At 40.5% G+C, this 50,259-nt stretch carries 49 protein-coding genes and 1 riboswitch (1 of these 50 cut by a window edge); of the genes, 28 read left to right on the top strand and 21 right to left on the bottom strand.

Going from position 1 to position 50,259, the window contains the following annotated elements:
* Positions 1 to 1,062 (top strand): MATE family efflux transporter (locus PE36_RS10130; RefSeq protein ID WP_006031918.1); only part of this gene is annotated, 1,062 nt, incomplete at its 5' end.
* 16 nt (positions 1,063 to 1,078) lie between these two features.
* Here the strand turns inward: PE36_RS10130 and PE36_RS24725 are convergent.
* From PE36_RS24725 to PE36_RS10120, 3 genes are read right to left on the bottom strand one after another with little or no spacing between them, the layout of a single operon-like run.
* Positions 1,079 to 1,501, bottom strand: coding sequence for a hypothetical protein (locus PE36_RS24725; RefSeq protein WP_232286565.1), 423 nt, complete (start codon positions 1,499 to 1,501; stop codon positions 1,079 to 1,081).
* A 2-nt stretch (positions 1,502 to 1,503) separates the two neighbouring features.
* Positions 1,504 to 2,052: an MBL fold metallo-hydrolase gene (locus PE36_RS24720; protein WP_006031916.1), complete on the bottom strand. Its 549-nt coding sequence runs from the start codon at positions 2,050 to 2,052 to the stop codon at positions 1,504 to 1,506.
* Between the two features lie 39 nt (positions 2,053 to 2,091).
* Positions 2,092 to 3,018, bottom strand: coding sequence for a LysR family transcriptional regulator (locus PE36_RS10120; RefSeq protein ID WP_006031915.1), 927 nt, complete (start codon positions 3,016 to 3,018; stop codon positions 2,092 to 2,094).
* A 131-nt stretch (positions 3,019 to 3,149) separates the two neighbouring features.
* Between PE36_RS10120 and PE36_RS10115 the strand changes: the two genes are divergently transcribed.
* Together PE36_RS10115 and PE36_RS10110 are read left to right on the top strand one after the other, a co-directional pair.
* Positions 3,150 to 4,376, top strand: coding sequence for a DSD1 family PLP-dependent enzyme (locus PE36_RS10115; RefSeq protein WP_006031914.1), 1,227 nt, complete (start codon positions 3,150 to 3,152; stop codon positions 4,374 to 4,376).
* A gap of 40 nt (positions 4,377 to 4,416) precedes the next feature.
* On the top strand, positions 4,417 to 5,361 hold the full coding sequence (locus PE36_RS10110; protein WP_043994407.1) for an ornithine cyclodeaminase family protein: 945 nt from the start codon (positions 4,417 to 4,419) through the stop codon (positions 5,359 to 5,361).
* 138 nt (positions 5,362 to 5,499) lie between these two features.
* On the opposite strand, the gene add is transcribed toward PE36_RS10110, so the two are convergent.
* Positions 5,500 to 6,495: an adenosine deaminase gene (add, locus tag PE36_RS10105; protein ID WP_006031912.1), complete on the bottom strand. Its 996-nt coding sequence runs from the start codon at positions 6,493 to 6,495 to the stop codon at positions 5,500 to 5,502.
* 29 nt (positions 6,496 to 6,524) lie between these two features.
* Positions 6,525 to 6,624, bottom strand: a riboswitch (purine riboswitch).
* 121 nt (positions 6,625 to 6,745) lie between these two features.
* Here add and PE36_RS10100 point away from each other — a divergent pair.
* Positions 6,746 to 7,501 carry a hypothetical protein gene (locus tag PE36_RS10100; protein ID WP_006031911.1) on the top strand — a complete coding sequence of 252 codons (756 nt, stop codon included), beginning with the start codon at positions 6,746 to 6,748 and terminating at the stop codon, positions 7,499 to 7,501.
* Between the two features lie 645 nt (positions 7,502 to 8,146).
* A complete protein-coding gene (locus PE36_RS10090) occupies positions 8,147 to 10,546 on the top strand; it encodes a glycosyl hydrolase family 18 protein (protein WP_006031909.1) in 2,400 nt (799 codons plus the stop codon).
* 129 nt (positions 10,547 to 10,675) lie between these two features.
* Here PE36_RS10090 and PE36_RS10085 read toward each other — a convergent pair whose 3' ends face one another.
* Together PE36_RS10085 and PE36_RS10080 are read right to left on the bottom strand one after the other, a co-directional pair.
* Positions 10,676 to 11,539 (bottom strand): DMT family transporter, encoded by an 864-nt coding sequence (locus tag PE36_RS10085; protein ID WP_006031908.1) that lies wholly within the window; start codon positions 11,537 to 11,539, stop codon positions 10,676 to 10,678.
* A gap of 115 nt (positions 11,540 to 11,654) precedes the next feature.
* Positions 11,655 to 12,362 carry an AraC family transcriptional regulator gene (locus PE36_RS10080; protein ID WP_006031907.1) on the bottom strand — a complete coding sequence of 236 codons (708 nt, stop codon included), beginning with the start codon at positions 12,360 to 12,362 and terminating at the stop codon, positions 11,655 to 11,657.
* Positions 12,363 to 12,524: 162 nt separating this feature from the next.
* Here PE36_RS10080 and PE36_RS10075 point away from each other — a divergent pair, with 162 nt between their 5' ends.
* Entirely contained in the window at positions 12,525 to 13,217 is a 693-nt protein-coding gene (locus PE36_RS10075; protein WP_157517776.1) for a flagellar brake protein, read from the top strand.
* 117 nt (positions 13,218 to 13,334) lie between these two features.
* On the opposite strand, the gene PE36_RS10070 is transcribed toward PE36_RS10075, so the two are convergent.
* The 7 genes from PE36_RS10070 to PE36_RS10040 form a co-directional block, all read right to left on the bottom strand.
* Positions 13,335 to 13,529, bottom strand: coding sequence for a DUF1059 domain-containing protein (locus PE36_RS10070; protein ID WP_006031905.1), 195 nt, complete (start codon positions 13,527 to 13,529; stop codon positions 13,335 to 13,337).
* Between the two features lie 148 nt (positions 13,530 to 13,677).
* On the bottom strand, positions 13,678 to 14,766 hold the full coding sequence (gene modC / locus PE36_RS10065) for a molybdenum ABC transporter ATP-binding protein ModC (RefSeq protein WP_006031904.1): 1,089 nt from the start codon (positions 14,764 to 14,766) through the stop codon (positions 13,678 to 13,680).
* Positions 14,766 to 15,452, bottom strand: a complete 687-nt coding sequence (gene modB, locus PE36_RS10060) for a molybdate ABC transporter permease subunit (protein ID WP_006031903.1) — start codon at positions 15,450 to 15,452, stop codon at positions 14,766 to 14,768. Before modB ends, modC begins: the two co-directional genes overlap by 1 nt.
* 28 nt (positions 15,453 to 15,480) lie before the next feature.
* The gene (gene modA, locus PE36_RS10055) at positions 15,481 to 16,278 is read right to left on the bottom strand and encodes a molybdate ABC transporter substrate-binding protein (RefSeq protein ID WP_006031902.1); all 798 of its coding nucleotides are present in this window, start codon (positions 16,276 to 16,278) and stop codon (positions 15,481 to 15,483) included.
* Between the two features lie 141 nt (positions 16,279 to 16,419).
* A complete protein-coding gene (locus PE36_RS10050; protein ID WP_006031901.1) occupies positions 16,420 to 17,580 on the bottom strand; it encodes a diguanylate cyclase in 1,161 nt (386 codons plus the stop codon).
* Positions 17,581 to 17,705: 125 nt separating this feature from the next.
* Complete coding sequence (locus PE36_RS10045) at positions 17,706 to 18,803, bottom strand: diguanylate cyclase (RefSeq protein WP_006031900.1); 1,098 nt, start codon at positions 18,801 to 18,803, stop codon at positions 17,706 to 17,708.
* Positions 18,804 to 19,078: 275 nt separating this feature from the next.
* A complete protein-coding gene (locus PE36_RS10040) occupies positions 19,079 to 20,353 on the bottom strand; it encodes a serine dehydratase subunit alpha family protein (RefSeq protein ID WP_006031899.1) in 1,275 nt (424 codons plus the stop codon).
* A 330-nt stretch (positions 20,354 to 20,683) separates the two neighbouring features.
* On the opposite strand from PE36_RS10040, the gene PE36_RS10035 reads away from it, so the two are divergent.
* From PE36_RS10035 to PE36_RS09960, 16 genes are all read left to right on the top strand, one after another.
* Entirely contained in the window at positions 20,684 to 21,520 is an 837-nt protein-coding gene (locus tag PE36_RS10035) for a TOBE domain-containing protein (RefSeq protein ID WP_006031898.1), read from the top strand.
* A 493-nt stretch (positions 21,521 to 22,013) separates the two neighbouring features.
* The gene (locus PE36_RS10030) at positions 22,014 to 22,898 is read left to right on the top strand and encodes a LysR family transcriptional regulator (protein WP_006031897.1); all 885 of its coding nucleotides are present in this window, start codon (positions 22,014 to 22,016) and stop codon (positions 22,896 to 22,898) included.
* Positions 22,899 to 23,178: 280 nt separating this feature from the next.
* Complete coding sequence (locus tag PE36_RS10025) at positions 23,179 to 23,391, top strand: Flp family type IVb pilin (protein WP_006031896.1); 213 nt, start codon at positions 23,179 to 23,181, stop codon at positions 23,389 to 23,391.
* A gap of 2 nt (positions 23,392 to 23,393) precedes the next feature.
* Positions 23,394 to 23,828 carry a prepilin peptidase gene (locus tag PE36_RS10020; protein ID WP_006031895.1) on the top strand — a complete coding sequence of 145 codons (435 nt, stop codon included), beginning with the start codon at positions 23,394 to 23,396 and terminating at the stop codon, positions 23,826 to 23,828.
* A 7-nt stretch (positions 23,829 to 23,835) separates the two neighbouring features.
* Positions 23,836 to 24,639, top strand: a complete 804-nt coding sequence (gene cpaB, locus PE36_RS10015; protein ID WP_006031894.1) for a Flp pilus assembly protein CpaB — start codon at positions 23,836 to 23,838, stop codon at positions 24,637 to 24,639.
* 8 nt (positions 24,640 to 24,647) lie between these two features.
* Positions 24,648 to 25,982 carry a type II and III secretion system protein family protein gene (locus tag PE36_RS10010; RefSeq protein WP_043994406.1) on the top strand — a complete coding sequence of 445 codons (1,335 nt, stop codon included), beginning with the start codon at positions 24,648 to 24,650 and terminating at the stop codon, positions 25,980 to 25,982.
* On the top strand, positions 25,979 to 26,515 hold the full coding sequence (locus PE36_RS10005; RefSeq protein WP_006031892.1) for a hypothetical protein: 537 nt from the start codon (positions 25,979 to 25,981) through the stop codon (positions 26,513 to 26,515). The genes PE36_RS10010 and PE36_RS10005 overlap by 4 nt, the downstream gene beginning before the upstream one ends.
* A gap of 7 nt (positions 26,516 to 26,522) precedes the next feature.
* Entirely contained in the window at positions 26,523 to 27,764 is a 1,242-nt protein-coding gene (locus tag PE36_RS10000; RefSeq protein WP_232286563.1) for a P-loop NTPase, read from the top strand.
* Positions 27,757 to 29,040, top strand: coding sequence for a CpaF family protein (locus tag PE36_RS09995; RefSeq protein ID WP_006031890.1), 1,284 nt, complete (start codon positions 27,757 to 27,759; stop codon positions 29,038 to 29,040). The genes PE36_RS10000 and PE36_RS09995 overlap by 8 nt, the downstream gene beginning before the upstream one ends.
* Positions 29,040 to 29,957 (top strand): type II secretion system F family protein, encoded by a 918-nt coding sequence (locus PE36_RS09990; protein ID WP_006031889.1) that lies wholly within the window; start codon positions 29,040 to 29,042, stop codon positions 29,955 to 29,957. Before PE36_RS09995 ends, PE36_RS09990 begins: the two co-directional genes overlap by 1 nt.
* 2 nt (positions 29,958 to 29,959) lie before the next feature.
* Positions 29,960 to 30,850 (top strand): type II secretion system F family protein, encoded by an 891-nt coding sequence (locus tag PE36_RS09985; RefSeq protein ID WP_006031888.1) that lies wholly within the window; start codon positions 29,960 to 29,962, stop codon positions 30,848 to 30,850.
* Positions 30,843 to 31,589: a hypothetical protein gene (locus tag PE36_RS09980; RefSeq protein ID WP_006031887.1), complete on the top strand. Its 747-nt coding sequence runs from the start codon at positions 30,843 to 30,845 to the stop codon at positions 31,587 to 31,589. Before PE36_RS09985 ends, PE36_RS09980 begins: the two co-directional genes overlap by 8 nt.
* Before the next feature lie 4 nt (positions 31,590 to 31,593).
* Positions 31,594 to 32,106 (top strand): TadE family protein, encoded by a 513-nt coding sequence (locus PE36_RS09975; RefSeq protein ID WP_198138595.1) that lies wholly within the window; start codon positions 31,594 to 31,596, stop codon positions 32,104 to 32,106.
* Positions 32,087 to 32,626, top strand: coding sequence for a tight adherence pilus pseudopilin TadF (gene tadF / locus PE36_RS09970; protein ID WP_006031885.1), 540 nt, complete (start codon positions 32,087 to 32,089; stop codon positions 32,624 to 32,626). The genes PE36_RS09975 and tadF overlap by 20 nt, the downstream gene beginning before the upstream one ends.
* Positions 32,627 to 32,628: 2 nt before the next feature.
* Positions 32,629 to 33,846, top strand: coding sequence for a vWA domain-containing protein (locus PE36_RS09965; RefSeq protein ID WP_006031884.1), 1,218 nt, complete (start codon positions 32,629 to 32,631; stop codon positions 33,844 to 33,846).
* A 76-nt stretch (positions 33,847 to 33,922) separates the two neighbouring features.
* On the top strand, positions 33,923 to 34,558 hold the full coding sequence (locus tag PE36_RS09960; RefSeq protein ID WP_006031883.1) for an OmpA family protein: 636 nt from the start codon (positions 33,923 to 33,925) through the stop codon (positions 34,556 to 34,558).
* Between the two features lie 62 nt (positions 34,559 to 34,620).
* Here PE36_RS09960 and PE36_RS09955 read toward each other — a convergent pair whose 3' ends face one another.
* The 4 genes from PE36_RS09955 to PE36_RS09940 all read right to left on the bottom strand — a co-directional run bounded on the left by PE36_RS09955 (position 34,621) and on the right by PE36_RS09940 (position 39,167).
* Positions 34,621 to 34,884 (bottom strand): hypothetical protein, encoded by a 264-nt coding sequence (locus PE36_RS09955; RefSeq protein WP_006031882.1) that lies wholly within the window; start codon positions 34,882 to 34,884, stop codon positions 34,621 to 34,623.
* A gap of 96 nt (positions 34,885 to 34,980) precedes the next feature.
* Positions 34,981 to 35,772 carry a hypothetical protein gene (locus PE36_RS09950; protein WP_006031881.1) on the bottom strand — a complete coding sequence of 264 codons (792 nt, stop codon included), beginning with the start codon at positions 35,770 to 35,772 and terminating at the stop codon, positions 34,981 to 34,983.
* 21 nt (positions 35,773 to 35,793) lie between these two features.
* Positions 35,794 to 37,533, bottom strand: a complete 1,740-nt coding sequence (locus PE36_RS09945) for a hypothetical protein (RefSeq protein ID WP_006031880.1) — start codon at positions 37,531 to 37,533, stop codon at positions 35,794 to 35,796.
* Between the two features lie 248 nt (positions 37,534 to 37,781).
* Positions 37,782 to 39,167 carry an L-cystine transporter gene (locus PE36_RS09940; protein ID WP_006031879.1) on the bottom strand — a complete coding sequence of 462 codons (1,386 nt, stop codon included), beginning with the start codon at positions 39,165 to 39,167 and terminating at the stop codon, positions 37,782 to 37,784.
* A 404-nt stretch (positions 39,168 to 39,571) separates the two neighbouring features.
* Here PE36_RS09940 and PE36_RS09935 point away from each other — a divergent pair, with 404 nt between their 5' ends.
* The 6 genes from PE36_RS09935 to PE36_RS24565 all read left to right on the top strand — a co-directional run bounded on the left by PE36_RS09935 (position 39,572) and on the right by PE36_RS24565 (position 46,891).
* Complete coding sequence (locus tag PE36_RS09935; RefSeq protein ID WP_006031878.1) at positions 39,572 to 40,759, top strand: acetate/propionate family kinase; 1,188 nt, start codon at positions 39,572 to 39,574, stop codon at positions 40,757 to 40,759.
* Positions 40,760 to 41,112: 353 nt separating this feature from the next.
* The gene (locus tag PE36_RS09930; RefSeq protein ID WP_006031877.1) at positions 41,113 to 42,927 is read left to right on the top strand and encodes a hypothetical protein; all 1,815 of its coding nucleotides are present in this window, start codon (positions 41,113 to 41,115) and stop codon (positions 42,925 to 42,927) included.
* A 232-nt stretch (positions 42,928 to 43,159) separates the two neighbouring features.
* Positions 43,160 to 45,028 carry a M4 family metallopeptidase gene (locus tag PE36_RS09925; RefSeq protein WP_006031876.1) on the top strand — a complete coding sequence of 623 codons (1,869 nt, stop codon included), beginning with the start codon at positions 43,160 to 43,162 and terminating at the stop codon, positions 45,026 to 45,028.
* A 176-nt stretch (positions 45,029 to 45,204) separates the two neighbouring features.
* Entirely contained in the window at positions 45,205 to 46,143 is a 939-nt protein-coding gene (locus PE36_RS09920) for a M14 family metallocarboxypeptidase (RefSeq protein WP_006031875.1), read from the top strand.
* Between the two features lie 58 nt (positions 46,144 to 46,201).
* Positions 46,202 to 46,636 carry a bifunctional diaminohydroxyphosphoribosylaminopyrimidine deaminase/5-amino-6-(5-phosphoribosylamino)uracil reductase RibD gene (locus PE36_RS09915; RefSeq protein ID WP_006031874.1) on the top strand — a complete coding sequence of 145 codons (435 nt, stop codon included), beginning with the start codon at positions 46,202 to 46,204 and terminating at the stop codon, positions 46,634 to 46,636.
* A 78-nt stretch (positions 46,637 to 46,714) separates the two neighbouring features.
* Positions 46,715 to 46,891, top strand: a complete 177-nt coding sequence (locus PE36_RS24565; protein WP_006031873.1) for a hypothetical protein — start codon at positions 46,715 to 46,717, stop codon at positions 46,889 to 46,891.
* A gap of 58 nt (positions 46,892 to 46,949) precedes the next feature.
* Here PE36_RS24565 and PE36_RS09910 read toward each other — a convergent pair whose 3' ends face one another.
* From PE36_RS09910 to PE36_RS09895, 4 genes are all read right to left on the bottom strand, one after another.
* Positions 46,950 to 47,270: a cytochrome c gene (locus PE36_RS09910; protein WP_006031872.1), complete on the bottom strand. Its 321-nt coding sequence runs from the start codon at positions 47,268 to 47,270 to the stop codon at positions 46,950 to 46,952.
* A 162-nt stretch (positions 47,271 to 47,432) separates the two neighbouring features.
* Entirely contained in the window at positions 47,433 to 48,038 is a 606-nt protein-coding gene (locus PE36_RS09905) for a CDP-alcohol phosphatidyltransferase family protein (RefSeq protein WP_006031871.1), read from the bottom strand.
* Complete coding sequence (locus PE36_RS09900) at positions 48,031 to 48,684, bottom strand: ATP-binding cassette domain-containing protein (RefSeq protein ID WP_006031870.1); 654 nt, start codon at positions 48,682 to 48,684, stop codon at positions 48,031 to 48,033. Before PE36_RS09900 ends, PE36_RS09905 begins: the two co-directional genes overlap by 8 nt.
* On the bottom strand, positions 48,650 to 50,259 hold the 3' portion of the coding sequence (locus tag PE36_RS09895) for an ABC transporter permease (protein WP_006031869.1). The gene runs 142 nt beyond the window's last position; only the last 1,610 of its 1,752 coding nucleotides appear in the window; its start codon lies off the right edge, out of view; the stop codon is at positions 48,650 to 48,652. Before PE36_RS09895 ends, PE36_RS09900 begins: the two co-directional genes overlap by 35 nt.

Here is a 50,259-nt window from a genome sequence, read left to right as displayed (position 1 = left end):
GCGCTGTTCTCGGGCGTTGCGTTGTCATTGTGGGGAGCCGATTTACTCCGTGTTCAAGGCGGTAAAGGTGTTATTTTTGAGCTTGGCTTAAATTATGTCACTGTTTTCGCCAATGCAACAATTGTAACTATCATGGCTGCAGCAATTCCGATGTTAATACGTAACGATGAAAGTCCAAATGTCGCGACGGCGTTAATGATCCTTGGGGCGTTATTGAATATTGTGCTCGATTATGTGTTTATTGGTTTGTGGCAGTGGCAACTTGAAGGCGCCGCGTTGGCGACAATCATCGCTCAGTCGATCGTTTGTATCGTGGGTATTGTTTATTTTCTGTCAAAGTATTCAAGGTTAAAATTTGATCGAAGCGTTATCATGATTGATCCGCGTATGGTGACAAAGATTATGAGCTTGGGCGCGTCAGCATTAGTGATGTATGTCTACACCAGTTTTGTGTTTGCATTGCATAATCGTTTATTTATGCAATACGGTACGTCGGTGACGGTGGGGGCGTTTGCTATTGTAGGTTACATTATGACGGTTTATTACTTGATAGCAGAAGGGATCGCGGAAGGTATGCAGCCACCAGTGAGTTATTATTTTGGTGCCCTGCAGTTTGAAAATATCAAAAAAATGCTGTTAATGTCGATAAAAGTAACGGTTATTACAGGTGTTGGCTTTATCGTGATCTTAAATGTCATGCCTAATCTGATTATTCGTTTGTTCACCAGTGACTATTTCACCAGTGAGAGTGCAGCGCTGATTGCAGCAGCTAAAAATGGTATTCATCTACATTTATTCGCGATGTTTTTAGATGGTATTATTGTGTTGGCATCTGTATATTTTATGGCGATAGGTCAGGGTGCTAAAGCCTTGGCGATATCGGTCGGTAATATGCTAATTCAATTACCATTTTTGTATTTCCTACCACAGTGGTTAGGGGTTAATGGTATCTGGCTAGCGTTACCTTTATCTAATATTGTGTTGTTTGTTATTGTCGCGCCGTTGGTGTGGCACGACATAAAGCAAAGAGAGCAAGTACCTGTAATGACTCCTTGTCAGTAGCGGTGTTAGTTAATAGTTAGCCAGTACTTTTTGTTAGTACGCCTTGTTTGTTTAAGGTATAGCGGTCAAAGTCATTGGCTAAAAACAGATTTCTACTATAAACAGTACGTGCTTCGTTTTCGATATCGAAGATGGAAGGGCTGCTGTTTATCGCGTTTTGATAACGTGGGCTAAAGTGGGTTAGCACTAAGTTATCAAGTCCTATCTCGTTAGCAAACTGAGCAACAAGTTTCGCGTAACTGTGTTGTGGCCCCGGACCTACTTTGATGGCGATATCTTGAGTATACGTTGCTTCATGCACTAATACGTTTGCGGTTTTGGCTACTTGAGTGAGCAGTGATGGATTATCGTTATCACCTGAGATGATAATTTTTCGGGGGTCTTGAATCGGTAGTAAGTAATCTTGAGCACAAATAATGCGGCCGTCATCGAGTTGCACATCTACCCCTTGTTGCAACTCCCCCAAAGTTTCCCACGAGTGATCTGGTCTTGTTCTAACTTATCGACATCGAGCTTATTACTTAATCTGTTTTCACTGAAACTGTAAGCAACAGAGGGCACTCGGTGAGAGAGTTCAATCGTCTCTACATCAAACTCAATGGCTAAGTCATCCAGGGTATTATTTGGCTCATCAATACACTTGTACTTTAATTCATAGTTTAAATTGAGGTGCACAGACGTTTGCATAAGCTTGATGAAGGTTTGAATTTCTGATGGTCCAACAATCCAAAGTGGCTCTGTCCTGCCTTGCATTGCGGCACTGGCTAATAGCCCGGGTAGACCATAACAATGATCGCCATGAATGTGGGTAATAAAGATCGCCTGTAATTGTGTTAAAGACAGTTTGGTATGTAACAGTTGATGTTGCGTACCTTCACCGCAGTCAACTAAACACCACTTTTTGGAATTAACCCGGTGAATAGCCAGGCCCGATACATTACGGGTTTTACTCGGTGTACCTGCCGATGTACCTAAAAATACGATTTCCATGATGATCTACTTTTGTGTTGTTATCTTGATCTTAAATGACTACTTTTTTAGCCAAGGTTGCTGTGCAAAACGATCTTTGAGTAGTTGTAAAAAATGTGTTGTTCTGGCTGAACGAGCACGGGTATCGGTACCTAACAAGGCCACAATATCGGCACTCGGTAAGCTGTAATCTGGTAGCAACCGCACCAGTGCACCACTATTTAATTCGGGTTGTACATCCCACTCTGAGCGCATGATGATGCCGCTGCCAGCAATTGCCCAGTTTTTAACTACACTACCTTCGTTACTCGTGAGGGTTGGGGTAATGCGAATTGACTCTTGTTCTTCACTGTCACCATCACCAGCAGTATGGGTGAAACGCCATAATGTCACATCTTCACTGTTTTCACGTAATGAAATACAAGTATGGTCTCGTAACGCCCGTGGTGATCTCGGCGTGCCATGTTTTTTTAAATAATCAGGCGAGGCGCAAAGAAAACGCTGGTTAGGTGCCAGCATCGCCAGCTTCAATGTCGAATCCCGTAACTCACCAATATAGATGATGATGTCCCATCTGTGGCTTTCCGCCCAGCTTGGCTTGTCCGAGAGTTCTAACTCGACGGCTAGATTTGGGTGTTGCTGTTGAAACTCACCAACCAAGGGCGCAATGTAGTCATTGCCAAAACCCAAGGGTGCTAATACTTTTAGTGTGCCATTGATCAGGTTCTTTTTACTGGCCATTAATGTCTGCAGTTGATCCATTTCAGCAAGGATGGATCGGGCTTTATCTTGCAGTAAATAGCCTTCTTCGGTCAGGCTTATGCCACGAGCTTGGCGTTGTACCAATTTAACGCTGACTTTGGCTTCAATTGCTTGCAGGCGTTGAGTCACTGTCGGCGGCGTCACATTAAGCTTACGCGCAGCCGCAGTTAAAGACGGTTGAGTTGAGATAGCATAGAAAAAACGTAAATCTTCGCTGGTGAGCATTAAGTTCAAACCTAATATGATAGTTAGTAATGGTTAATATTATTCTAAATCCAGATACATCACAATGCGTACATTACCAAGCAGGTAACCCTGTTGATAACCTAGTAGAGTGAGTATAAGGAACGTGCATTATGTTAATTGAAAAAATTACGTTAATTGAACAAACAATGCCAATTGGAAAATATATGTCAATCACAACAAGCTTAGCAAAGATAGACACGCCTTTTTTGTTGGTCGATAAAGCCAAGTTTGATACCAATGTGGCTTTCTTAAGAGCAAAATTAGCTCCGCATAATGTGATATTAAGACCGCATTTAAAAACCGTTAAATCCATTGCGGGAGCCAAACATGTACTAGAAGGTTTTGATTCGCCAGCCACGGTTTCGACCGTTAAAGAAGCGGAAGCATTTGCAGACGCGGGTTATACCAATCTTACTTATGCCGTCGGTATTACCCCGCAAAAATTACCGCGTATTCAAGCATTGCTTAATAAAGGTATCAATATCAGTATTTTGCTTGATAGTGTGGCACAGGCTCAAGCGGTAACTGCATTTTGTCAGGCACAAAACATCAAGATCCCAACATTATTGGAAATTGATTGTGATGGTCATCGCGGTGGTATTCAACCTGACGATACGCGTTTAGTCGAGATCGGAAAGATCCTGCATCAAGGTGGTGCTGAGTTGCGTGGTGTACTCACCCATGCCGGTGAATCCTATGATTGCTTTAATAAAGCGGCGCTAGTCGCGGCAGCTGAAGGTGAACGTCATGCCGCGGTGATTGCAGCCACTCAGCTGATTGCAAGCGGATTGCCTTGTCCTGTGGTAAGCGTTGGCTCGACACCGACTGCACATTTTGCCGAGAACCTAGATGGGGTAACTGAAGTCAGAGCGGGGGTATATACCTTTTTTGATTTAGTGATGGCGGGCATTGGCGTGTGTAAACCGGATGATATTGCATTATCGGTTGTCACCAGTGTGATTGGTCATAACGAAGAGAAAGACTGGTTGTTTATTGATGCCGGCTGGATGTCACTATCGCAAGATCGCGGCACGCAGTCGCAACGTCAGGACTGTGGTTATGGCTTAGTGTGCGATAGCGAAGGCAACATTATTCCCGGTTTACAGGTTATCGGAGCCAATCAGGAACATGGCATTATTGCTGCGGTTGGTAGCGATATTGATCGCATAACTGATGGCATGAATGATGGATTAAGACTATCCGATATAGCGGTAGGCACGCAGCTACGCATTTTGCCCAATCATGCTTGCGCTACTGCAGCTATGCACGCGGGTTATTACGTTGCAGATCCCGTGCAGATTGAACTTGATTATTGGGCTCGCATTCAGGGTTGGTAGTCATCTAATCACAGTAAACAGATAGGAAAATTTAAACAATATGAAATACATGAGTGAAGCATTATCGAGTCAATTAATAAGTCATGAGCTGGCGTTTAACGCGGTATCAGCTGCGTTTATTGCTGCAAGTGAGCAAGCGAAGTTATTCCCTGTTGTGATCGCAGAGGGGCATGCTGAAAACAGTATTTTTTCGCTTAAATCAGCCAATACAGCAGAGTTAGTGGGTTGGAAGGCCGGGAGTTATTGGCCGGGTAATATTGAGAAAAATATCCCTTGTCATGCATCGACGATCTTTTTATTAGATCAAGAAACCGGGCGTTTGGATGCAGTGATTGAAGGCAGTACTGTAAATGCCTACCGTACGGCAGCAGCAGATGCAGTTGCAGTATCGGTATTAGCACGTGAAGACGCGCGTTGTTTAGCTATTTTTGGTACTGGTCATCAGGCGTTTTATGAATGTGTTGCGGTTTGTCGGATACGTGATATTCGTAGTGTAATGGTTGTTGGCCGTAATAATGATAAAGCACAAGCTATGGTCGATAAATTAGCGGCTGTGGGGATTAACGCCCAAGTAACAGAGGCTGAAGTGGCTTGTCGCGCTGCGGATATTATCATTACCGCGACCACGGCTCGTGAAGCACTGTTTTCTGCAGAATGGGTGCAAGCGGGTACACATATCTCGGCAATGGGTGTCGATACCAAAGGTAAGCAAGAATTACCTCCGGCCTTGTTTGATAACGCTGATTTATATTGTGATTTTACGTCGCAGTCGGTAGTGATTGGCGAGTTCCAGCACGCTGACAAAGACGTGGTTAGCAATAAATTAACCATGATTGGTGAGGTCTTATCGGGGCGAGCACAAGGGCGTATCAATAATATAGATATTACTATTTTTGATAGTTCGGGTATTGCGGTGCAGGACTTGTTAATAGGTCAGCATTTATTGGATGCAGCGCTAGATGCTGGGCATGCTATTGAGTGCTGATGTTGAAGGCTCGTTAACAAGTCGCAGGCATTAAAAAGGCGGGTTTGTTGCCCGCCTTGATGCTTATTATTGGTAGTAATTATTGATGCTAGCTGTTTATGCTCTGTATTGATTGATGAACAAGAAGCTTAAGTTCTTTTATTCAGCAAACGTCGATAAATGCTGTTTTACAGAGTCAGATGCGAACGCATGTTCAATGCTGATCTTGTAAATGTTGAAGTAGTCTTCACGGCTTAAGTTAAACTCTTCCATCACTTTACGTACTTCATCTGTCATGGTGGTATTTGACACAGTACGGTTATCAGTATTAATGGTGATCTGAATACCGTCTTGGTAGAAGGCTTTAACAGGATGGCTGGCTAAGTTTTCAACCGCTTTAGTCTGAACATTACTACTCGGACAGGTTTCTAATGCAATGTTCTGGGTTTTAACAAGGTTGTACGCATCTTCATGGCCAGTAATATGAATACCATGACCAATACGTTCTGCACCTAATAATGATACTGCATCAAATACGTTTTGACCCACACCTTGCTCACCAGCATGAATCGTTACACGGTAACCTTTTTCAATAGCGTATTGTGCGTAAGGGACAAACTCAGCGCAGAATCCTGGTGCTTCACCACCTGCTAAATCGAATGCCACAATACCGTCGTTTAAGTATTTAGCTGCGGTATCCAGCACTTCTTTAATTCTATCTTTTGGCATGTGGCGTAAGATAGATAAAATGTAGTTACCTTTGATGTCATACATGGCTTCTGCACGTTTCATCCCCGCAACAACACTATCAAATACTTGCTCAAGGGTTAGACCTTGTTCAAGGTGTAGCATTGGACCAAAACGTACTTCTAGGTATTTCACGTTTTCTTGTGCTGCATCTTCAAATACTTCAAAAGAGATGCGCTCAATACCTTCCGCTGTTTGCATCACTGATAACGGTAAGTCAAAACGTTGCAGGTATTCCCCAAGATCTGTACATGTCTCAGGTGCGATCATTAAAGTTCTGATCGCTTCAATGTCGTTACTTGGTAGGGTAATGTTTTGTTCAGCTGCAAGCGCAATGATTGTTTCTGGGCGAACACTGCCGTCTAGGTGACAATGTAGGTCAATTTTCGGTAAGTCAAAGTAATTCATGAGTCTCTACCTTTATGTGTTTTTTTAGGTTTTAAAGTTACAGACTTCATAATCAAGAGTTTAAGGATCTTGGTAGAAACTCCCAAACCATATTATTGGGATTATACGAAGTGATTTAATGACGTAGTTTAGCAGTATGGTTTAAACACTGCAATTCGTGGGTGCTATCCTTTGGCGCTGTCAACCTAGGTGTTATTATATTGATTAACGATAGAATTATTTAGTATTGAATAAGGCACAGGACTTTATTATGAAGATTCAAATATCAGCAAGTAATGCGCTGTGTAAATGGATGAAGCTGGACTTAATCAGAATACCTAGTGTCGACGGTAAAAAGATTGGAAAACAAACGATCACTACTGATGTCGAGACGCTTGCTTGGCAGTGCCATGTGATTAAAAACAATGTTCAGTCTCACTATTATACCGTTATCGCGGTGGAAGCCCGCAGCCGTTATGTGATGATCTTTCCCAATCTTGCACCACCCACTCAAGCTGAATTTGAAGAGATGTTTTTAGGGCGATTATTTATTGAAATGGTTAATCTAATGCTGCACAGTGGTTCGATTGAAGAGTCTGTTGCTGACATAGTTACCTCGCAATTTCTCAGCGAAACAGAGGGATTTTGTTGGTTTAAAAATACAGACTTAAGTGTGAACCGTCATGTCAGCGATACAGAGTCTTGGATCCGTCAAAGTGGTGATAATAATGATGTCACGGCTTATAACGATGATGAAGCGTATGGTTTGTCTATGCACATTAATGAAATACGTAAACGTATCGCCAAAGAAGGGCGTAATGGTCGTTTTGTTCCAGTCGTACGTATGCTTGAAGATACTTTATTTCGTTTTGCCAAAGGTTTGGCCCGTGATAGTTATCCCGATACACCCAACGGTCATTTCCCCAGCCCTTATCCAAAGTCAGTTGAAGATAGTAAACAAGAGCACAAAGCGATACCTGATAATGTGGTTTGTTTAACAAGTTACCGTAAACAAAAATTGCAGTAACTTGGGTTTACTTAGACTATCTACTGTTAGAGCTTTATAGCGACTGGTTTTGGCTTCATATTAGCAATAATTGCACCGGATAATATTAACGCGAGTGCAATGATGATGTTAGTAGACCAAGTGTTTAAACTTGCCGCCGAGAGACCCTAAACAGCCCACGATGAGTACCTTAATCGACTTTGTTTATTAGCAGTGTTGTTAATAATGGCCATAAAAAAACAATTAGACGGACCTCCATGACAGGTATAAATTTGAGTGAGATGAAATAACAGAAAAGTTGTTTCATCTCACCTCCTTCTGGTTTTTTTGCTATAAATGATGGTGAGGTTTCTTGTAAGTTATTGTTTTCAAAGTGTGTTATTCTCTTTTTGTAGAAGGTTGATTCGGGATTAACATTACCCATTATTTAACTATTTCAATAATTAAAAATATACTGGTCTGACCGTATTGTTTGATAGAACTCAAACTTTGTTGTTTTCGTGTTCTTTTTTTTGTTGCGCAAATTAACAATTGAAAGTAGCTTTTATATAAACCTCTGGAGAGGTTTGATCTTGACAGGCATGATTACTGTTTGAATATCCGTCAATACATGTTGTATGTAATTACGCCTATTTTCGACTTTCTAATTTAATACATGGAGTTCTTGTGAAATCAATATTTTTAAAAAGTTCGCTTAAGTTAGCGATAGTAGCGGCAATTAGTGCACCTGTACTTGCGGCAGCACCTCAAGCACCATCAATCGCGTGGGCCGATTATTCCAAATTAGGTTTTATAACAATTAATACTGATGCAGTCGTTAGTTATAAAGACATGTATACACGTGTTGACGTTGTTGAAGTACCTGTTTCTTGGAATGTTTGGTCTGGCGATAAAGCGACAAAATGGGAAGTAGAAGTTAACGGTGAAATCATGATGTCTGGTTCAGGTACAGGGAAAAGTACGGTTTTATCTTTCACTGAAGGTGGTTTAAAAGACATGGTTGTGCGTTTATGTAACGCCGATGGCTGCAGCGAAAGCGCAACGACTGAACTATTAATCTCGGATACAGACGGTTCGCATTTAAAAGCTGACCTGCCAATGACGACTGATCCGGCGAACACGCCTTACGCACAACAAAAAGATAATATTGTCGGTACTTACTTCGTTGAATGGGGAGTGTACGGTCGTAAATACAACGTTAACGACATTCCTGCTAATAACCTAACGCACATCATCTACGGTTTCATTCCAATTTGTGGTGGTACAGGTGATAATAAATCTTTACTAGATCCAAACCCATCAGGCCATGAGTTATTACAAAAGATGTGCGCAGGCCTTCCTGATTACTCTGTTGTTATTCATGATACATGGGCTGCTCTGAACTCTACTTACGGTGAACCTGCAACACGTTTAGACGGTAAAAAAGTGGGTTCATTAGAAATAGGTAAAGGTACTTACGGTGGCTTAATGGCGCTTAAAAAAGCCTATCCACACATTAAAATTGTTCCATCTATCGGTGGTTGGACATTATCTGACCCATTCTTCGGTTTCACTGAAAAAGCAAACCGTGATGTATTTGTCGCTTCAGCAAAAGAATTTTTAAAAACGTGGAAATTCTACGATGGTATCGATATTGATTGGGAATTCCCAGGTGGTGACGGTGCAAATGCAAGCTTAGGAGATCCAGAAAAAGACGGCCCAGCTTACGTCGCATTAATGCAAGAATTACGTGCAATGTTGGATGGACTTGAAGCTGAATATGGTCGTAAATATGAACTTACATCTGCAATCGGTGTTGGTTACGACAAGATCGAAGATGTTGATTATGGTGCTGCTTCACAGTACATGGATAATATTTTCATGATGTCTTACGACTTCTACGGTGCATGGGGTCCAAATACGGGTCACCAAACAGGTATTTATTGTGGCGCCCACATTTCAGCTGACAAATGTAACGGTGCTGGCGAGTTTGCTGGGAAACCTGAATACACATTAGATAACGCAACTAAACTTTTACTCGCGCAAGGTGTTCCAGCTAAGAAATTAGTTGTTGGTGCTGCAATGTATGCTCGTGGTTGGCAAGATGTTGTCGCTGAAAATGGTAACCCAATCGGCGCTATCGGTTCACACATAGATTCTTCCGAAGGTAGTCCATTTAACGGTAGTCTTGGTGGCGATGGTACAGACGTAAACGAAGCAGCTTGGGCTTGGGAAGCTGGCATCATGGATTATCGTGGTGTCCTTAAATTCCTAGAGTCAAACCCAAATGCAATCATAGGTTGGGATGAAATAGCTAAAGCATCATTTGTTTGGGATGAAGTGAGTAGTACATTATTGACATATGATACGCCTCGCTCAGTACTTGCTAAAGGTGAATACCTTAAGAGCCTAGGTCTTGGTGGTATCTTCTCATGGGAAATCGATGGTGATGGTAACGGCGATATCTTAAACGCGATGAATCAAGCTGTAAATAACCCACAAGGTCAAACGAATTGGTCTGGTAACATCATCACGAATGAAGCGCCGAGCATTAGCATTACATCTCCATCTGGTTCAGTGGCACACACTGAAGGTGATACGGCTCAATTCTCAGCATTAATTACGGATGATAAATCAGTTGCCACTGTTGAAGTCACTGTTAATGGTGTAAGTCAAACCGTGACTCAAGATGCTACAACTTACTCAGGCAGCTTTGTGGTAACGGTTGGTAGCAACACTGTTATATTCAAAGCAACAGATAATGAAGGCACTTTATCTCAAAAAACAGTCACGATTACTGGTCACGCTCAAGGCTTAGTTTGTGAAGACGGTTCTTCTATTGTAAACGGTGAATGTGTTGTAGACCCAATCGTTTGTGAAGAAGGCGCTTCGCTTGTCGACGGTCAATGTGTTGTCGATGAGGTTGTTACTGAAACACTATTTGTTGCGGGTTCGACTCAAGTCTCTAACGGTGAAGTATATTCGTATCAAGGCTCGTGCTACGAAGCTAAAAATAGCCCTGGTACTTGGGAAGTACCAACCGCAACATCTTGGTTCTGGACTCCTGTGACATGTTCAGGAGCTTAAGTTAACGCGTCAGCGAGAGATGAAGGATCTTCACTCGCTGGCAATGATTTGTACTGAGACTAAATGACGCATTAATATTTTATTGAAAAGAGATATTAATGCGTAATCAACTTGAGGGGTGATGTTCGCCTATATATGGACATCACCAAACACTCGTTTTTTCTTCGTATTAGCAATAATCGCTCCTGATAATATTAACGCGAGTGCAATGATGATGTTAGCAGACCAAGCGTTAAAGCCTGCAATGGCGAGAATAACAGATGAAATGAGTGGTGTGCTAAAACTTAATGACGCTAACAATTGCTGGTTACCTTTTTTTAACGCTATATCCCATAAATAAAACGCGCCGCCGACAGGACCTAACCCGAGTAATAATATTCCGCCCCATTCCGACAGGCTAAAACTCCAATCACTGGTTTCAAATTGCCAATGCGCGAGTAATGCTAATAATGCAACGGCTGCAGATAACCAAGCGATGTCTTCAACGTCGTTGTTTGATGTTGATAAGAACCATGAATAGCTGCCCCAAATAACAGCGCAAATAGCAGCAAGAACATAACCAATTCGATAGTCGCTATTTAAGGTTAGCTCACCATTACCAACGATAATGAAAGCGATTCCGATAAAGCCTAAGCTGCCGCCGATGAGTGCTCTGAATCGACTTTGTTTGTTCGCTACAAGCGTAGCTAACAATAATGGCCACAGATACACAATTAAACTGACCTCGATAACTGGCGCGAATTTAAGCGCCATGAAATAACAGAAGTGAAATCCAAACAGCCCAATTATGCCAAGCAGCCACTGCGTTAGGGTTAACGATGGTTTGGTAAATATGGGCTTTTTAATCGCGATTCGTTTGATAACGACAATGATTGCGGAGATAGTAAAACACAGTGAGAGTAATTGAAATGCAGGGATATTAGCCGTAACTGTGCCTAATAGCGCTAAAGTGCCCCATAATCCTATTGCCATCAAACCGTATAATGTAGCCATGACTTATTATCCTTAAGTAATTTTAATAACATGATAATAAACCTTAAACATATAGATCAGTTTGCTGAAAGGACGATTTTATTGACTGAAACGCTGCTTGTTTATAGATAGCTAACTAATAGCTGAATGCTTTGGGAGATTGGCCGAAATAGTTCGAAAAACGTCGACTAAAGGCGGACAGGTCTTGATAGCCGACTTGTTCTGCGACAATACGAATAGGCAGATCGGTATGAGCGAGCAGTGCAGAGGCCTTTTCCATACGCAGTTGGGTGATGTATTTATGCGTAGTCATATTTATATTCTGTTTGAATAAATTTTTGTATTGGCTGGTGCTTAAACACGCAATTTTAGCTAACTGTTCGATGCTAAATAGCACACTGACATCTTGTTTGATGAAGTGGATAACCTCGGCAATTCGAGGGTCAATACGTTCATTACATGATTGCTGAGCAAGGAGTTGATAAAACAATGCAAAAGCCGTGGATTCAAGTTGCTTGTTTACTTGATGCGCTAGCTGTTTGTCGATGAACTGTATATAAGCAAGCAGGGGCGGGTTGATTGAGAATTTTGCAATACTTGATCCGGTAATATTATCGGGGAAATTTTCCATATCAACCACAATAAAACGAGCAGCATCATCAGCTCGAAAGTCATGTTGTTGTCCTGCTTTAATGATCACGCAATCACCAAAGCTAACTTTACCGGTGTAATCGCCAACCTTAATATCAATCGCGCCATGTAACGGCAACACTAACTGATGGAACTCATGAAAATGACTGCGTATTTGGCTGGTATAAGCGCGAATAGAAAGGTTGTTTGGCATGTTATCCGCTTCTTCTTGGTGATGGAGAGTATTTAATATATTAAAGGGGAAGTGTTTATTTTAATAGGGTCAATTTGTGATGTTCCGCTGAAAGTTTTGATAAAGGTAGTGATAAAAGCTATTATCCCAGTCTCGAAGTTAAACGCTGTAAAGATGTTAAATATGAACGTTGCTCAAGCTGAATTAGATGTTGATGCGCTTAAATTAATGCACATTGGCATGCGCTTGCTAATCGAAGTTACTTTCCCTAATGGCACAAAATCGCAAGCTACATCTCGCTTAATTGGCTATAAAAAAGATGCTTTCATCTTGATCGAATACCCGATGGGGCGTGATTCTGGATTTGATAAAATTTTTCTAGAAAATGCTAATATTATTGTTCGGGCTATTACTGATACCAGCTTCAGAGATATTGTCGCATTTAAAACGAAGATTAATACCATCATATATCGACCAGTTAAAATGCTGTCGCTTGATATGCCCGTCAACATCGCTACCCATAAGATCCGCGAACAACCTCGGATTGATACCGTATATACAGTCGATATTAACTGCAATGGAAAACAATGTTCAGCAAAAATGATGGATTTCTCTATTTCTGGATGTGGTTTAGTTATTGAAAATAAAGAAATATATATATTTAAGGGCAATAAAATAAATATTAGTCTATCAATTACTTCAGATAAACAAGCTGAACTTGAAGGGCAAGTTATTAGTGTTCAAGCAGGCGCTAATCAATGCAAAGTAGGGATCAAATTTAACCAGAGTCAGCTTGAATTGAAAAAGGATATTTTTCATAATAGCATCATTGAAACGCGCAATAATGGTCGGTTTTCGCTTAGCGGTGTACTTTAGAGATTATATTAATTACGTGCAGTTAGATTGATAAAAGAATACGAGAAAGGCTGTATTTTGTTTAAATTTAAACAGGATGCAGCCTTTTTTATCTTGTCACCTGGTGCACTTACCAAGTTACATTGGTGGGGTACCTTCTTTAAATTCTTTAGTTATATTGTCTCTGAATTCCGGTGTATCTTCGTAGCCGTGTACTTTGGTGCCATGTTCGACAACGGCTTGCAGTAGTTCTTCTTTGGTATCTGCAGCAAGTGCGACTGAGCATTTCACCTCACCGGGGTAATCGCGACAATCAATATAATACCTGGCCATAATTATGTACCTCTTAAATCTGTTAAATTGTAGAGTCGGCTTTCAAGTTATTGAATCTATTTAGTCGACCAATTTTAAGAACAAATTACTCGCGTTCCAGAGCCTAATTATAGCAAAATATCACCATGTTCTAAGGTGAAAAGCATAATCAAAACGACTGTGCTAATTCACTCTCGGTCATGCTCACGCCTTTGATCTGCGCATATACAGCTTGCCCAACTGTTAACGCTAAATCATCACATGCCCAGCGGGTGATATTGGCCCATATATGGTCAGCACCAAACGCCAATTTAACTTGCACATTATCACTTGATTCCGAGTGTATGATATCGGAGATCGTCGTCGGTAGAATATTACGGATGCTGCTGTCTGTCGGGCGGTTAATACACAGGGATACATGGTTGGCATGAATACGCACGCGTAGTTTACTACTCACAGGTAAAGGTAAACCATTGATCCACAGAGAAGTACCATCAGCGAGGGCTAACTTACTCATACGATAGCCTTCATTCAATTCAGTGACCGTCGCTATCAATAATGAGCTTTGCTCTTTGGCGGGTAACCACGGACGCATTTCTGGACTGTCCCAAACGTCTTGCAAGGGACCATTCACCAATACTTTTCCTTTGTCTAATACCAGCATGGTATCGGCGAGCTGTAAGATCTCATCTAAACTGTGGCTTACATAGATAATGGGTAAATTAAGGGTCTTAGCAAGTTGTAATAAATAAGGAATAAGCTCACGTTTACGCGGTAGATCTAGCGCGGCCAGTGGCTCATCCATTAATAACATTTGCGGGCGAGTTAACAAGGCGCGACCAATGGCAACGCGCTGTTTTTCACCACCAGAAAGGGTCGATGGATAACGGTTTAACAATTCATCTAAACCAAGTAACTTCACCACGGTATTAAAGTGAACTTGGTCTTTATCCTTGTTACCGTAATTTAGATTACCGCGCACGCTGTAGTGGGGAAATAAACGCGCTTCTTGGAACACGTAACCGATACGGCGGCGTTCAGGAGGCAGGTTAATCTTTTGTTGCTGGTGATAAAGGTGAGTATCACCTAGGGTCAGCTGGCCATTATCTGGGGTTGATAGCCCGCCGAGAATATTCACCAACGAGGTTTTACCTGCACCAGAGCGACCAAATACCGCGCAGATCCCTTGCATCGGAATTGTCGTATTCACTTGCAAGTCTAAATCGCCAAGCTGTTTCTTTATATTAATAGTTAACATTATGACGCGACTCGCTGTTGGGCTTTTTTGGCTAACCATTGTGATGCGGTTAATGATAATACTGCAATGATGATCGCAATCACGCACAGGCGTGCGGCTTCATGCTCTGCGCCTGGAGTTTGAATAAAAGAGTACATGGCGAGTGGAATCGTCCGCGTTTCACCGGGAATATTAGACACGAAGGTAATGGTTGAACCAAATTCGCCTAAACTGCGGGCAAAGGCTAATACCATACCCGAAACAATGCCGGGTAAGGTGAGCGGTAGAGTAATGGTAAAAAATACCCGTAAGCGATTACTACCTAGGGTACGTGCGGCTTGCTCTAAGCGTATATCGACACTTTCGAATGACAGACGGATCGCGCGTACCATTAGCGGAAATGACACGATTGCCGCTGCGAGTGCCGCTCCACGCCAGCTAAAGCTAAAACTCCAGCCAAACCAATCATAAAGGACTGCACCAATGCTGCCTTGGCGACCCATTGAGATTAACAAAATATAGCCAATGACTACGGGGGGCAATACCAGAGGTAAATGTATTAGGCTATCGAATAACGATTTCCCTGGGAATTCGCAACGGGCTAATATCCACGCACAAGCGATGCCAAAAGGCAGGCTGAACAACACAGCCACACTGGATACTTTTAAACTCAGCAGCAAGGCTGCAATTTCGTAATCACTTAACAAAGCTATTTACCTTAAAATAGAGTTGACCTTAAATAGAGAGTACCTTAAAACCGTATTTGACAAATATTGCTTGTGCAGCGTCTGATTGTAAATATTGATAGAAGCTTGTGGTTGCAGCGTTGGCGTTACGGTTGACCATGACTAACGGATATTCAATCGCCTTATGGCTCGTTACTGGGAAGGTCGCCACTGTTTTTACCTTTTTAGCGATTTGAGCATCAGTGGCATAAACAATGCCAAACGGGGACTCGCCACGCTCGACGAGGACAAGTGCGCCGCGCACGTTATTGGCACGGGCTAATAACGGCATCGCTTGCTGCCATAAGCCTAAACTCTCTAGTGCTTGTTTGGCATAACGACCAGCGGGTACATGATCTGGATCGCCAACTGCAATTCTGCTATCTCCAACAGCTTGCGTTATATTCCAATGTTTGGTTAATGTGATGTTATCTACAAGGCTGTTGTTTGGTGCGATGAGAACCAGTGAATTACGCAACAAGGTGACTCTAGAGTCAGCGGCGACCGCTTTTTGTTCAACTAAGTAATCCATCCATTTTTGGTTTGCCGATAGGTAAATCTGCGCAGGTGCACCTTGGGCAACTTGCCTTGCCAAGGTTGAAGACGATGCAAAAGAGAATACCGGATTAATCTTTGTTGGGTTTGCTATTGGATCTGCTTTAAATGTAATACCTACTTCTGTCAGGGCATTGGTTAATGAAGCTGCTGCAAAGATAAGCACGCGTTCTTCGGCAATGACATTGCTACTAAGCATCAATAAAATAATAGTCGCGAGTTGTTTTAATTTATGGCGATATTTTTGTATCATGAGCGATCCCTTCGGCATTTTTATTGTAGCTTGAGACTTACGCGAACAGCGCTGTATAGTAAGCTATATATCGATTTTTAAAATTTTAGCCTTGTTAATGAAAATTAACAAGGCTAATTTCTAATTAGGGATAGTAGTCGTTTAAGCGACGACACAATTACGGCCCATTTTCTTTGCTTGGTATAGCTTCATGTCTGCTTGAATTAGCGTCTCATCAAATGAATCATGATGGTTTTCATATAAGGCTATACCCGCGCTAAGCGTCACCTTAAAGTCAATATCATGGTGTGAAAAAACCAATGCGGCCGCCTCCTCGCGAATACGCTCAACGACAGCTATAACGTTTTTATCATCATCACAAGGACCGATAATGACAAATTCATCGCCGCCGTAGCGGATACAATAATCGCCGCTTCGGGTGTTTTCGAGCATGACTTGGGCTATTTTTTGCAACACTTTATCTCCACAGTCATGGCCATAACTATCATTGACGTCCTTAAAGTGATCAATATCCATAAATACCGCCGCTAGGGTGCGGTTATTGCGTTTTTCATTTTCTAACATACCTGGAATCACTTCTTCCAGAAAACGTTTGGTATAAAGTTTCGTTAGTGTGTCACGGACGGATTGCTCTGAGAGCTGGTTGACAACGAAATTAACAATCACAATGGCAGTACCGATGAATAACACAAAACCAAAAAGTAATATTCCGGATGCTTTTACCACCGTCCAAAAAACATTTTGCTCCATGTCATCAAGGTAGATACCAGTGCCTATTAGCCAGTCCCAGGGAGAAAAATAACTCACGTAGGCTATCTTAGAGTACTGTTCTAATGAATCATTTTTAGACCAAAGGTAGTTAACCCAACCTCCACCTTGACGTATTTTCCGGTCAATGTTGCGGAAAGGGGTGGTTCCATCGGGATATTGCCAATCTAATAAACTTAATCCAACCAGCTCTGGTTTATAAGGCTGCAATAAAATTTCACCATCGAGGCCACTTATCCAAAAGTAGCCATCATCACTGTAGGTTGAGTGCTTTAGCGCTTCCATGGCGTATTTTTTTGCATCTTCATCAGAGAGTTGACCCGTTGCGCTAAGGTCATAAAAATAGCTGACCATGCCTGACGCTGATTCGGTGAGGTGTTTTGATTGGGCTTTTATTTCATTTTCCAAACTACCTGAAAAGGAAATATAAAAGAATAATAGAAAAGTAATGAGTCCTGTAAAGATCACAGCAGATAAACCAATCAACTTTTTTTGGATTGGCAAGTGGTATGACTTTGCTGCAATATTATTCATCAGAACACCATGTCGTAATTTTAAATGAGAAACATCTTATTAGCGGCAGATAGGTATGGATATATCGTTTAGAGAAAAAACACTGGAAATGAAATATTAAGTAACAGATTGATTATATTGCTTAGTTAAACAACAACGCGATTCCGACCTGCCGTTTTCGCTTCATACAACTTCATATCCGCTCGTTTCACTGTATTTGCAAAACTATCGTCGATAAGGTTATTGTGCAATGCAACGCCTGCACTTAATGTGACGCTAAACTCATTATTGTCATTTATAAAACATACTTCAGAAACTTGATGACGGATAGTCTCAGCCATATCAACGGCAGACATTTCATTTTCAAAGAAGCCAATCAGGACAAATTCCTCTCCGCCGTAACGCATACAGTAATGACGTTGTTTTGCATTCTCACGCATTATTTTGGCAACTTTTTTCAGTACTTTGTCACCGTTGTCATGGCCATGCAGATCATTGATGGACTTGAAATGGTCAAGGTCGATGAATATTGCAGTAAGATGGTGGTCTGTGAGTTTGTTATGATTCAATAGCGCTGGAGATATTTCTTTTAAGAAACGTTTTGTATACAGATTAGTGAGCGAATCTCGTATCGATAATTCACTTAACTGATGTACAAAATAGTTAATAATGACAATAATCGTAAAGATAAAAATGAGGAAACCCAAGAGTAAGACACCTGAGGTACTCAATACCGCCCAAAAAATATCGGATTTCATATCATCAAGATATAATCCGGTACCAATTAACCAATCCCAAGCAGGATAGTGGGCCACGTAAGATATTTTGGGGAACTCTTCAGAAGTGTTTAACTTAGGCCAAGTATAAGAAACCCAACCACCTCCTTTTCTCGCTTCTCGGTCGAATTCTTGAAAAATATATTTACCGGTACTATCGGCCCAGTTTGTCATATTCAGACCGACTAAATTAGGCATGTAAGGCTGGATAAGAATTTTACCGTTACTATCGTTGATCCAAAAATAACCATCATCACCATACGTCGCTGATTCAAGCGTATGCATCGCCAGCTGTTGTGCTTCTGCAGTGGTTAACTTTTCTGAGAGTTCTAATTGATGGAAATGTTGGATAATACCGAGTGCGGATTCAATAAAGTTTTTAGACTGGGCTTTTTTTTCTTGTTCTAAACTGGTTGAAAAAGAGTGATAGAAAAATAATACAAACGCAACTATCCCGATAATAATCATGACTGACAGACCAACCAATTTATTTTGGAGGGGCAGTCGGTACGACTTTGGAGATAGATTCTGCATTGTTACTCCGAATGAAAGAAAAAATAGGCTAATTCGATATCTGTAGGCCAGATAAATCGCGAGGATTATATACGTTTATATGCCCGCTGGCGCTATTTTTTCTCATTAACTGAGTAATTCAACTCTTAAAGTTGGTACTAACTTAGTAGCAAGGAGTTCAGCTTAAGCCGTTGTACTACTATGCACGTTATTTATGTCTTTAATCCGTGCTATGCGGACATGATGTTAATGATTGTCACATCGGTATTGACCATACCTTTGGTGACTAACATGCCGATATTACGGATGCTAGCTTCAATATCATGGGCAATAATACCTTGATCAAACGCCTGGGTATTGTTCATCGCTAACATGAAAGCCGTGACAGCGCTGCTCGTCGAGGTTTTTACTTTCATCGCACAGGTCGATTTCGCGCCATCACAGACCATGCCCGAGCAGTCACTTAATACATTCTGGATGGCATAGCATGATTGTACATAATTGCCGCCAGCAAGATAAACCATCGCCATCGCAGCTGACGCACTGGTGACTGTATTACCACAGAATGCCGATAGCGGTGGATAATGTTGTTTAATATAAATTGCGCCAAGATGACTTAAAATAAGCGCCCGGGCGAGTTGTTCATCACTCGCCTGATAATGCTTAGCAATTATCTCGACGGGCACTGTTGCGGCTATGCCTTGGTTACCGCTGCCGTAATTACTCATCGCGGGTAATGTTGCGCCACCCATACGAGCATCGGATGCAGCCGCCGTGCGCATGATAATGGTATTATTTAGGTCGGCACTCATAAAACCACTTTGGATATTCTGCTCTATAGTTCGGCCTACTTGTAGACCATAAGCATTGTTCAATCCTTCATCGGCTAAGGCTGAGTTTAACTTCGCAGCGTCCAGAATAAAGTCGATATCGGCAAAGTCAGCCCCCATCGCATAATCGTAAATTCCTTGAATAGTGATATCGAGATCATCACCGATATTACTGGTACTTTGGGCTGTGCAGCTGTTATTACTGAATACTAATTTACCGTTTAGTGTCGTCTTGGTTATTTTCGTATGACCACCACTGATCTCGACAACGGCAACATAATCTCGACATTTAGCTTCGATATGGCAGTAAATAAACTCTTTTGAATCGGTACGCTTAACAATAACCTTGCCCGCATCGATCAAGGCTTGTGCTTGTGTCACTTGCGGTGGGGTTATTTGTGCTAATACTTCTAGTCCTGCATCTGGATCACCGGCAATGGCACCAACTGCAGCAGCAATGGCTAAGCCGATTTTGCCAGTGCCGGGTACAAATACGCCCATCGAATTTTTATATAGGTTATTTGAAACGTGAACTGTGATCTGTTCTGGTGTTGCTGGTAGCATACTTGCTGCAACCGCAGAGGCATATGCGGCCGATATCGGTTCTGTACAACCAAGTGCGGGTTTAACAAACGTATTAAGGAGTTGTTTATATTGCTGCCATTGATGATTCATTCGCTATCCCTCATTGGTGCTGACAAATTACTTCAGCAACACTTAATTTGACGTTAGTAGACTCTTATTAACGTTAATAGACGCTTCTTTACGTTGATAACATTACTGTACGCCTATATGGGGAGAATATTTTTTCATATATCGAGCAATGTTTACCGTTAAAGAGAATGATATTTCCTTATGTTATCGCGATACCGGCCATTTGCGGTGCAGATCACACCTTTTTGTCGAATTTACTCTTTGTTATTTTCAGCCAAACATACTCCTATGTTGTTATTGTTTTACTGATGACGCACAATATGGACTTCATTTTTAAGCGGATGATAGACCATGGATTTAAAAGCATTATTGACCATTTCCGTTGCAGATAAAGTGTTTGCTAACCCTAAACGGATCCTATTGTTACAACAGATACAAGCCTGTGGTTCGATTAGTCAGGGTGCTAAGTTTGCAGGCATGAGTTACAAGACGGCGTGGGATTCGGTTAAAGACATGAATACCCGCTTGCCTGAACCCGTGGTACACAGTGAGAAGGGTGGTAAAGGCGGCGGCGGTGCTAAGTTGACTGTCTTTGGTGAACGTTTATTGCAAATGTACGCGCTGACTGAGCAAATGCAGGATATGGTCTTAGAAGCCTTGCAAGATCAAGCTATCCCGATGAACAGTTTATTGGATGTGATGGGGCATTTGTCATTGCAAACCAGTGCGCGAAATCAATTATCGGGCACCATTTTATCATTAGACAACAGCATCACAGATGTAAGTGCTAACCATGATAATTTAAATGTACGCTTACAGGTTGAGTTGGTTAATGGTTTACGAGTTAATGCCTGTGTGACGCAAAGCAGTTGTGCGAGGTTGTCTTTAGCAATTGGCAAACCAATTTTATTATTATTCAAAGCACCAGCAGTGACGATTAGTTGTACTAGACAGCCTGATGAGAAGCAAAACCAATTGCGGTGTATTGTGCATGAAATTCACAGTAACAGTCAGACCACAGAAGTGAGTTTGGCGCTGGTTGGTAAAAACAGCTTAGATAGTCGTCCAATACAAATGATTTATGCTTCGATTGATACGCTATTAGCGAATCAATTAAAGATTGTTGTCGGTGGTGAATATTATGCGGTGTTTTCATCAAGCCAAACTATCGTTGCTTGTATGAGCTAATATCTCATCCTCATTTTTACCGCTGCATTAACTATGGCCGCTCAAATGCCTGCCGACACATATCCTCGGTTTATATGATGTGATTTATATTGCGTCGTTAATAAGTATGACCTAACTGCCTTTTAGTGAAATTACAGTGCTTATCTTTTCAGTATTATTTATTGAACAGTGTTTTTTTACACTCACTAATTATAGTGTCGTCGCATATATTAATTTAAATAATTGAACTTAATTATTAAACAGTATTTTTATTTTTATTTTTAAGTATTAATAATTAAATTAAATTAATTTAATTTAATTTAATTTAATAGTGTCAAGGTTTCTAACATGGACATACTGACAATATAAGTCTGAAATGCGACTCATGTGATTGTCAGTGCTATTTTTGACCACCTATAGGTATATGTTATAGATGATATTTTTACATTATTATAGTTCTGTAATAGAATGTACTTATACCAGTGATCTTTGGCGTTCTTTATAAAGGAATAAAATGAAACCACAAATGGAAAATTTATTATCATTTATTTCAGCAGCTGATAAAGGCTCATTTAGTGCAGCAGCAAAAGAATTAAAGAAGAGTCAAGCATCGGTCAGTATTGCTATACAAAACTTAGAAATAGACTTTGGCTTTGAGTTGTTTAATCGAAATAAAAAGTATCCTGTATTAACTGAGAAGGGTGAGAAAATACTCAAAAACTCTAAGTTGATGATGTCGCAATATAATGATTTTATTTACCAATCTCGTGTAATAGAAGCGATCAGTGACGTCAAGATAAGAATAGGAATTGATCCGTTAGTTTGTTCTGAAAAAATAACTAAAATTATATGTGAATTTGCTGAATTATACCCACTGGTTGATCTTTTCATCATACAGAAAAACAGTAAATCACTTTATAACGAGATTATTGAAAGGAAATTAGACTTGGCTATTGGTCTTTTTTCTGGCTTAGATAAATTGAATTGTGAGTTTGTGAGTGCTTTTCATATGCAGAGTTCTTGGGTCGCAGCTCCTGACTATAAAGAGGGCGATATCACCAATATCAGTCTTGCAAGCATGTCAGATTCTCGGTTATTGACGCCCATAGACCTAAAATATCCTGTTATGAGTGAAATAAATGTGGCTACACAAGTTTGGTATGTCGAAGATATACATACAATATTGTCATTTTGCCGTTCAGGTATTGGTATTTGTCATTTACCTAATTTTGTGACTAAACGTGATCTGAATGAAGGGCGATTGACGAAGGTATCTTTTGCGTTTAATCAATTAAACAATGAACACTGGGTTGCGTCTATTCTATGGCCTCAACATAAACGTCTAAACCCGCAATTAAATTGGTTATATCAACAAATAACTGAGATTGAATTTATTTAATTTATCTACCTACCATTCTTTCTATTACTCTTTTTTATCCTTTCTTTTGATTGATTTCTCAGTATTGTCGTGATGGCTAAATAAATATATGTATGCTTTCTTTATCTTGTTGATGTCTTTTTATATTTTTATTTAAACACTACTAGTGTTAATTAGTTTGTTGTAGTGTTTTTTTTAAACACCTATATAGGAACATGATAGGTGGTATTTATGTTATTTAATTAATTGACTGTATGGTATCCGAAAATTAATCGACTATCTAAACAATGGAATATAAAACATGATCACAGCCCTATATATTAAAACAACAAATGCACTACATGATTTCAAAAATGATCAACGTGGTGTAACGGCAATTGAATACGCAATCATTGGTGTCGCTATGTCGGCGATCATACTGGCCGTATTTAATGGTAGTCTAGAAACTGCGTTAAAAGGCGCTATGACGACTATTGCAGGAAATATTACGAAGGCTAATGTAACTACACCTTAATCATGTATTTACAAGCTTTGGGATGGCTAATTATAGCCATCTTATCTTGTTTCATTTGTTACCAAGATGTAAAAAGTCGGAAAGTTCGCAATGATATTGTGATGGTATTAGCGACCGTTACCTTCTTTTTGATGATATTGACGGGAAATTATGCTGCGACTTATATATGCCTTGGTCTGTTTTTGGTCGGCTTACTGTTAACTCAAGTTAATGTTATTGCAGCGGGCGATATTAAGTTATTGATGGCTTTTTCTTTAGCGATAAAGCCCGATTTAATCTTACTTACATTTGTTGTGATTGGATTTACCGGGGGCTTGTTAGCTGTTGTTTATTACCTTTCTATTCGCATGAATAAATTATCGAAACAAGATAATGGGATCCCATATGCTCTTCCAATCTGTTTTTCCAGCGTTCTTGCAATAGCCGCATCTCTGTAGGTTTTATATGAAAACAAAATTAATAATAGCGATTGCAACACTTGCGATTGTTATTGGTTTGTATGGGTTGTTAACAGAGGCTCCACCTGCCACTGAAACTCAAATAACAGAAATTGTTGTTGAAGAGAATAAAATTAAAGTGTGGTTTTTGCGTAATGACGTTAAACGTGGACAACTTGTTGAACGCTCAGATTTTAGTATCCGCCAGTTACCCGAAAGTGAAGCAAATGCATTAGGTATTGCCGACGAGTCAAATATGAATTTTGATAAAGGTAGTGTTTACAACCGCGAGTTAACAGTACAGTCGGCTGTATTTCCTGAATATATTACAGCCACCAATGACCTTGAATACGTAGAGTTAGTACTCGCTGAAAATAGAGTTCCTTTTGTTATTAAGGTTGATCCCGACGTCATTATTGGCGGTGTTATCAGTCATGGCAGTTATGTTGATGTGCTTGCGCTAGCGAGTGGTGGCAGCAAGATATCGTTTAATAGCGATGAACTATCTCAACCGAAATTTAAATCAATCTCTGTTTCGCCAGTGCTAATCGGGGTGAAAGTATTGACAATTCAGCAAGGTGCAATGTCTGGTGGCCGAAATAACAGTGACGTTACTGCAACGGTTTTAGTGTTAGAACTGACTCGTAAGCAGGTTGCAAAGCTGACTGTTGCAAAGCGTATCGCGGATTTAGAAGTGCATAAATCAATTGGCAGTTATAATGCCGCCGATTTAACTGCGGATGCCGGTGACGTATTAGCTGACTATAAAGCGATTAAAGAGTTTCGCGCTAATAAAATCAGTATTAACTAGGGAAGAATATGTGGTATTTCAGGAAAATAGCTGTCGTGATGCTCATGTTGGTATCTTGTATCAATACAGCGTTAGCACAAAAAATAGTTAACCTTTCAGAAGGCGAAGCGAAAACAATTAAATCAATTAAAGAGATTGCATCGGTATTTATTGCCGACCCTGAAATTGCCGATTATCAGGTGATTGATGCAAATAAAGTGGTTGTTTTCGGTAAAAAAATAGGCAGCACGTCGATTATTGTTTTTGATGAGAATGGCGATACCATTACCAATAATAAATTGGTGATCAATAAAAGTTTGGTGCATATTCAACAGCAAATTCAACTGAAATACCCGAATGCAGATGTGACAATATATAATGTGGGTGACCAAGTTGTGCTGAGCGGCATCGTTGCTACAGAGCAAGAGAAAGATGACATCAATATCATTGTTGGTGAGTTGCTCAATAAAAAGTCAGACGATTATATTATTCAGTGGGAAAGCACTGGAACTGACACTAAATATGAAATGGAGTTTATGAAGCGTCGTCATTTTGCTGGCATCGTGAATAATATTGAAGTCGCTGCAGTCAAACAGGTTAATGTGAAACTTTCGATTGCCGAAGTATCGCACTCATTCTTAGAAAATTTTGGTATTGAATATAGTTCGATAGGTCAAACCTCTGGCACATTTGTTAACTTAGTGACGAAATTTAGTGCCAGTGATATTGCATCCGTTATCACTGCAATCGCGGACGATTCAGTTGGCCAAATCCTAGCAGAACCTAATTTATCTGTCATTTCAGGCGAAAGCGCAAGCTTCCTTGTTGGTGGTGAATTACCGGTTGTTACCGTTGTCGATGGCACCACCAACGTTCTCTATAAAGAGTATGGTGTACGCTTATCTTTAATGGCAAAAGTATTACGTGATGACAAAATTATCCTTTCTTTAAGCCCTGAAGTCAGTACTTTAGATAATCAATATAGCAGTGGCACATATAATTTACCGGCATTAAAGACCCGCCGTGCCAGAACAACTGTTGAGTTGGGTGATGGCCAAAGCTTTGTTCTCGCTGGTTTGTTAAATACTGAAGATGTTGAGTCAATTAAAAAGATCCCATTTTTAGGCGATATTCCAATTTTAGGCGCGCTATTTCGTAGCTCGAGTACTCAACGTAATAAGACTGAATTAATTATTGTGGCAACGGTTAATTTAGTTAAGCCGATCCATGCTTCTCAAGTGCAGTTACCTACCATGGAGAAAACAACGACTTTGCAACGTTACTTTGCGATTGATAGCAGTTATAAGAAGGCCAGTGAGCGCTGGGCAAATGAAGTATTAGCTACTGGAGGATTCAAAAAATGATCTCGTTTTATCAATTGAAACAATGTTTCTTATTATGTGCCCTCGCATTAACTGTCACCGCGTGTGCAGAGCATGTCGCAGAGCGTCGAGGCACCCAAGTAGATGTCGTTCCTGTGATTTATTCATTAAGTTTAAAAATTGCACCGGAACAAAAAGAAAGTGCTGAAAAAGAGTTGGATCTATTTTTACAAGAGAATAACAGTATTGTATTAACTCAAAATATTGAGCTTATTTGGTATACCAAGGTAGGTGAAAATTTGGCGAGTAACACGCATAAAAAATTACTTAAAAAAGGCGTGAGTGACAAAAATATCAAATTTATTCAGGGTGGTCGTACTGATGCTAAGCGGTTTGATTATGAGATTAACCTAATCGTTTATAAAGTACTTTTGGAAGTGTGTCAAAATCCTAAAGTGACTCATTATGGTCGTCCTGGGGATGGTTGTTATACAGAAAATGCGCGTTGGCAGTCCATGGTTAATCCAGAGAACATGCTAAATCAATCTATTAATGCTGAATACACTAATCGATAAGCGGGAAATGATGTTTAATTTAGTTGATCGTTTAAAAAAAGAAAAATCAATCAAAGTTAAAGAAGAGCATTTAACTTCGGTATTGTTCTATCAAACGCAAGCTTGTCACGAGCTAGTTGTTGAAGCATTTAGATTTGAAGGCATTGAAGCGCCAGTTATTTTAGAAAATATAGATAAAAACATTGAAACTCATGTACGTGAGTCAAGTATTGAAATTGTGCTAGTTGAGCTTAATAACAGCAAAAATGTTAGTAAGGACATGGAGTCGATTAGTCATTTATTGCCAAATGATGCGTCTGTCATTGTGATTGGCAGTGAAGATGCAATTTCGACAATTCGTAATCTAAAATCCATGGGTTATTACTATCTGTTCTGGCCGATCACTAAGCAAGAATTGATCGATTTTATTCGTAGTGTGAATGATAACCGCAAGCGAAATAGCGGATTAGGTCAGAATCGAGTAGCAAAGAAAATTGCGGTATGGGGCTCTAAAGGTGGCGTTGGTGCATCGATGTTAACCGCAGAAATTGCATTTCAGCTGACAACCAATAAGAAGAGTACCTGTCTATTAGTTGATCACAATTTTAGTGGCGGTAACATGGATATTCTCATGGGACTGCAGAAGTTTGAAAAACGTCTTGTGCAACGAGGTTCGTTATCGGGCACTTTAGATGTTGCTTTTGCGATGAGTATGACCAAAAAGGTCAACAATATGTTGTCATTGCTTGCGCTAGACTCTGATGATTTGAATGAATTAGAGTTAAAAGAATACATTATCACCTTAAATAATGAGCTGGAAAAACAAAAAAACTTCATTATCGAAGATCTATCTAGATCTGCAAATAGTAAGCAAGATTTACGTAATGTGGCACAAAATAGTGATGCGATGGTATTGGTTATTGCACCAACAGTAGCCAGTGTTCGTGAAGCGGCAAAAGTGAAAGCGCAATTTACCAATGAAAAATCATCGGCGCGATTTTTTATCGTGTTGAATTATACGATGGTCGAAAAAAACGCCACAGTGACACCCGAAGAAGTAGAAAAATTCTTACGCCAACCGATAGATATTATTTGTCCATTTGAGCCAAATTCTGACGCTATCACACTCGAAGGAAAACACCTTTTTCAGCAAAAAGGTGAAATGGCGAAAAGTTTACACCGTCTGGTATCTTTGCTCGTTGGCGAAGCATTAGAAAATGATAAACCAAGCTTCTTTACGCGGTTAAAAAAGCGAGCTAAGTATGATTAATGCAAAATCAATTTATGTACAAATTCGCGCACTTATTTTTGATGCTTTAGAGCCTGAGGCGGTAAATTCCCTCGACCGCGAGCAGCTGAAAACTCAGCTCAGTAGCGCGGTAGATTTACTTGTTGAGCGAGATGGGCTTAGCGTTCCTAGCGTTATGCGTGATGATTTTGTTAAAAACCTAGTCGACGAATTACTTGGTCTTGGCCCTCTACAAAGTTTGATGGATGATGACAGCATCAGTGACATCATGATTAATGGCCATGAGAATGTGTTCATTGAGCGAGCTGGCATCGTTGAACCAGCGTCGATCAATTTCATTGATGAAGAACAGCTATTACAAATCGTAAAACGCATTGCGGCTCGTGTAGGTCGCCGTGTTGATAAGTCGCAGCCAACTTGTGATGCGCGCTTAGAAGATGGTAGCCGAGTCAATATCGTTATCCCGCCAGTTGCGCTTGATGGTACCTGCATCTCAATCCGTAAATTTAAAAAGCGGAGTATTGATTTTGATCAGCTAGTAGAATTCGGTGCTATGAGTCCTGAAATGGCAAAAATGCTTATGATTGCATCGCGCTGTCGTTTGAATATTATCATTTCTGGCGGTACAGGCTCGGGTAAAACCACCATGCTTAATGCGCTATCGCAATTTATATCTAAGAATGAACGTATTATTACTATCGAAGATGCTGCTGAATTACGCTTGTTACAGCCACACGTTGTACGTTTGGAAACGCAGAAAGCCGGTATTGAAGGCAATGGTGAAATTAACCAGAGAGATCTTGTTATCAACTCACTGCGTATGCGACCGGACCGTATTGTAGTTGGTGAGTGTCGTGGCCCTGAAGCTTTTGAAATGTTGCAGGCAATGAACACGGGTCATGATGGCTCTATGTCAACATTGCATGCAAATACTCCTCGTGATGCAATAGCCAGAATCGAGGCGATGGTGATGATGGCGGCCAATAACTTACCGTTAGAAGCCATTCGTCAGACTATCGTAAGCGCGGTAGATATCATTATTCAAATTAGTCGCTTACATGATGGCTCGCGAAAAGTGATGAGCATTACAGAAGTGATTGGTGTGGAAGGCCGCAATGTTGTATTGGAAGAGATATTCCGTTTTCAGTCAACACATGATGGTGCTAACAAAGGTAAAGTTCAGGGTAACTTTATTACTTCAGGTCTGATGCAACGCTCGGTATTAGTAGAAAAATCGAAATTTTTTGGATTGGAAAATGAATTAAAAGCAGTCTTTACACCACAAGGAGTTAATTAATGTATTTCTTCGCATTAATTATTGGTGGCTTATTGCTGTTGTTGCTATTTTTACCCAAAAAAAAGCAGCAGCATAACTACTTGGATATGAGTAATCATACTGTCTTTGTTGATACCGTTTATGAAGATCAACAAGCAGTAAATATGGCAACACTTTCTGATCAAACGTGGAGTCAAAAATTATCTAAATTATGGTCTAATTGCCAGAGACAATTAGGATCATTCGCACTGGCTAAAGTGATCTTATTTGCATTTATTCTCGCAATTTTTGCGATGAATATTAACAGTAGTTTTATTCGTGGATCTTTACCCATTGTAATTGTTAGCTTCGAGATATTTGGTTTTATATTTGGTTATTTTTGGCTACAACGTAGAGAGAAAAAGCAGTTTGAAGAAGCTTTTCCTGAAGCGCTGAACATGCTAACCAGTGCCGTTAGCTCGGGTGAAAGTATCATGCATGCTATCATTTTTGTTGGTACTGCGCTTGATGGGGAAGTTGGTAAAGAATTTAAATTAATGGGTGATCGCTTACGACTAGGTGATTCACCTGATTCGGTATTTAAAAAGTCTTGCAACCGTTTTCCTTATCCAGCATTTCAATTTTTTGTGATCACGTTACGGGCTAATATGCGCCATGGTGGTCAACTCAAAGAGATCATGACCCGCCTTAACCGTTTAATGTTTGATGCTCGAGCAATTGAAAAAAAGAAATTTGCATTAACATCTGAAGCACGGGCTTCAGCCAAAATTGTTGGCGCAATTCCATTTGTGTTTTTGTTCTTGCTGCAATACCTTAGCCCTGAAAACTTTGAGTTTGTGATGTTTCATCCTTCTGGTCGACCGATTTTATATTACGTGTTAATCAGTGAGGCGATAGGGATTTCTATCATCTGGGCTTTGATGAAGGGAGTTAAATAGTCATGCATATTTTGGCGCCTGAATGGGCTGTGTTACTTCGCTTTCTACTGGTAGGTATAGGGATAGTGTTGCTGTTATGGATAATTTTAAAGGATGTTAAACGCCAATCTTATTTCGAGCGATTTACTGTTGATGCACAAGATGAAATCGAATCGAAAGGCTTTTTAGAACGTTTGAGTGAGCTATTATCTAAGGCATTTACTAGCAATCAGGATGAGATAAAAATGAAGTTTATTGCTGCGGGTTTTTATCAGTTTAAATATGCATCTTTATTCATGCCTGTTAAGTACTTAGTATTATTTTCTGGTGGTATTGGTCTGTACTTTCTAAGTGAAAGTATGGCATTTGAAAGTGCGAGTTTGATCGCTATTATTGCCAGTTGGTTAGTGCTTATTATCATTTTACCTGATGCGGTCTTAAATTTAAGAGCAAAACAGCTAACTGAAAAAATATCTAATAAACTGCCGTATCTATTAGATCTCATGGCGGTATGTGTGCAGACGGGTATGACGCTTGAATCAGCGATTAGCTATTTGAGTAAAGAGATGACTGAATTTGATAAAGATCTGACAAATGTCTTAGTTAAAACAAATGACCGGGCGCGGATCGTTGGACTAGCAATGGCTTTAGATGAATTGTATTTACGTGTGCCCTCAAATGAAATGCGCAGTTTTGTTATGACTTTAAAACAGAGTTTGCAGTTTGGTAGTTCGATTTCTCAGGTACTTACAACACTCTCTGGTGATATTCGCCAAGTGCAGATTCTAGGTTTAGAAGAGAAAATAGGTAAATTAGCTGCAAAAATGTCTATTCCTTTGATTGTTTTTATTATGGTTCCTGTTGTGATCTTGATTGCAGCACCAGGCATTATGAGGATGATGATTAATGTATAAAAATTATCTATTAGTAGCGCTTTTGTTGTTATCTGGTTGTCAGAACACTCAGTTACAGTTATTTGAAAACAAAGAACGAATTTTGGCTAAAACAAATAATTATCAACAACTTGTGCCGTTATATAAACAACAGCTTAGCAGTAAAGAAAATGATGAAATCCGCTTAAAGCTTGCTGATTCTTATCTTAAATCGGGCGATCCTGAATCGGCATTATTTACCATTCAACCCTTGACTGATACTGTAAAATCTAAATCGCAAGGTCACGAATATGTTCAAGTATTAGTGTTACAAGCTTATGCACAATATGAATTAGGCGTTCTTGATGCCGCACTGAATAGCGCATTAGCGGCAAATAACATTCAAGCAAACGATCCTGAGGTAGAAAATCTGTTAGGTATTATTTACGTTAGCCAACATGATTATATTGAGGCTCGCCACTTCTTTAATTTAGCCCGCCGGCATTTTTATGATGATATAAAAATTAAGAATAATTTAGCTGTACTGGATATTATCGAGGGTAAATATGAGCAATCGATCAAACGTTTATTACTCTTGCAAAAAAATGGCATAGCAGATGAACAGGTTACAGCGAACTTGCTACTTGCCATGGCGAAATTGAACAATTTCAGCTACGTAAAGTCAGTGCTAACTCCAAAGTATTCGGATGCTGAAATCCTTGATATGTACCAAGTCTTACGCGATTTAAAGCCAACAATGCAGCAGATGAGTGATGGTTAATATGATGTCTAATTACAGAGCAATGGCTCATGGACCAAGCAAGCAGAAGGGCGTTGCTAGTATCGAATTTGCTGTTGGCTTTTTCGCATTTTGGTTGATGTGTATGGCTTGGGTCGAAATGAGTTATATGTCTTATATTTCAGCTGTGGGTGACATCGCTATTTCTGAAGCGGCGCGTAATGCTAAGTTGCAAGATGACAATTATATGTCAGCGTTTAAAAAACAGTTACGCAGTGGCGATTCAATTTGGGCCAATATGGTCGATATTGATGATTTTCGTTTAAGTATTCAATATCTTGAATCGATGGATGATTTAAAAAATCAAACACTACCTTGTTTGGCTACGGCGGATAATCCAACGCAAGAGTGTGGTAGTGAAGTAGATAGTGCGATTGCCATCTATCGTATCGATTATGACTTTAATTCTATGTTTAGTTATTTTATCGATGAAACCAGTGTTTTTTCTCGGGAAGTGATTGTGATTCAGGAGTACCAGCGTGATACGTTCAGCAATTAATCAACGGGGTAATTTCACTATTGAGTTTGCTTTAGTGGGGGTGATTTTTAGTCTGTTATTAGTCTTTAGTGGTGATGTGATCATTAAGCTTTCTGTAAAAGGCAAGTTAGACCGTTTATCTTTTTCTCTGGTTAATGTATTAAAAGAGCGTACTCAGTTATTTGATGAGGATTATCAAATAACGAGTTCGGAAGCTAAATCAATTAACGAAATTGCGAGAAACTCTCTCCGTAGAACTTTAATGACGTATGACAATGAGCGGTTTGGTGTTCTGGTTGAAGAACTAACTTTTTCTGATATAGATACACCTAATATTTTAAAATCATTCTCTTTTGAAGGTGGATGCGTTGTTGCAAAGACACTTGCTGAGTTGGACCATCTTTCGGTGATTACCTCATGGGATAGGCAGGCGAGTTTGTATCGCGTTACTGTCTGTTATGAAACTGATAATTGGAGCGGTGAATTGCTCGGTGAAGAGTTTACAACCGTGAGTTCCTCGTCTGTGATAATAGGTAGATAAAGATGCATTCAATTCGTAAACAATCGGGTCATGCCGCTATGTTATTCGCTATGATGATCCCGGCTTTTTTTGGCATTTTCACTTTAGCGAGTGATGGCGCAAGAGCACTGCAAAGTAAAGCACGTTTAGAAGATGCGGCGGAAGCTGCAGTATTAGCGATTGCGGCTCATAACGCGGATAATTCGGGCAGCAGTTCCGGTAGCGCTATTAATAAGAAAATTGCCAGTGATTGGATCGGTCAATATATGCAAGATATGCAGGCTATTTCTGATATTAAAATAACAAAACTTAACTGTAATGACATCGCTGAGTGTAAGGAAGGGCTTGAAAATGGTGAGTCACGTTATTTCCAATATGAAATTCTTGCTAAAACTAACCATTTATCTTGGTTCCCTGGTAATAACAGCACGGCTGGCTTTGGTGAGTCATTTGATGTAGTTGGTTCTGCAACAGCAAGAAAATTCCAGAGTGAATCTGTCGACGTTATGTTTGTGAGTGATTTTTCTGGGTCAATGAATAACAAATGGAGTGGTGGAAGTAACAGTCGTAGATACAAAGATTTAATTAAGATTATCGGTGATGTGATTAAAGAACTAGACAAATTTAATAATGCACATACAACAACAACTAATCGTGTCGGTTTTACTGGTTTTAATACTTATACCAGAAAAACAGCTGACAATAGCTGTTACCAAGATCAGTACGACAGAAGTGCGGGTCGTACCGTTAACAAGATATTTGAGGTAAAAGGTTGTAAAAGTCGCTCTTCAGGTGGTGCAAAATTTCACGATATTGCCATGACCGACAACTATAACGAATTTAAGAATACAATAAAATACTTCAAGCCAGGTGGTGGAACAGCTTCATATCAAGGTATTATTCGTGGAGCACAAATGATGGACGCTGCCCCAGAGCCAAGGCCAAGACGCATTATGATTATTCTTTCTGATGGTATCGATAGTAAGCGTAGTAGAGCGAATAAATTGGTCGAAGAAGGTATGTGCAGTAAAATTTTGTTGAAACTTGGTAATGCCAACACATCCGATGGAAAAGCAATTAAAACCAAGATGGCTGTTGTCGGATTTGATTATAATCCGGCTTCAAATCCGAGTCTTGCCAAGTGTGTGGGTGAACACAATGTATATGGAGCTAACAATCCTGAAGATGTATTAAACAAAATTCTAGAGCTTATATCCGAAGAAATTGGACATTTGAAATAGTGTCAAAAACTAAAATTGTAACTGTAGTAAATACTGCGTAGTTATTAACTTATCGTTAATGTTCAGGAATATCATAATGAATATAAAATTTAGCACATTTGTGCTGGCTATTAGTCTCGTGTTACCTAACTTGTCAGTAGCAAAGTCTTTGAGTAATCAGGCTCTTAGTTATTACTGTGGTAACGATAAAATTGAATATGAAAAAAGTATTACAGTGGGTAAAGGTACCCGAGTTCATTTGAATGAAGGACCATTTTATCAAGTTGAACAAGCGGGTGAATATCAACCCACACTAGACTTTATTAATCAACAAATTGTGAGTGCGGGTGTGAGTGAAACTTGTGCCGAATTTTTATTGACCAATGGCTTCTTACAGTCAATGGACAGTGGTCAAATGATTGCACGAGTATACTTTGATTTCGATAATGCCCACTTAACAGATAAGTCGAAATATGTATTAGATACCATAATGCAATTATTGAAGCTGAATAATAATAATCTTGTTGTTGAAGGTCATGCTGACACTACCGGCACCGCTGATTACAACTTTTCACTTGGGTTAAAACGTTCGCGCTCTGTGGCTCAGTACCTTAAACAACTCGGTGTTGAAAAAGGCAGATTAGAAGCGACTTCTGTTGGTGATACTATGCCAATAAGTGATAATGATACTGAAGCGGGAAGACAGCTGAATCGCCGGGTTGAAATTAAATAGTCAGTATTTGGACTTCATTAGTATGCTTTCTACGTTATGGATTATTCATTCTATTATCTCATTTAAATAAGACCTCTAAACACTACCTCGGGATTGTTTTGTTTGATTGCTGATTGCATCTTTTGTAAAAGTGGGCAGTTATAACTTGGCTGTTGTAATTCATTCCAAATACGACTGATTGCCGGTGATAAACCGCCAACCTCGATGCTAAATCCAAGGGCCAACACGGTATTGTTTAGATCGTTTACGTACTCAGGAATAAATCCGGTCAACTGGGTTAGGGCGGTTAATATAGTTTGATTGTTACTTTCGACCACCATCGACATATCGAATGTTGTATTATCGCTTGGTGGTTTATGTAGCTGATTGATTGTTCGATAAAACTATCGTTGCTTGCATGAGTTAGTGGTATTTTTTGTATATCAACGCCAGTCTAACCAATAACGGTAGTCGATTCTTTCAGCGTTGTCCAAGGTCGTTAGGTACTGGTCACTGGGCTTAACTGAACATTGTACTGGAATAAATTCAGGCTCAGCCCAGCCCGTCATCCCACCCATGTAATCACGTTGAAAGCCCCAGCTGCCACAAGACAGTAATTGATCGTAGCCTTGTTCTCGTTGGCACACGACACAAGTTTCAAAGGTGACTCTTATGTCTTCACCTTCAGTCCCGTAAGCATCTGACACATAAGGCGTATCATAAATGGCTACCGATGAAGCGCGCATCACCGACTGTGCCCAAGGTTTATCCTGATTATCTTTTGGCGTTTGATGCATACCATGTCCGTGTTCTAACGTGTGGTTGTCATAAAAGGGGAGTGAAAAGGTGTTTGGAATATCGATTTGCACAGGAAGTTCATTGACGAGATTTTTAATGTTGGTCTGGCGTAATTGAATGATCCGGTAGCGCTGACAATTCGCCACATTACGACCCTTCACAAACCCGTTGTCATTAGCTAAAAAATGAATTTCAATACCCACTCCAGTGGCATTATCACGCGCTTGATAAGCTGCGTTGTCACCACCATCATGATACCAATGTTGGGAAAACGCTAAAATACCAATAGATTCCTGAGTAAGCGAAGGCATTGGTGAGCTGACTGGACATACTTTATTCAGCAATAATTCATTATCAGGAACCATTTCATTAGCGCTGAGTAAGTCAGCATGCCATAAACTTACCAGTAGAATTAAGGGCGTTAAAGATATGTCCATGTAAGCACTCCATCGCTGTATTTAGGGCATGATTTTAGACTGTAAATTCATATACGAGGTTGCTTCAATGCCATTTGCATTTATCTGTAAACCGGTGTTTAAGCGTAGATTATAATCTTTCATGTCCATCAACTCCTGCGGTACTTCTTGGCCGCTGAGTTCTGCGGCAGTAACCAAGGGCGTAAAGGCTTTGCTGTAATCGATGGATAGACTGTAAATGCCTGTTGCTGTAATTGGCTTGTTACCCAGTGCAATCGCTATTTTTTCGGCTTTATCACCATTGAAAATAACCATATGTTCTTTATGCATGATTAGCTTGGGGTTAATGCCAGGTAGAGTTGCAAGCGGGAGTAACGATGATAGTTCGACAATGTTCCCGTTTGCAGGTAATGTCACATCTGCCAGTTCAGGCCTAAAAGTTGAAATAATATTAAATAATGTGCGTGGATCGCTGGCTGATAAACTAATGATGGCATCTAAACTTTTGATGGCCACTTCAGTTTGGCTTTCGTCTAAGCTGTAATCAATCACAGCGCCTGAAATACCTTTAATATCATTGGCCATTGCAGTCATAACGCCAAGCATTACCGGATTGTTTTGTTTGATTGCTGATTGCATCTTTTGTAAAGGTGGACAGGTATAACTTGGCTGTTGTAATTCATTCCAAATACGACTGATTGCCGGTGATAAACCGCCAACATCGATGCCAAATCCAAGGGCCAAAACGGTATTGTTTAGATCGTTTACGTATTCAGGAATAAACCCGGTCAACTGGGTGAGGGCGGTTAATATAGTTTGGTTGTTACTTTCGACCACCATCGACATATCAAATGTTGTATTATCGTCATTAATTTCAAATTGATTAAATCCAAACACCGTACGTGGCCAGTTATTGGCAATACTCATGAGCTCTGTTTTACATTGAGGCTGCTGGTAGACGTGCAAGTGATCTTGCTCCTGCAATGCCATTAGCTTAGCAATATGTTGACCAAGTAAACTGTCGTCAGGTGCTGTAATCGCTTGAACCAGTGCTTGGTGGTTGATATAGCTGATCGCATCTTTGGTAAAACCGTGTTTGCTAATAATATCATTGAGTAGGTTTGAGTTTGCTAAAGCGTTTGCTACCGGTGTTATTCCCAGTGCATTTTCTAGTAATAATGGTTCGCTTAAACTGCTATTAAAAGTAACGGTTAAGATATTGTTGTGCTGACTAATAAGTAACTCTAACTGCTCAGTGTCTATTTCTTCTGAGAGTTTGTAGGCGCGATAATCACGTTGTTTTATTTGCCGTTGTTCATGGGTAAAGCCACTTTCAGCTTCCGCCTTATCTAATAATACCCATATTGCATCGGGGTTGATCACATCCATCTTGAATACAGGAATAATACCTAAGGTGTAAAAGTAACCCTGTATTTCTTCTGCAATACCAAACGTAGCCATAAATGCATCAGCGTCTTGCATATTCTGCAGGTAACTCTGGGCTAAGTTCAGGAAGAAATTGACCTTGCTATTAGTCGGGTCATAACTGTCACTGCCGTATAAAGACTTCATTATTTCATCTGGAGGTACACTATAAGTATCAGTTATTGAGTTGATGTAAGTTTTGATAGGGAAGGGGGTTAATTGACCGGAGAAAACGGCTGTATTTTCCGGAATATAATTTAATACTGTGTATTCATCTGCTACCGTGTCTTGTGTGAGTAAGTAGCCACCTGCCGCGGCTGCTGTAATTAAAACACCTGCAATTAAAATCCGTTTCATTGTATTCATCCATATTCTATTTTGTTATTTACAGTATGGTATATGTACACCTCTTTCGTTATTTGCTTTGGTCTTTTATTGAAAATCCAAATGATTAGCACATGCTTATTTTAAGTTGGTGATCACTGACAGGTGATACCCATAGCCTATTGTGGTGTATGATTTTATGCAGAATGAAAAAAATGCCCATTAGCAGTGATCATTTACGGTCACTTCTAATAGGCATTTGAATTTCTAGTGTTGGGAAGTTAAGCGGTTGTTTGCTCAGTTTTAACGTCTGCTGTAGTTGAATCAGTTTTTGATTTCAGCAATCGACTGGTGATGGTACCTGCTGTCATCGCACCACTTACATTCAATGCAGTACGTGCCATATCGATTAATGGTTCAATTGAAATAAGTAGTGCTGCAATAGTCACAGGTAAGCCCATTGCTGGTAATACGATAAGCGCGGCGAACGTAGCACCACCACCGACACCGGCAATACCAAATGAACTGACAATGATGATAGCGATTAATGACAAGATGAAGCTAAAGTCCATAGGATCAATACCGACACTTGGCGCAACCATGACCGCTAACATCGCTGGGTAGATACCGGCACAGCCATTTTGACCAATCGTTGCACCAAATGATGCTGACAGATTGGCAATTGCTGGTGGTACGTTAAGTTTGTTGATTTGTGCTTCTACGTTTAGTGGGATGGTCGCGGCGCTGCTGCGAGAACTAAATGCAAATGTCAGTACCGGCCAGATCTTCTTGAAATACTCGCTTGGTTTTACGCCAACAAACGATACCAGTAGACCATGGACAAAGAACATTGCAATGATAGCGACGTAAGACGCAACAATGAAACTCAGCAGGTTAAGAATATCACCGGCACTTGATGTTGCCACTACTTTCATCATTAATGCAGCGATACCATAAGGGGTAAGTGCCATGATCATTTTTACTAAGCGCATGACGACTGCTTGTGATGCGTCAACAAAGGCATGAATTGGTTTTGCTAGTTCGGCATTTTCCGCACTGACTTTAAGCGCTGCGATACCCACTAAAATACCAAAGATAACCACCGCAATAATTGATGTTGAACGGGCACCAGTTAAATCGGCAAATGGATTGGTAGGGATAAAGCTCACTAACATTTGTGGAATGCTTAAATCGCTTACTTGACCAATACGTGATTCGATAACTGTTACGCGCGCTGCTTCACGCGCGCCTTCTGTTAGGCCCTCAGCTGATAAGCCAAACAGTTGCGCAACAGCAATACCGACAATCGCAGATATCATGGTGGTGAACAGTAATACCCCAATGGTTAAACCACTGATCTTACCTAGCGAACCAGAACGGTCTAACTTCACTACCGCAGAGATCATGGATACCAATACTAATGGCATGATCACCATTTTGAGTAAACCGACATAACCTTTACCAACAACATTTACCCACTCTAGGGTATCTTTAATGATGCCGCTGCCTTCACCGTAACCTACTTGCATGAGTAGACCTAATACACTACCCGACACTAAACCGAGTAATACCAGACGTGAAAGAGTATGGCCTTTACGTTGTTGGACGTTGAGTAAAAATAATATGATACCAAAGACCGCTAAGTTAGCGATAACAGCTAATGACATGATCAATTCCTGTGGGTGATTTTAGCTTAAGCAACCAGATGACACTATTTTGTACGGTGTTTTTAAGCTATTTAATAACAATGGGTTGGATGTATTTCAGCAGATTACACTAGTGATCTAATTACCTAAAAGAATTAAAATTCATTAGATATTACTTTTGGTAATATAAAAACGCATGAGGGACGTGGGAATATAATCTGAGGTTATAAGATCAGTTTCGGCGCTCAACCACCTCATTAGGAGAAACTTTAGTCGCTGAATAACTGCCTCAGATCAACGAAATGTTGGTTGATAATCAACTTGATGCAAAATTAAGTTGAATTATTCAAAAAATGTTGAATAATAGGGTCACAATATAAGTGACCCAAGTCACAACAATAGTCTGAAACAGGAATCATATTCACATGTCTAACTCATTTGTACTAGTGATCAACTCTGGTAGCTCATCTTTAAAATTCGCGGTTATCGATTCAAATACCGGTGATGCTGTTCTTAGTGGATTAGGAGAGTGTTTTGGCCTTCCTGAAGCGACAGTTAGCTGGAAGTATGAAGGACAGAAGTCTGAAGAAGCTATCACAGGTGAAGGTAATCATCACGAACTGGCGATTAAGCGCATTGTTGCACTAATCGAAACGCTAGGGCTAACGTCACTGCTTGTTGCTGTTGGCCATCGTATTGTTCATGGTGGTGAGAAGTTTACCAGCACGATAAGAATTGATGAATCAGTATTAAATGAAATTCGTGACCTGTCAGATCTAGCGCCGTTACATAACCCCGCTGGTGCCAAAGGCATTGAAGCAGCAATGCATGCTTTCCCATCATTGCCACAATTTGCAGTATTTGATACGGCATTCCACCAGACTATGCCTGCAAAAGCATTTACCGGTGCGATTTCAAACAAACTTTATACAGACTATGGTATTCGTCGTTATGGTTTCCACGGCACAAGCCATTATTACGTTAGTCGTGAAGCCGCTAAAATGATTAATAAGCCTATCGAAGAAAGCAGCTTTATCTCTGTTCATCTTGGTAACGGTGCATCTGTATGTGCAATTCGTGATGGCAAAAGTGTTGATACAAGTATGGGCTTTACACCGTTAGCTGGCCTGATGATGGGTACACGTTGTGGTGATTTAGACCCAGGCATTATCGAGTTCTTATTGAAAAAAGGCTGGACACAAGACGAAGTTTATAAAGAACTGAATACTAACTCAGGCTTTATGGGTGTTTCTGGTTTAACCAGTGACTGCCGCGGTATTATCGAAGCAATGGAGCAGGGCCATAAAGGCGCGACATTAGCATTCCAAGTATTTACTTATCGTGTTGCAAAATACATTGCGTCATACATGGTCTCACTTGAATCGCTTGACGGTATTATCTTTACCGGTGGTATTGGTGAAAATGCGCTGCCAATTCGTAGCGAAGTATTGGCTTATTTGAAGATCTTTGGTTACAAAGAAGATCTGCAAGCTAATGAAAAAGCGCGATTTGGTAATGCTGGCGTTATCACTGAAGCTGGTACACCGGTTGTAATGGTTATCCCGACCAACGAAGAATTTGTTATTGCACAGCAGTCAGTCGAACTACTATAATCAATCATTTTTAAATTAAAATGACAATGAAACCCGCTTTGATAGCGGGTTTTTTTTAAGTTTTTTCAGCTAATTTAGCACTTCATTCTGTATTTTCTAACCTTCAATTTTAGTGTTGTTAAATATAACAAATTTAACGACGCTCACATTATATTAACTCACCTGATAACCATTTGTTAACATTAAATGCTTCTTTGTGATGTTTTACATTGCTCATATCTTGTGCGAGGAGCTATATCGATGTCTAGTATAGTAAAGATGTGTTGATGGTATGTTCCTTTAATTTGTTGTGCGTATTTACCATCTTCTTGTTTGTATTTGACTCTTGTTATGGAAGTGTTAGGGATAAAAACATGAAGAAAAAACTATTAGTCGTAGCTCTTGGCCTATCCAGCTCTATCGCGTTGGTTGGTTGCGGTAGTGGAGATGATGAAAAGCCGGGGCAGGTTGCAGTAACGTCCGTTTTTTATACTGTCAAAGTCATTGATGGTTATTTGAAAAATGCCCAAGTTTGGCTTGATATTGATGGTAATAAGCAGCTTGATAGCAATGAACCATCTGTATTATCTGGGGATGGTGGTATTGCTAAATTAGATGTCACTAATATTGTAAGTCCTGAGCAATATTCAACGTATGCAAAAGTCATTTTTGGCCAAACAATTGATGAAGATAACGGCGCTGTCGCAAGCGATTATATAATGTCTGCGCCACCAGGAGAGACAGAAATTACCCCGCTGTCGACATTGGTTGATATTTATATTGAACAAAATACCGATGGCACTGAATCTGTCGCAGTATTGGCTGCAATAAAACAAGCTGCAATAGTTAAGGTTGCCTATGACTTTGGTATTCAAGAAGCTGATGTTTTAAGTGATTACATTGCAAGTGGCACCGCAAGCGCGACATTCGTGGCAGAGAACATTGCAAATTCTCAACTACTCCCTGATGATGAAAATGAATTTATAGTCGTTATTGCCGATAATTCTGATACTTCAATCTTTAATAAACAACTCGCAGCAGCCAGCGGTATGATTAAAGCGGTAGTTGGGAACACTGCGGAAGAAGATTTTGATACCCAAGCCGCCGTGTTCGATAGTGGAGATGATTACGCGACTGATTCGGATGTTGATGGTGTGCCTGATGCTCTTGATGCACTAGATTTCGATGCCAGTGAGTGGATAGACACTGATGGTGATGGTATCGGTAATAATGCGGATCCAGATGATGATAATGATGGTGTTGAAGATAGTATCGATGCCGACCCACTCGATCCTGCTATCGGTGAATATGATGATTGTGTCGTTAATTATACGCCGACTGGCGCATCTATTGATGATTTCAATGCACAGTTAGCCAGCTGTGATCTTATACCAGCAATGGATTTAGCAGGTAATTCGATTATACGCATCTTAGATTCCGGTCAAACACGAATGTATACCTTTAATATCGATAATACCGCGCCTTTTTACCAAAATGGTGTGCAGCATAATCGTATATGGGAAATTAATGATGATGGTAATTTAGCGCTTTATTATAGTGATGGAGAAACGCTTGAGTACCTGATGCGTCTTATCGATGAAACAGAGAGTAATTTGAAATTTGGCGTATATGCGGATAGCAGTCAATCCATATACACTTGGAATTTTGAAGATGTAGATGTTTCTGTTGATATCCTTGCGTGTGAAGATCTTGACTCAGGTTGGAATGATGAGACTGATCTGCCGTTAGCTTATCGAAGTTACGATGAGTTTAAACAAGCGGTAACATCTTGTCAGGCGGGTAAATTATTTACTGCATTCAGTACTGGTTTTATTAGCAGCGGTATGACATTGACCACCAGTGATGCGTTAAGCCAAGCCGATGACGTTGATACATATCAGTTTAATGAAGATGGTAGTGGCGTATTCACGTATAACGAGGGCGCTGGTGATATCATTGTGCCAATGACTTGGACAATGCATGAAGACGATGTTGTTAAGGTTATTATTGATTATATTGATGGCAATAGTCTAGCCCAAACAGCACATAATTATCTCGCGATTGTTGAAACGAACGGTATTGATTATAGCGTCAAAGTCTTTAGCCGCAGTACCGCCTTTGAAGGTCTGGGTGATGCCGCGGGGGGGGATTTATGGGGTACAGTATTGAACGTACCTGATGATGATTAATTAGCGTTGAAAGTGCTTAATATCGCATAATCAAAGAGTCAATAATGTAATGCCCATCAGTTAACTGGTGGGCATTAATTTATTGTGATTGGTATTAGATTTAGTCGAAAATAATTCATTCTTGATCAAGGTATTACAGTTTTGGTACTTTTGTAGTGCTCATTTTAGTACGTAGCCTGTCATTAATCATGTTGTACTCATTATTCTACATGCATAATTAAATGGATTTAATATGATGGCGAATAACAAATTTATACTTTCTGCAGTCGCAGTTAGTCTGCTTGGCACTGTAAACGCGATAGCGGCTGAAAGAGTGAATCTACGTGATAATATTCAGCAATTGGCAAGCGCTGCGTTAGCTGATCCGGGGATATTAATGAGTGCACCAGCACAACTCTTAGGTTTGTCATGGAACGATGGCTTAAGTGTGATCAAAACATATCGAAACAGCAAGGGTGATAGCATTACCCGTTACCAACAAACCTACTTTGGACTGCCTATTATTGGCGAGCAAGCGATTATAGCGCGTACTAGTAAGGGGTTATTTAAACGTGCGCACGGTGCGATATTAAATAATATTGCTGATGATATTGTTGATATCACACCATCAATAACGACAGTAAATGCACTACGACAAGCCAAGCGATTAAGCAGGCCTGCAACTCCGTTGGCAGAAAATAAGTCGGTAGCCACGGAAAATGAAACGTCTCGATTAGCTGTTTGGCTGGGGGATGATGGTGTTGCCAAGTTGGTATATGAAGTCAGCTTCTTTCAACGGGCAGATAAACCGTCACGTCCTTACTACATTATCGATGCACATTCTGGCGAAGTTCTGCTTAGCTATGATAATTTGCAGACCGCAGATGCAACAGGTCCTGGTGGTAATGAAAAAATAGGGGAGTATCGTTATGGTTCTGATTTCAGCGCGTTGAATGTAACCCAAGCTGGTGGTATCTGTGTGATGAACAATGCACAGGTTAAAACGGTTAACTTAAATCATGGCACTGAAGGGTCAGATGCGTTTAGCTTTACTTGTCCTGAAAATACAGTTAAGTCAATTAATGGTGCTTATTCACCACTCAATGATGCGCATTATTTTGGTGGTATTATTTTTGATATGTACAAAGACTGGCTTAATGTCTCACCGCTAACATCGCAATTAGTCATGCGTGTTCATTACGACAAAAATTATGAGAATGCATTTTGGAATGGTGAATCGATGACTTTCGGTGATGGCGCGGATATCTTTTATCCTTTGGTCAGTTTAGATGTATCAGCACATGAGGTGAGTCATGGATTTACCGAACAAAATTCGGGGCTGGTTTATTCAGGTAAATCCGGTGGTTTGAATGAATCGTTTTCTGACATGGCCGGTGAAGCCGCAGAATTTTATATGCATGGCCGTAATGATTGGTTGGTCGGTGGGCAAATACTCAAAGCCAATGGTGCGTTACGGTCGATGAGCCATCCGCCGATGGATGGTAGCTCGATCGATAACCAAGCTGATTATCGTTTTAATATGGATGTCCATCATAGTTCTGGCGTATATAACAAAGCGTTTTATACTCTTGCGACAACTGCTGGCTGGGATACCCAAAAAGCATTTGTATTATACGCCGCGGCCAATCAATATTACTGGACGTCAAATAGTAATTGGAATGATGCCGGTAACGGGGTGATGGATGCGGCTTGTGACTTGGATTATAACGTCGACGATGTACAAGCTTCGTTAACCGCGGTCGGCGTTGTTGCCGATGTGAGCGATGGCAGCCAATGTAGTGTCACGAAACCACCGGTCAGTGCCATTGATAGAACAGAAGAAAATATATCGACAAGTTTTTTCAGACCCGCTAATTTTAAACAAGAATTAGGTGAAGGGTACTCGCGTCTTATTGTGACATTGGCTGGTGGAACGGGTAATGCCGATCTTTATGTAAAACATGAGGATAAATCACTATTCTCTAAATCGGATTGCATCTCCAAAACACCGGGTAATATTGAAACCTGTGTGATTGATAATCCAAACGCTGGTATTTGGAAGATTGATGTTCGCGGTTATGGTTCAACGTCGGGTGTGATCCTCAACATTCAGGCACAATAACGATTTTCGAATTGCTTTATTGGTCATAAAATAAGTGGTTGCCTTGTATTGTTGAACAAGGTGACCATTTCATTCAATTTACTCCTCGTGAAGTTTTCTCTTGTTAATCCATGTCTTGTTGGCGCATTATAACAACGCAAAAATATAGCATTATTATCTTTAAGGAAAGTTACAAGATGGATCACGCACAAGCATATGAGATTGGTACACCAGGTCAAAAATGGACCGCAGAAGATAAAGCAGCATGGTTAGCGAAACAAACTGTGGTTCGAGCTTATCAGCAGGAAGTGCTGGCAAAGTTAGAGGCTCTACAGCAAGATTTTAATATCGAGCAATATGGTGCCTTGTCTTATGATCCTGCTCGTTTTCCGTTATTTGTGGTTAAAACGCGTGATTGGGATAATACGAAACCGACTATTTTGGTGACTGGTGGCGTACACGGATATGAGACCAGTGGGGTACAAGGTGCTATTCGCTTCATCGAAACCCAAGCGCTGAATTATAGTACGCAGTTTAATATTATTGTCGCACCTTGTGTTAGTCCTTGGGGTTATGAAACGATTAATCGCTGGAACCCAAACGCGGTTGATCCAAACCGTTCTTTTGTTGAAAACAGTCCTGCCGAAGAGTCTGCCGCGTTAATGCAATGTATTGCGAAACTTGATGTAACGATCACTGCGCACATTGATTTGCATGAAACGACAGATACCGATAATAGCGAATTTAGACCGGCATTGGCTGCGCGTGATGCCGTTGTGCATGATAATTGGAATATCCCCGACGGCTTTTATTTAGTGGGGGATACGCTTAACCCGAATACTGAATTCCAAACGCATATTATTAATGCTGTTAGCAAGGTTACCCATGTCGCACCAGCAGATGATAGCGGTCGTATTATTGGTGAAAAACTGGCGCAGTTTGGCGTCATTAATTATGCAACCAAGGCGTTAGGTTTATGCTCTGGCTTTAGTGATTGTATTTATGGCACCACAACAGAAGTATATCCAGATAGTCCATTAGTCGATGATGAGAACTGCATTCAAGCACAAGTTATCGCTATTACCAGTGGTCTTGATTATTTGTCCAAAATATCTAAACTTGTCCAAAATAGCTAAAAATTAAATACTGTGAGTCCTTGATGATAAATATTAAGGACGTTATTAAGGGTAAGTTGTGGATTTATTGAATGATGAAAAGTTTATGCTTCGTGCATTAGAGCTTTCTAAATTAGCCCTACCAAATTGTCGACCTAATCCACCTGTTGGCTGTGTATTGGTCAAAGATAACATCATCGTAAGTGAAGGTTATACGCAAGCACCCGGTCAACATCACGCTGAAGCACAAGCCATTGCTAACTATGGTGCGGCACTAAATGACATCACGGCTTATGTTACTTTAGAGCCTTGTTCGTTTGTAGGTCGCACGCCATCCTGCGCGCATACACTTGCTGGACTTAATATAAAACGTGTGGTTGTGGCAACCGTCGATCCTGATCCGCGTAACAGTGGTAAAGGCCTCTCTGTATTGAGGAATGCAGGTATTGATGTCGAAGTAGGGGTTTGTCAGCGCGATGTGAGTGCGTTTATCACGCCTTACTTATTGGTATAGCAAGTTTACATTATGCTAACTAACGGGATATACTCGGCATCTTAATTGAGCATTTTATCGATAGATGGATTTACCTTAATGAAAAAATTAGCTGCAACAATCACTGCATTAGCATTTACGCTGGGGTTAACTGCTTGTGCAGAACTCAAAAGCGTTGGTCGTGATATCGGCCATGCGACCAGAGATGTCACTAAATCGATTGGTCACGCTTCTCGTGATATCGCTAAAGATGTAAGTAACGAAGTTAAAAAATGAGCACTCAAGGCGCATTGCTATCATGTTACTAACATGGGTTCGCAATGCGTTTTTCACATTAATTCATACCTGCATAATAAGCCGCGATATCGGCTAAATCTTGATTATTAAACTTAGATAATTGCTGTTTCATTATGTCAGCTAAGCTGCCTTTACGCTCGCCGTCTTGGTAAGCTTTCATGGCCTCAAATAGAGACTCTGCATGCTGATGGTTTAGGTTTGGATAATCAGCATTCACGCCTATACCATCAATGCCATGACAGAACTGGCAGCTTGGTGCTTTTATCTTTCCTAACTTGGGGTTTCCTTTGATAGAATCTGCTGTCGCATTAGTGGCAACAATAAGTAAAGCGGCTAAAATGGATACTGGGAATTTCATTTTCTAGTTTACTCTTTAAACTGATCTGGACGCTATTCAACACTGCAACATGCTTACGTTGTGCCGTTTGTAAGCAAGTGTATCAAAGTATTCAGAATGACCTTTGATCCGCGTCTATTAATGAGAGTGTTAATTGCCGTATTTCGGCATATTTTGGCTTTGTTACTTTAAAGTTTGATAACCGGCCCAAATTCTCGTTGTTGTCGTGATCCAACATAATGCCGCGTAAGTGTATGCAATGGTGGCAAAGTAAGCAGGGAACAAACACAGTAAAATAAAACAAAGCACGGTCTCAGTCCCTTCCGTCAATCCGCCCATGTAATACAACGATTTATGTTGGTAAACAGGGTTCTCAATATTTTGCTTACTTGCCATGATGGCAAAGGCTAGAAAGCTTGAACCAGTACCAATAAATGAGAAAATCAAAAATGCGCCTGCGACAGCATTCGCATCCGGGTTTGCGACCACAAAGCCAAATGGCACCAGTGAATAAAACAAAAAATCCAAGGTAATATCTAAAAAACCACCACTGTCGGTTATCCCTTGGATCCTCGCAACTGCGCCATCTACCGCGTCAAGAATTCGGTTTAAAAGTATGAAACCCAACGCGATGTTATATTCTTGTAGTGCCAATGCTGGAAAACACATCAACCCAAACATAAAGCCAAGTAGGGTAACCTGATCGGCTTTTATTCCCGTCTTATGTACTAGTTTTGCGGTGGCATTGATAGGCCTGTGAATCATTTTTATTGTATAACGATCAAGCATCTTGAGCTTCCTTATTCCATGGCCAGTGTAGGCATTTACTGTTGCTAGGGACATCGTCAGCGTCGTGCGTCACCATTAACACCGGAAGTTGTCTTCGGGTTGTTTGGGTAAACACCCAATTTCTAAATTCACTGCGCAATGATTTATCTAATTTATTAAAAGGTTCATCGAGTAACACAACAGCAGGCTCAGCTAATAATAGTCGCATCATACTAATCCGTGCTCGTTGACCCCCTGATATTTGCATTGGCGACTTGTCTGCCAGTTCGACTAAGTTGAGCTCGGTAAGTGTTTTTAATGCCTGTTCTTTTCGCTGTGTTTTTTTAACGTTATTGGGTAGGGCGATAGCGAGATTTTCCCAAATATTAAGGTGAGGAAACAATAAATCATCCTGAAATAAAATACCGATATTGCGCTTTTCTGCAGGCACGTCATTTAATAATTGTTGTTGATAATAACACTCGCCCTGATAGCTGAAATCGGCGGACGTATGTCCTGCAATCACACTTAACAAGCTCGACTTACCACAGCCACTGGGTCCCATTAATGTTAATACTTCACCTGGTTCAATCGTAAAGGAAACAGGTGCGAACAAGGGGTGGTTATTGTTATCAAGGATGGTTAGATTGTTGACTGACAGAGACATTAGGTGTCGATATCCTACTGGTTGATGTGGGGCGTTGTTGCTCTAGCGAACCACTTTTACGGCTGGCTACAATGGCAATGATATAAAATAAAAACGGTGTTAAAGATTGCAATAACGCATAAATCGCACTGATACGGCGATCTTGACCACTCGATAGCGCAACTGCTTCAGTTGTTAATGTAGATATTCGCCCGGCGCCAAGCATTAAGGTGGGTAAATATTGTGCCAGACTAACACTGATTCCAACAGCCCAGGCTATCCAGATCGCCGGTAATAATAATGGCCGTTTTATCTGCCACCACACTTTGAAGGGTGACAAGCCTAAGCTCAAGGCAACTTTATCTAAGCGTTGATCATAACTGCGCCAAGGGCCATCAAGCGCAAGAAATATGTAGGGAAAAACAAAGAAAATGTGCGCCCAGGTTACCCATAAATAATAATACTGATGGGCGATGTATAACGTGGCAACTTGGATGCCGAACAATAGCGATAATTGTGGTGCCAGCATAGGAATTGCGATGAGTAAGCGTGGTACCTTTAAAAAGCGTTTATTAGCGATTGCTTTAATGCTGTGCTCATGGATTATTATCGCAAAAACTAATGCGATCGTGGCGCTAACTAACGCGATCATGATGCTATTAGCAATAATATCTAATAAATAACCCCATTCTTGTTGCCAAAATCGCAGTGACCAGCGCGACGGCACAATATCAGGAAATCGCCAGCGTTGAGCAAAGGACCACATCAGTAGAATAGGTAAGGTCGCCAGGGTTATCAAGTAAGTAATGATAATGATACTTTTACCGCCAATTGGCAGCGAGTAGCGGCCACTTGACAGCCAAGTTCGACATTTTATTGTTATGAACCATTCAGTAAAACGTATGCTGAGTAAGATGGCTAAACACATGAGTAATAATAGTAAGGCGCCAGCCGATGCTTTTGGTAGTGTTGCAAGGTCGGCATCATTCAACCATTGCCAAACTAGCACTGCCAGCGTCGGAGGTCGAGTTGGACCTATGATGAGAGCAACGTCAACGACAGAAATGCTATAGGCCATCACCGCAAATAACGAGAAACGGATCTTTGGCAACCATTGTGGCAGGATGATTTTTTGCCACGCCTGTGCATTGTTATAACCTAGGCTGCGTGCGGTGATAAGCGTGGTATTGATATTTAATTGTTTGAGCAGCGGTATACTCATAAACAGTAAAAATGGGATCTCTTTGAGCGTCAACGCTGCAATAAGGCCAAGTCCATATTGGTCATGCACCAGTTGCCAGTTAATTTGGTCACCCAGAATGCGTGCGATAAAGCCACTGGGGGTAAATAAAAATGCAAAACCAACCGCGAAGGCAACATGCGGGAGGGCCATGATCGGCGCTAATAAGGTTTCGAGTTGTTTCCACCAACGGCTATGCCAGCATGATTGTAAAATGGCAAAGCTAAATAAGGCGGCAATTAAGGTACTCGCGATACTGATAAATAACGTCAGTACGACTGATTGCGATAGTCCTGGCCAAGTAAACAATTGCGTAAAGCCGGTAATAGACAAGGTGTACTGATCGATTGCTGGTA

Source organism: Moritella sp. PE36 (assembly GCF_000170855.1).
Taxonomy (GTDB): domain Bacteria; phylum Pseudomonadota; class Gammaproteobacteria; order Enterobacterales; family Moritellaceae; genus Moritella.
Note: the sequence above shows the minus strand (reverse complement) of the source record. Positions and strands in the feature narration are given on the sequence as shown.

Coding starts and splice junctions, on each gene's coding strand:
- PE36_RS09900 (WP_006031870.1), bottom strand. CDS start 48,684: ATGTCTCTGTCAGTCAACAATCTAACCATCCTTGATAACAATAACCAC.
- PE36_RS24720 (WP_006031916.1), bottom strand. CDS start 2,052: ATGGAAATCGTATTTTTAGGTACATCGGCAGGTACACCGAGTAAAACC.
- PE36_RS09960 (WP_006031883.1), top strand. CDS start 33,923: ATGAATATAAAATTTAGCACATTTGTGCTGGCTATTAGTCTCGTGTTA.
- PE36_RS09965 (WP_006031884.1), top strand. CDS start 32,629: ATGCATTCAATTCGTAAACAATCGGGTCATGCCGCTATGTTATTCGCT.
- PE36_RS09995 (WP_006031890.1), top strand. CDS start 27,757: ATGATTAATGCAAAATCAATTTATGTACAAATTCGCGCACTTATTTTT.
- PE36_RS09950 (WP_006031881.1), bottom strand. CDS start 35,772: ATGGACATATCTTTAACGCCCTTAATTCTACTGGTAAGTTTATGGCAT.
- PE36_RS09925 (WP_006031876.1), top strand. CDS start 43,160: ATGATGGCGAATAACAAATTTATACTTTCTGCAGTCGCAGTTAGTCTG.
- PE36_RS10050 (WP_006031901.1), bottom strand. CDS start 17,580: ATGAATAATATTGCAGCAAAGTCATACCACTTGCCAATCCAAAAAAAG.
- PE36_RS10115 (WP_006031914.1), top strand. CDS start 3,150: ATGTTAATTGAAAAAATTACGTTAATTGAACAAACAATGCCAATTGGA.
- PE36_RS09905 (WP_006031871.1), bottom strand. CDS start 48,038: ATGCTTGATCGTTATACAATAAAAATGATTCACAGGCCTATCAATGCC.
- PE36_RS09910 (WP_006031872.1), bottom strand. CDS start 47,270: ATGAAATTCCCAGTATCCATTTTAGCCGCTTTACTTATTGTTGCCACT.
- PE36_RS10035 (WP_006031898.1), top strand. CDS start 20,684: ATGGATTTAAAAGCATTATTGACCATTTCCGTTGCAGATAAAGTGTTT.
- PE36_RS09940 (WP_006031879.1), bottom strand. CDS start 39,167: ATGTCATTAGCTGTTATCGCTAACTTAGCGGTCTTTGGTATCATATTA.
- PE36_RS09990 (WP_006031889.1), top strand. CDS start 29,040: ATGTATTTCTTCGCATTAATTATTGGTGGCTTATTGCTGTTGTTGCTA.
- PE36_RS10000 (WP_232286563.1), top strand. CDS start 26,523: ATGATGTTTAATTTAGTTGATCGTTTAAAAAAAGAAAAATCAATCAAA.
- PE36_RS10100 (WP_006031911.1), top strand. CDS start 6,746: ATGAAGATTCAAATATCAGCAAGTAATGCGCTGTGTAAATGGATGAAG.
- PE36_RS09930 (WP_006031877.1), top strand. CDS start 41,113: ATGAAGAAAAAACTATTAGTCGTAGCTCTTGGCCTATCCAGCTCTATC.
- PE36_RS10070 (WP_006031905.1), bottom strand. CDS start 13,529: ATGGCCAGGTATTATATTGATTGTCGCGATTACCCCGGTGAGGTGAAA.
- add (WP_006031912.1), bottom strand. CDS start 6,495: ATGAATTACTTTGACTTACCGAAAATTGACCTACATTGTCACCTAGAC.
- PE36_RS09935 (WP_006031878.1), top strand. CDS start 39,572: ATGTCTAACTCATTTGTACTAGTGATCAACTCTGGTAGCTCATCTTTA.
- PE36_RS09955 (WP_006031882.1), bottom strand. CDS start 34,884: ATGTCGATGGTGGTCGAAAGTAACAATCAAACTATATTAACCGCCCTA.
- PE36_RS10010 (WP_043994406.1), top strand. CDS start 24,648: ATGTGGTATTTCAGGAAAATAGCTGTCGTGATGCTCATGTTGGTATCT.
- modC (WP_006031904.1), bottom strand. CDS start 14,766: ATGTTAACTATTAATATAAAGAAACAGCTTGGCGATTTAGACTTGCAA.
- PE36_RS24565 (WP_006031873.1), top strand. CDS start 46,715: ATGAAAAAATTAGCTGCAACAATCACTGCATTAGCATTTACGCTGGGG.
- PE36_RS10020 (WP_006031895.1), top strand. CDS start 23,394: ATGTATTTACAAGCTTTGGGATGGCTAATTATAGCCATCTTATCTTGT.
- PE36_RS10110 (WP_043994407.1), top strand. CDS start 4,417: ATGAAATACATGAGTGAAGCATTATCGAGTCAATTAATAAGTCATGAG.
- modA (WP_006031902.1), bottom strand. CDS start 16,278: ATGATACAAAAATATCGCCATAAATTAAAACAACTCGCGACTATTATT.
- PE36_RS10080 (WP_006031907.1), bottom strand. CDS start 12,362: ATGCCAAACAACCTTTCTATTCGCGCTTATACCAGCCAAATACGCAGT.
- PE36_RS10120 (WP_006031915.1), bottom strand. CDS start 3,018: ATGCTCACCAGCGAAGATTTACGTTTTTTCTATGCTATCTCAACTCAA.
- PE36_RS10030 (WP_006031897.1), top strand. CDS start 22,014: ATGAAACCACAAATGGAAAATTTATTATCATTTATTTCAGCAGCTGAT.
- PE36_RS09980 (WP_006031887.1), top strand. CDS start 30,843: ATGTATAAAAATTATCTATTAGTAGCGCTTTTGTTGTTATCTGGTTGT.
- PE36_RS10005 (WP_006031892.1), top strand. CDS start 25,979: ATGATCTCGTTTTATCAATTGAAACAATGTTTCTTATTATGTGCCCTC.
- PE36_RS10025 (WP_006031896.1), top strand. CDS start 23,179: ATGATCACAGCCCTATATATTAAAACAACAAATGCACTACATGATTTC.
- cpaB (WP_006031894.1), top strand. CDS start 23,836: ATGAAAACAAAATTAATAATAGCGATTGCAACACTTGCGATTGTTATT.
- PE36_RS10075 (WP_157517776.1), top strand. CDS start 12,525: ATGAACGTTGCTCAAGCTGAATTAGATGTTGATGCGCTTAAATTAATG.
- PE36_RS09945 (WP_006031880.1), bottom strand. CDS start 37,533: ATGAAACGGATTTTAATTGCAGGTGTTTTAATTACAGCAGCCGCGGCA.
- PE36_RS10045 (WP_006031900.1), bottom strand. CDS start 18,803: ATGATTATTATCGGGATAGTTGCGTTTGTATTATTTTTCTATCACTCT.
- PE36_RS09975 (WP_198138595.1), top strand. CDS start 31,594: ATGTCTAATTACAGAGCAATGGCTCATGGACCAAGCAAGCAGAAGGGC.
- PE36_RS09920 (WP_006031875.1), top strand. CDS start 45,205: ATGGATCACGCACAAGCATATGAGATTGGTACACCAGGTCAAAAATGG.
- PE36_RS09985 (WP_006031888.1), top strand. CDS start 29,960: ATGCATATTTTGGCGCCTGAATGGGCTGTGTTACTTCGCTTTCTACTG.
- PE36_RS10040 (WP_006031899.1), bottom strand. CDS start 20,353: ATGAATCATCAATGGCAGCAATATAAACAACTCCTTAATACGTTTGTT.
- PE36_RS10085 (WP_006031908.1), bottom strand. CDS start 11,539: ATGGCTACATTATACGGTTTGATGGCAATAGGATTATGGGGCACTTTA.